Source organism: Chitinophaga sp. W3I9 (assembly GCF_050434025.1).
Taxonomy (GTDB): domain Bacteria; phylum Bacteroidota; class Bacteroidia; order Chitinophagales; family Chitinophagaceae; genus Chitinophaga.
In genome coordinates this window covers 7,000,221-7,057,891 of record NZ_JBNPWC010000001.1, presented here as the reverse complement: position 1 = coordinate 7,057,891, position 57,671 = coordinate 7,000,221, and the positions used below count along the sequence as shown (strand labels likewise).

At 46.2% G+C, this 57,671-nt stretch carries 53 protein-coding genes and 3 tRNA genes (2 of these 56 cut by a window edge); 24 read left to right on the top strand and 32 right to left on the bottom strand.

The features are described 5' to 3' along the window. Nucleotides 1-25: the 5' end (the start) of a YciI family protein gene (locus QFZ51_RS28505; RefSeq protein WP_370908379.1), read on the bottom strand. It extends 260 nt beyond the left edge of the window; 25 of the gene's 285 nt are visible here — the first part of the coding sequence; it begins with the start codon at nucleotides 23-25; its stop codon lies beyond the left edge, outside the window. A gap of 317 nt (nucleotides 26-342) precedes the next feature. Between QFZ51_RS28505 and QFZ51_RS28500 the strand changes: the two genes are divergently transcribed. After that, entirely contained in the window at nucleotides 343-1,521 is a 1,179-nt protein-coding gene (locus QFZ51_RS28500) for an acyl-CoA dehydrogenase family protein (protein ID WP_429050803.1), read from the top strand. Between the two features lie 45 nt (nucleotides 1,522-1,566). Next, nucleotides 1,567-2,583, top strand: coding sequence for an FAD:protein FMN transferase (locus QFZ51_RS28495; protein WP_429050802.1), 1,017 nt, complete (start codon nucleotides 1,567-1,569; stop codon nucleotides 2,581-2,583). A gap of 78 nt (nucleotides 2,584-2,661) precedes the next feature. Here QFZ51_RS28495 and QFZ51_RS28490 read toward each other — a convergent pair whose 3' ends face one another. The 9 genes from QFZ51_RS28490 to QFZ51_RS28450 form a co-directional block, all read right to left on the bottom strand. Continuing rightward, the gene (locus tag QFZ51_RS28490) at nucleotides 2,662-3,282 is read right to left on the bottom strand and encodes an outer membrane beta-barrel protein (RefSeq protein WP_429050801.1); all 621 of its coding nucleotides are present in this window, start codon (nucleotides 3,280-3,282) and stop codon (nucleotides 2,662-2,664) included. 31 nt (nucleotides 3,283-3,313) lie between these two features. Continuing rightward, entirely contained in the window at nucleotides 3,314-3,958 is a 645-nt protein-coding gene (locus QFZ51_RS28485; protein WP_429050800.1) for a DUF4136 domain-containing protein, read from the bottom strand. Between the two features lie 203 nt (nucleotides 3,959-4,161). Then, nucleotides 4,162-4,782, bottom strand: coding sequence for an HAD family hydrolase (locus tag QFZ51_RS28480; protein ID WP_370908374.1), 621 nt, complete (start codon nucleotides 4,780-4,782; stop codon nucleotides 4,162-4,164). 10 nt (nucleotides 4,783-4,792) lie between these two features. Beyond that, on the bottom strand, nucleotides 4,793-6,085 hold the full coding sequence (locus QFZ51_RS28475; protein ID WP_429050799.1) for a DUF2130 domain-containing protein: 1,293 nt from the start codon (nucleotides 6,083-6,085) through the stop codon (nucleotides 4,793-4,795). A 380-nt stretch (nucleotides 6,086-6,465) separates the two neighbouring features. Further along, nucleotides 6,466-7,053, bottom strand: coding sequence for an SHOCT domain-containing protein (locus tag QFZ51_RS28470; protein ID WP_429050798.1), 588 nt, complete (start codon nucleotides 7,051-7,053; stop codon nucleotides 6,466-6,468). 303 nt (nucleotides 7,054-7,356) lie between these two features. Beyond that, nucleotides 7,357-8,562, bottom strand: coding sequence for a DUF4998 domain-containing protein (locus tag QFZ51_RS28465; RefSeq protein WP_429050797.1), 1,206 nt, complete (start codon nucleotides 8,560-8,562; stop codon nucleotides 7,357-7,359). Nucleotides 8,563-8,591: 29 nt separating this feature from the next. After that, nucleotides 8,592-9,803: a DUF5000 domain-containing lipoprotein gene (locus QFZ51_RS28460; RefSeq protein WP_429050796.1), complete on the bottom strand. Its 1,212-nt coding sequence runs from the start codon at nucleotides 9,801-9,803 to the stop codon at nucleotides 8,592-8,594. Nucleotides 9,804-9,845: 42 nt separating this feature from the next. Beyond that, complete coding sequence (locus QFZ51_RS28455) at nucleotides 9,846-11,828, bottom strand: RagB/SusD family nutrient uptake outer membrane protein (protein ID WP_429050795.1); 1,983 nt, start codon at nucleotides 11,826-11,828, stop codon at nucleotides 9,846-9,848. 24 nt (nucleotides 11,829-11,852) lie between these two features. Then, nucleotides 11,853-15,335 carry a SusC/RagA family TonB-linked outer membrane protein gene (locus QFZ51_RS28450; protein ID WP_429050794.1) on the bottom strand — a complete coding sequence of 1,161 codons (3,483 nt, stop codon included), beginning with the start codon at nucleotides 15,333-15,335 and terminating at the stop codon, nucleotides 11,853-11,855. A gap of 241 nt (nucleotides 15,336-15,576) precedes the next feature. Between QFZ51_RS28450 and QFZ51_RS28445 the strand changes: the two genes are divergently transcribed. The 4 genes from QFZ51_RS28445 to QFZ51_RS28430 all read left to right on the top strand — a co-directional run bounded on the left by QFZ51_RS28445 (nucleotide 15,577) and on the right by QFZ51_RS28430 (nucleotide 20,305). Then, nucleotides 15,577-16,164: a sigma-70 family RNA polymerase sigma factor gene (locus QFZ51_RS28445; RefSeq protein WP_429050793.1), complete on the top strand. Its 588-nt coding sequence runs from the start codon at nucleotides 15,577-15,579 to the stop codon at nucleotides 16,162-16,164. A 43-nt stretch (nucleotides 16,165-16,207) separates the two neighbouring features. After that, nucleotides 16,208-17,362 (top strand): FecR domain-containing protein, encoded by a 1,155-nt coding sequence (locus tag QFZ51_RS28440; protein ID WP_429050792.1) that lies wholly within the window; start codon nucleotides 16,208-16,210, stop codon nucleotides 17,360-17,362. Nucleotides 17,363-17,557: 195 nt separating this feature from the next. Further along, nucleotides 17,558-19,477 (top strand): alpha/beta hydrolase-fold protein, encoded by a 1,920-nt coding sequence (locus QFZ51_RS28435; protein WP_429050791.1) that lies wholly within the window; start codon nucleotides 17,558-17,560, stop codon nucleotides 19,475-19,477. Between the two features lie 273 nt (nucleotides 19,478-19,750). Next, nucleotides 19,751-20,305 (top strand): RNA polymerase sigma factor, encoded by a 555-nt coding sequence (locus tag QFZ51_RS28430; RefSeq protein WP_429050790.1) that lies wholly within the window; start codon nucleotides 19,751-19,753, stop codon nucleotides 20,303-20,305. Between the two features lie 49 nt (nucleotides 20,306-20,354). Here the strand turns inward: QFZ51_RS28430 and QFZ51_RS28425 are convergent, their stop codons facing one another. From QFZ51_RS28425 to QFZ51_RS28405, 5 genes are all read right to left on the bottom strand, one after another. Next, nucleotides 20,355-22,229: a RagB/SusD family nutrient uptake outer membrane protein gene (locus tag QFZ51_RS28425; RefSeq protein ID WP_429050789.1), complete on the bottom strand. Its 1,875-nt coding sequence runs from the start codon at nucleotides 22,227-22,229 to the stop codon at nucleotides 20,355-20,357. A 54-nt stretch (nucleotides 22,230-22,283) separates the two neighbouring features. Continuing rightward, complete coding sequence (locus QFZ51_RS28420; protein WP_429050788.1) at nucleotides 22,284-25,643, bottom strand: TonB-dependent receptor; 3,360 nt, start codon at nucleotides 25,641-25,643, stop codon at nucleotides 22,284-22,286. 229 nt (nucleotides 25,644-25,872) lie between these two features. Further along, nucleotides 25,873-27,057: a FecR family protein gene (locus tag QFZ51_RS28415; protein ID WP_429050787.1), complete on the bottom strand. Its 1,185-nt coding sequence runs from the start codon at nucleotides 27,055-27,057 to the stop codon at nucleotides 25,873-25,875. A 389-nt stretch (nucleotides 27,058-27,446) separates the two neighbouring features. Continuing rightward, a tRNA-Leu gene (locus QFZ51_RS28410) sits at nucleotides 27,447-27,530 on the bottom strand. 81 nt (nucleotides 27,531-27,611) lie between these two features. Beyond that, on the bottom strand, nucleotides 27,612-28,760 hold the full coding sequence (locus tag QFZ51_RS28405; RefSeq protein ID WP_429050786.1) for a sensor histidine kinase: 1,149 nt from the start codon (nucleotides 28,758-28,760) through the stop codon (nucleotides 27,612-27,614). Nucleotides 28,761-28,878: 118 nt separating this feature from the next. Here QFZ51_RS28405 and QFZ51_RS28400 point away from each other — a divergent pair, with 118 nt between their 5' ends. From QFZ51_RS28400 to QFZ51_RS28375, 6 genes are all read left to right on the top strand, one after another. After that, complete coding sequence (locus QFZ51_RS28400) at nucleotides 28,879-29,898, top strand: glycosyltransferase family 2 protein (protein ID WP_429050785.1); 1,020 nt, start codon at nucleotides 28,879-28,881, stop codon at nucleotides 29,896-29,898. A 106-nt stretch (nucleotides 29,899-30,004) separates the two neighbouring features. Then, complete coding sequence (locus QFZ51_RS28395; protein WP_370908358.1) at nucleotides 30,005-30,205, top strand: hypothetical protein; 201 nt, start codon at nucleotides 30,005-30,007, stop codon at nucleotides 30,203-30,205. Between the two features lie 163 nt (nucleotides 30,206-30,368). Continuing rightward, complete coding sequence (locus QFZ51_RS28390; RefSeq protein ID WP_429050784.1) at nucleotides 30,369-31,271, top strand: PepSY-associated TM helix domain-containing protein; 903 nt, start codon at nucleotides 30,369-30,371, stop codon at nucleotides 31,269-31,271. Beyond that, complete coding sequence (locus QFZ51_RS28385) at nucleotides 31,234-31,596, top strand: PepSY domain-containing protein (protein WP_429050783.1); 363 nt, start codon at nucleotides 31,234-31,236, stop codon at nucleotides 31,594-31,596. Before QFZ51_RS28390 ends, QFZ51_RS28385 begins: the two co-directional genes overlap by 38 nt. Nucleotides 31,597-31,823: 227 nt before the next feature. After that, nucleotides 31,824-31,899, top strand: a tRNA-Gly gene (locus QFZ51_RS28380). A gap of 27 nt (nucleotides 31,900-31,926) precedes the next feature. After that, nucleotides 31,927-31,999, top strand: a tRNA-Gly gene (locus tag QFZ51_RS28375). Between the two features lie 66 nt (nucleotides 32,000-32,065). Here the strand turns inward: QFZ51_RS28375 and QFZ51_RS28370 are convergent. The 3 genes from QFZ51_RS28370 to QFZ51_RS28360 are packed head-to-tail and all read right to left on the bottom strand — an operon-like array spanning nucleotide 32,066 to nucleotide 34,204. Next, the gene (locus QFZ51_RS28370; protein WP_429050782.1) at nucleotides 32,066-32,716 is read right to left on the bottom strand and encodes a hypothetical protein; all 651 of its coding nucleotides are present in this window, start codon (nucleotides 32,714-32,716) and stop codon (nucleotides 32,066-32,068) included. Between the two features lie 14 nt (nucleotides 32,717-32,730). After that, the gene (locus QFZ51_RS28365; RefSeq protein ID WP_429050781.1) at nucleotides 32,731-33,237 is read right to left on the bottom strand and encodes a hypothetical protein; all 507 of its coding nucleotides are present in this window, start codon (nucleotides 33,235-33,237) and stop codon (nucleotides 32,731-32,733) included. Further along, complete coding sequence (locus tag QFZ51_RS28360) at nucleotides 33,224-34,204, bottom strand: DUF2157 domain-containing protein (RefSeq protein WP_429050780.1); 981 nt, start codon at nucleotides 34,202-34,204, stop codon at nucleotides 33,224-33,226. Before QFZ51_RS28360 ends, QFZ51_RS28365 begins: the two co-directional genes overlap by 14 nt. 132 nt (nucleotides 34,205-34,336) lie before the next feature. Between QFZ51_RS28360 and QFZ51_RS28355 the strand changes: the two genes are divergently transcribed. Further along, nucleotides 34,337-35,209: an SMP-30/gluconolactonase/LRE family protein gene (locus QFZ51_RS28355; RefSeq protein ID WP_429050779.1), complete on the top strand. Its 873-nt coding sequence runs from the start codon at nucleotides 34,337-34,339 to the stop codon at nucleotides 35,207-35,209. 183 nt (nucleotides 35,210-35,392) lie between these two features. Beyond that, the gene (locus QFZ51_RS28350; protein ID WP_159454320.1) at nucleotides 35,393-35,686 is read left to right on the top strand and encodes a GNAT family N-acetyltransferase; all 294 of its coding nucleotides are present in this window, start codon (nucleotides 35,393-35,395) and stop codon (nucleotides 35,684-35,686) included. Between the two features lie 136 nt (nucleotides 35,687-35,822). Here the strand turns inward: QFZ51_RS28350 and QFZ51_RS28345 are convergent, their stop codons facing one another. Further along, nucleotides 35,823-36,323, bottom strand: coding sequence for an OmpH family outer membrane protein (locus QFZ51_RS28345; RefSeq protein ID WP_429050778.1), 501 nt, complete (start codon nucleotides 36,321-36,323; stop codon nucleotides 35,823-35,825). Nucleotides 36,324-36,685: 362 nt separating this feature from the next. Between QFZ51_RS28345 and QFZ51_RS28340 the strand changes: the two genes are divergently transcribed. The 4 genes from QFZ51_RS28340 (at nucleotide 36,686) to QFZ51_RS28325 (ending at nucleotide 41,283) form a co-directional block, all read left to right on the top strand. Continuing rightward, the gene (locus QFZ51_RS28340) at nucleotides 36,686-37,261 is read left to right on the top strand and encodes an RNA polymerase sigma-70 factor (RefSeq protein WP_370908352.1); all 576 of its coding nucleotides are present in this window, start codon (nucleotides 36,686-36,688) and stop codon (nucleotides 37,259-37,261) included. Nucleotides 37,262-37,271: 10 nt separating this feature from the next. Next, on the top strand, nucleotides 37,272-38,249 hold the full coding sequence (locus tag QFZ51_RS28335; RefSeq protein ID WP_429050777.1) for a FecR family protein: 978 nt from the start codon (nucleotides 37,272-37,274) through the stop codon (nucleotides 38,247-38,249). Nucleotides 38,250-38,264: 15 nt separating this feature from the next. Continuing rightward, nucleotides 38,265-40,073 carry an STN and carboxypeptidase regulatory-like domain-containing protein gene (locus QFZ51_RS28330; RefSeq protein ID WP_429050776.1) on the top strand — a complete coding sequence of 603 codons (1,809 nt, stop codon included), beginning with the start codon at nucleotides 38,265-38,267 and terminating at the stop codon, nucleotides 40,071-40,073. Between the two features lie 70 nt (nucleotides 40,074-40,143). Further along, the gene (locus QFZ51_RS28325) at nucleotides 40,144-41,283 is read left to right on the top strand and encodes a hypothetical protein (RefSeq protein WP_429050775.1); all 1,140 of its coding nucleotides are present in this window, start codon (nucleotides 40,144-40,146) and stop codon (nucleotides 41,281-41,283) included. A gap of 46 nt (nucleotides 41,284-41,329) precedes the next feature. Here QFZ51_RS28325 and QFZ51_RS28320 read toward each other — a convergent pair whose 3' ends face one another. Both QFZ51_RS28320 and QFZ51_RS28315 read right to left on the bottom strand, forming a co-directional pair. Continuing rightward, nucleotides 41,330-42,199, bottom strand: a complete 870-nt coding sequence (locus QFZ51_RS28320) for a hypothetical protein (protein ID WP_429050774.1) — start codon at nucleotides 42,197-42,199, stop codon at nucleotides 41,330-41,332. A 60-nt stretch (nucleotides 42,200-42,259) separates the two neighbouring features. Continuing rightward, on the bottom strand, nucleotides 42,260-43,126 hold the full coding sequence (locus tag QFZ51_RS28315; RefSeq protein ID WP_429050773.1) for a helix-turn-helix domain-containing protein: 867 nt from the start codon (nucleotides 43,124-43,126) through the stop codon (nucleotides 42,260-42,262). A 78-nt stretch (nucleotides 43,127-43,204) separates the two neighbouring features. Between QFZ51_RS28315 and QFZ51_RS28310 the strand changes: the two genes are divergently transcribed. Next, nucleotides 43,205-43,624 (top strand): hypothetical protein, encoded by a 420-nt coding sequence (locus QFZ51_RS28310; protein ID WP_429050772.1) that lies wholly within the window; start codon nucleotides 43,205-43,207, stop codon nucleotides 43,622-43,624. A 192-nt stretch (nucleotides 43,625-43,816) separates the two neighbouring features. Next, the gene (locus tag QFZ51_RS28305) at nucleotides 43,817-46,354 is read left to right on the top strand and encodes a phosphocholine-specific phospholipase C (RefSeq protein WP_429050771.1); all 2,538 of its coding nucleotides are present in this window, start codon (nucleotides 43,817-43,819) and stop codon (nucleotides 46,352-46,354) included. Nucleotides 46,355-46,401: 47 nt separating this feature from the next. On the opposite strand, the gene QFZ51_RS28300 is transcribed toward QFZ51_RS28305, so the two are convergent. The 7 genes from QFZ51_RS28300 to QFZ51_RS28270 all read right to left on the bottom strand — a co-directional run bounded on the left by QFZ51_RS28300 (nucleotide 46,402) and on the right by QFZ51_RS28270 (nucleotide 51,571). Further along, nucleotides 46,402-47,097, bottom strand: a complete 696-nt coding sequence (locus tag QFZ51_RS28300) for a hypothetical protein (RefSeq protein WP_429050770.1) — start codon at nucleotides 47,095-47,097, stop codon at nucleotides 46,402-46,404. Then, entirely contained in the window at nucleotides 47,094-47,729 is a 636-nt protein-coding gene (locus tag QFZ51_RS28295) for a hypothetical protein (RefSeq protein WP_429050769.1), read from the bottom strand. The genes QFZ51_RS28300 and QFZ51_RS28295 overlap by 4 nt, the downstream gene beginning before the upstream one ends. Beyond that, the gene (locus QFZ51_RS28290; RefSeq protein ID WP_429050768.1) at nucleotides 47,716-48,093 is read right to left on the bottom strand and encodes a glycosyltransferase; all 378 of its coding nucleotides are present in this window, start codon (nucleotides 48,091-48,093) and stop codon (nucleotides 47,716-47,718) included. The genes QFZ51_RS28295 and QFZ51_RS28290 overlap by 14 nt, the downstream gene beginning before the upstream one ends. Nucleotides 48,094-48,112: 19 nt before the next feature. Next, a complete protein-coding gene (locus tag QFZ51_RS28285) occupies nucleotides 48,113-49,126 on the bottom strand; it encodes a glycosyltransferase (RefSeq protein ID WP_429050767.1) in 1,014 nt (337 codons plus the stop codon). Beyond that, nucleotides 49,105-49,716 (bottom strand): class I SAM-dependent methyltransferase, encoded by a 612-nt coding sequence (locus QFZ51_RS28280; RefSeq protein WP_429050766.1) that lies wholly within the window; start codon nucleotides 49,714-49,716, stop codon nucleotides 49,105-49,107. Before QFZ51_RS28280 ends, QFZ51_RS28285 begins: the two co-directional genes overlap by 22 nt. A gap of 23 nt (nucleotides 49,717-49,739) precedes the next feature. Next, nucleotides 49,740-50,690 carry a hypothetical protein gene (locus tag QFZ51_RS28275; RefSeq protein WP_429050765.1) on the bottom strand — a complete coding sequence of 317 codons (951 nt, stop codon included), beginning with the start codon at nucleotides 50,688-50,690 and terminating at the stop codon, nucleotides 49,740-49,742. Nucleotides 50,691-50,752: 62 nt separating this feature from the next. After that, entirely contained in the window at nucleotides 50,753-51,571 is an 819-nt protein-coding gene (locus QFZ51_RS28270) for a DUF5672 family protein (protein ID WP_429050764.1), read from the bottom strand. A 238-nt stretch (nucleotides 51,572-51,809) separates the two neighbouring features. Between QFZ51_RS28270 and QFZ51_RS28265 the strand changes: the two genes are divergently transcribed. The 3 genes from QFZ51_RS28265 (at nucleotide 51,810) to QFZ51_RS28255 (ending at nucleotide 54,115) form a co-directional block, all read left to right on the top strand. Next, complete coding sequence (locus QFZ51_RS28265) at nucleotides 51,810-52,397, top strand: hypothetical protein (RefSeq protein ID WP_429050763.1); 588 nt, start codon at nucleotides 51,810-51,812, stop codon at nucleotides 52,395-52,397. Nucleotides 52,398-52,554: 157 nt separating this feature from the next. Then, nucleotides 52,555-53,766, top strand: a complete 1,212-nt coding sequence (locus QFZ51_RS28260) for a L,D-transpeptidase family protein (protein ID WP_429050762.1) — start codon at nucleotides 52,555-52,557, stop codon at nucleotides 53,764-53,766. 13 nt (nucleotides 53,767-53,779) lie between these two features. Next, nucleotides 53,780-54,115, top strand: a complete 336-nt coding sequence (locus QFZ51_RS28255; protein WP_429050761.1) for a L,D-transpeptidase family protein — start codon at nucleotides 53,780-53,782, stop codon at nucleotides 54,113-54,115. Between the two features lie 2 nt (nucleotides 54,116-54,117). Here QFZ51_RS28255 and QFZ51_RS28250 read toward each other — a convergent pair whose 3' ends face one another. Next, nucleotides 54,118-54,876 carry a murein L,D-transpeptidase catalytic domain family protein gene (locus QFZ51_RS28250; RefSeq protein ID WP_429051608.1) on the bottom strand — a complete coding sequence of 253 codons (759 nt, stop codon included), beginning with the start codon at nucleotides 54,874-54,876 and terminating at the stop codon, nucleotides 54,118-54,120. Between the two features lie 324 nt (nucleotides 54,877-55,200). Between QFZ51_RS28250 and QFZ51_RS28245 the strand changes: the two genes are divergently transcribed. Beyond that, entirely contained in the window at nucleotides 55,201-55,980 is a 780-nt protein-coding gene (locus tag QFZ51_RS28245) for an Fpg/Nei family DNA glycosylase (RefSeq protein ID WP_429050760.1), read from the top strand. Here the strand turns inward: QFZ51_RS28245 and QFZ51_RS28240 are convergent. The 3 genes from QFZ51_RS28240 to QFZ51_RS28230 all read right to left on the bottom strand — a co-directional run. After that, nucleotides 55,969-56,712 (bottom strand): DUF72 domain-containing protein, encoded by a 744-nt coding sequence (locus QFZ51_RS28240; protein ID WP_429050759.1) that lies wholly within the window; start codon nucleotides 56,710-56,712, stop codon nucleotides 55,969-55,971. The genes QFZ51_RS28245 and QFZ51_RS28240 overlap by 12 nt on opposite strands. Before the next feature lie 92 nt (nucleotides 56,713-56,804). Continuing rightward, the gene (locus QFZ51_RS28235) at nucleotides 56,805-57,617 is read right to left on the bottom strand and encodes an SDR family NAD(P)-dependent oxidoreductase (protein ID WP_429050758.1); all 813 of its coding nucleotides are present in this window, start codon (nucleotides 57,615-57,617) and stop codon (nucleotides 56,805-56,807) included. 12 nt (nucleotides 57,618-57,629) lie between these two features. Then, on the bottom strand, nucleotides 57,630-57,671 hold the final stretch of the coding sequence (locus QFZ51_RS28230; protein WP_429050757.1) for a phytanoyl-CoA dioxygenase family protein. The gene runs 852 nt beyond the window's last position; only the last 42 of its 894 coding nucleotides appear in the window; its start codon lies beyond the right edge, outside the window; its stop codon occupies nucleotides 57,630-57,632.

Sequence of the window (57,671 nt, the reverse complement as noted above, 5' to 3'; positions counted from 1 at the left end):
CCGGACCTTTCTTTAGCAGAACCATCCAATACCTTTTTAATTCAGGTAGTGCGCCTGATTTGACTTTTGGGGGGAGCACTTTGCTTAGTGCAACAGATTGTAATGGTGTGGGGTGAAATGATAACATCACAATGACTAAAAATCCCAATAGCAAAAGCGCAGGTATAACTTTGCTTGCCATAGTTGTCGAATTTGATGGAAAGGTACAAACTTGTCATGAAAAAACGTGATTGTTGTGCAGGTATTTTGCAGGAAAAAAATATAGGTTCCATGGCTGAAATCTCCCCGTGGACGTGGTTCCTAACAGGTAATTTCTTATATTGGGTATTAAACCCGTAGTTAATGCAACAAGATCTGTTTCAGTCGCCTGATTATTTTGCCATTGATGATTTGCTGAAAGAAGAACACCTTTTGATCCGCGACGCCGTACGCCAATGGGTAAAGAAAGAAGTATCCCCCATTATTGAAGACTACTGCCAGCGCGCCGCTTTCCCATCACAGATTTTAGCAGGACTCGGAGAACTGGGTTGCTTCGGCCCTACCATCCCGGTGGAATACGGAGGTGGCGGAATGGATCATATCGCTTACGGACTGATGATGCAGGAACTGGAGCGGGGCGACAGCGGCATACGGTCTACTGCTTCGGTACAGGGTTCGCTGGTGATGTTCCCGATCTATACTTTTGGCAGCGAAGCACAGAAAAAGAAATACCTGCATAAACTGGCTACGGGAGAAATGATGGGCTGTTTTGGCCTTACTGAACCGGACCACGGCTCCAACCCCGCCGGAATGCTTACCAATTTCCGGGAAGAAGGAGATCATGTGATCCTGAACGGCGCAAAAATGTGGATCTCCAATGCGCCATTTGCGGATATCGCTGTAGTGTGGGCGAAGGATGAAGGTAGTGTGATCCGTGGTATCATTGTGGAGCGAGGAATGGAAGGTTTTACCACGCCGGAAACAAAAGGGAAGTGGAGTTTGCGGGCCAGTGCTACAGGGGAACTGGTATTTGATAATGTAAAAGTACCTAAAGAAAATATTTTGCCGGAAGCCCGCGGGTTAAAAGGCCCGTTAACCTGCCTTTCTTCTGCGCGTTATGGTATTGCCTGGGGAGTGATGGGCGCGGCGATGGATTGCTACGATACGGCCCTCAGATACGCGAAAGAACGGATCCAGTTTGATCGCCCTATAGGCGGATTTCAGCTTACGCAGAAGAAACTGGCGGAGATGATCACTGAAATCACCAAAGCGCAGTTGCTCAACTGGCGGCTTGGCGTATTAAAAAATGAAGGGAAAGCCACGGCTGCCCAGATTTCAATGGCCAAGCGCAATTCCTGTGAAGTGGCTGCCAATATTGCCCGCAACGCCCGCAGTATTCTCGGCGGAATGGGCATTACCGGCGAATTCCCGGTAATGCGGCATATGATGAACCTGGAAAGCGTAATGACTTACGAAGGAACACACGAAATACATTTACTCATTACCGGTATGGATGTTACCGGGTTAGACGCATTTAAATAGCAGTATAAGTGTTTAGCCGCTTATACTCACTGCCAACAGCTGTACATGAAACGATTTTTTTTTCTGGCCATTCTCGGGTGGTCTGCCAACACCCGGGCGCAGCAGGCGCCTGCCCTGAAGCTGATCACCTGCGAAGGGAAAGCACAGGGCACTTATTATCTCGTGAAATATTTATCGGCCGATACTACGTCAATGGATAAACGCATTGATTCTTTATTTGGAGTAATCGATCAGTCGTTGTCCCTGTATAAACCCGGATCAGCCATCAACCGGTTTAATGAAACCGGCCATATCACGATGGATGAGCACATGAAAGCGGTTATCCGGAAAGCCTTGTTTACGAGTAAAGCCACCAATGGCCTCTTTGATATTACGGTAAAGCCGCTGGTATACCTCTGGGGATTTGGCGTTACCAAACCTTCTTTTAAAGGCGTGCCGCCACCGGACAGTATCAAGGCCGCTATGTCGTATATTGGTTACCGTTATCTCCGTGTAAAAGGCAACCAGCTGTATGCTGCAAAGAAAGGCGTGCAGATCGATTGCAATGGTATTGCCCAGGGATATACGGTAGATGTGATCGGGCATTTTTTATCGCAACAGGGAATCGATAATTACCTGGTGGATGTAGGAGGGGAGTTGTGTGCAAAAGGGCATAACCATCAGCATAAAGTATGGAGTGTAGGGATAGAAAGGCCATCGCCCGGCGATACTACCTATGAGCCGGTACAGGGGCTGGTACGGCTTCCTGGTAAAGGCATCGCTACCAGCGGGAATTACCGCCGCTTTTTTGACCAGGGGCGTACACGTTTTGCGCATACAATCCATCCGGGAACAGGGATAGCGCTGCATAATAATATTATCAGCGTAACGGTGATTGCAAAGGATTGTTTTACTGCCGATGCTTTTGATAACCCGCTTATCCTGATGGGTGTGGAAAAGGGGCTCGCCTATATTGCACAGCATCCGGAGTATGGACTGGAAGCTATTTATATTTATAAAGGCACAGATGGCGCCATTAAGGAAGCCTTTAGTAAAGGCTTTAAGGCGTATATGGAGTTCTGAAAAAAAATGTCCCGTTCGCTGGTTCACGGACGGGACTCACACTCACACTTTCTTCCTAGAATATGGACTCAAAAGGATTTAGTTCAATGAGAACTTCAATCCAATATTTCCCTGAACGGTATTGTAATTAGTGATATCGCCATACTTATAAGGCGCGTAGTTATACCGTACATTGGCATTGAACATCAACGGTGAAGCCTTGCCAAAAGGCACATTGATGCCTATTTCCGGGCTCACGAGGAATTGCCAGCTGTTATCTTTCTCTACAAATTCACCCCAGTATTTTTCATAATTCATATTAGCGGTACCTACACCTACGGTAGCATATGGAATAACGGCTGCAGCAGGTTTTGTGAATGCATAACTCACCGTTGCCTGGATCGGGATTACCTGCAATGTGCGTGACTGAACAGCAGATACATCGCCTTGTTTATCGGGATATACTGCACGCGGAAGCCGTTCGTAAAAGTCCTGGAACCCGGAACGTATTCCTACGGACCACTGGTTGTTCAATTGATATTGGAGCCCTGCACTCCAGCCACGGAAGCTGGTTTTATCGGAATAATCCTTTAATGAGCCAAGGGGCTGTGCAATGGAATAATTCACATCTACGGATAAAGGCGGACGAACCTGTGCGGATACTGCCTGGGCAGCAAAACATCCGGCAAAAATCAATATCCAGTTTCTTATCTTTTTCATTTCCTGTCAGTTTAAAAGTTCTCAATCAACATTAATTAGCGGTTTTACTCAGGTAAGGTGATTGGGCAAAAGATGCCTGCACCATTGAATCGATGTTACCGATACTCCATACGCCTGAGCCTCGCCATAATGAATTCCATACAGCTGTCAGCTTATTGTTCTTGGGGTTTTTGAGGTCAAACACATCGATGGCTACCTGTCTTTCGTTCACCTGGTAAACCGTGTAATAGGAAGGCCAGTACCAGCCGCCACCCGGATATCCCCAGTAACCAGGATCCCAGTAGCCGCCGCCGCCCCACCATCCCGGGTTCCAGGAGATGTTGGTATAGGAGTTGTCGATACGTGTGAGGTTGACAGCCAGATCAGGTTTGGCGGCTTTGCTCACAAGGGTGTAACCCCGTTGCTGCATAGCAGTGCTTACGGAGGCAATCAGTTTTTTGTCGTAGTCGGTCAGCTCTTTTTTAGCTGAATCGCTGCTACGTGTCAGCACGGCCACTGAATCTACTATGCTAAAAGTGGAATAAGAGGTGAAATTAGCGGTGCTGTCGTGGTTAGTGATGTAGATCCTCGACTCTTCATTAGTCATATCTTTCAGGGGATCTTTACGGCAGCTACTGAATGAAACCATCGCTACCAACGCGGCAGCGGCACTGAATAAAAACAAAGTTCTTTTCATGTCCTAGCGTATTAATTTAAAAAAATAAAATATACAGGCTAACGGTCATGAACCAAGCAGATTGGTATCCTGACATTCCGGTTTCCGTGTATGCTTCTTGAACGGATTAGATGGTTGATTGTTACAGAAAGTTTATCTGTGGAGTGTTAATGAAATCTTAAAGTGGACGAGGGGTTAACAAATACAATAAGTAATGTAGTGGATTAAATTAATATAGATCTGTTTTCTAATGCTGTTTTTAACTGTTCGGGATTTTCGAACAGGATGGTATCTATACCAAACTCACGCGCAGCTTTTACATTACGTAAATTATCATCGATAAACAATGACGTATATGCATCTGCGTTATAGCGGTCCAGCAGCAGCTGGAAGAAGGCGTGGTCGGGTTTGCGCATTTTTTCTTTGCCAGACACTACGATACCGTCGAACCAGTGGAGGGACGGATACATGGCCCAGGCAATGGGAAAAGTTTCATCCGACCAGTTGGTGAGCGCGTATAATTTGTATTGTCCGCTTTCCTTCAGTTGATGCAATATATTTTTTGTGCCTTCAATTTCCCCGCCAAGCATTTCACTCCATCTGCCGTAATAGGCGCGGATGTTTTCTTCATGGTGCGGAAAGGTTTTCACCAACAGCTCAGTGCCTTCCGCGAGGGTTCTGCCTTCGTCCTGTGTTTCGTTCCAGTCGGAGCTGCATACATCGCGGAGGAAGGTTTCCATTTCTTCTTCTGAAGAAAAAATTTTACGGTACAAATGACGGGGATTCCAGTCGATCAATACAGCTCCAAGGTCAAATATAATTGTGTTGATCTTTTTGTGTTGCATAGGTTAGTATTTATTCAGGAAGTTCATCGGCTGCATCTTCAAGTAGCTGCAGGTCTACCGAGTCGCTGCCGGCAATGCCTTCAATAGAGCCTTTGATATGCGCTGCGTTGAGCAATACTTTTTCGAGTTGTTTTTCGCGTGCTTTCCAGAGTTTTTCCATGGCATCGCGCTCGCGTTGGATGGATAATTTCATAGACATAAACCCTTCCCGGATAGCCTTCCATTGTTCTGCAAATTCGCCACCGGTAAGGTATTCGTAGAGCATATGCATTTTATCCCCTTTGTTTTCCTGTGAGCGGAGCTTACCCGAAATTTTGATGATACCATCTCTCAGCACATAAGCCAGCGCTTTCACTTCTGCGAAGGTGCAGATCCAGATGCCTTCTTTTTCGCCAAACCGTTCCATGTCTTTCGGCATGGTTTGGGTAACAAGGATAGCTACATCCACTCCCTGGCTGCGCATGTCGGCTTTCAGTTTTTCTACCCAGTCTTTGATGAATTCTTTCGTGCGTTTGCTTTCATAGATGATGCGCCCGCATTCCTGTCCGTATTGATTGCGGATCAGCTGTATACAATCTGCTCCGCGGATGCCTTTGCCCACCGATGTTATTTCATCAAACGGGAAATGAAGACGCAGCATTTCTTCCAGTACCAGTTCCTGTGCCTCCCCCTGCAGTTGCGTGGAGCCTTGTTCTGCCCGGCGTTTCATTTCTTCCGCCAGTTTGCGTTGGTCTTCCAGTTGCTTTTCCAGTTCACGAAGGCGCATCTGGTGTTCTGTATCTCTCAGGGAGTTACGTTCAGATTCTTCTTTTCGTATCTGGTCGGCCAGTTCCGACCGGGCTTCCAGTAATTTTTTCTGCAGATCAATTTCCAGTTCCTGTTCTTTGGTTTTCAGGTCCTGCTCCTTGCGGAGGAATTCCAGCTCCTGTTTGCGGGCTTCCCGGAGCTTTTCCTCCTGTTCCTGGTTGGCTTCCTTTAGTGCTGCCAGCTGGCTGCCGAAATCGGCGGTGATGGATTTACGCAGTTCCTGCTCCATGGCCTCCTGGAGCTGTTTTTTTTCTGCAAGTACGCGGCGGGTCACTTCTTCTTCCTGCTGCTGCTTTAACGTTTCTATCTGCCGGCGTTCGAGTGCCATCTTATTCCTTTCAGAAAGAAGTGTATCTTTTTCCTCCTGGAGAGATTTCAGGCGGCGGCGCCATTCATCTTCCATTTTTCCCCGCATTTCTTTTTCTATATCCGCTGCAAAAGCATCCTCCATGACAAACTGGTGCTTGCAACTGGGACAGGTAATTGATGTTCCCATAGTATCTCAGTAAAAAATTACGTAAAGATAGGGGTTTGGTGGCCGGAATAAAAAAAGGAAGGCGCTTGCTCTTCCTTCCTTCTGCATCAATAATGGCTAAAACAAACAACGTTAGTCGGGTTTTTCAATTGGATAGCATTTCCTGGCGGGGGTAACAGCGGCAAGATGGGAAATGATTGTTAGACGGAAGTTAAGTGTGGGTTAGGGAATTGTTAAGGATGTGTTCCGGATATATTCGCAATTACCGATATGTGAACCCTTCTATGGCTTATTTATGGCTTATCCGGTTTTGGAGGGTGCCTGTAGCGGAGATTGCCAATAGCGAAAAAAGCCTGTTCCGGTAAGGAACAGGCTTTTTTATATACATTTAGCCAATGTTGTTATTGTGCCAGTAGCTTTTTCTTTTGCGCGTTATATTCTTCCTGGGTAAGGGCGCCCGAATCTAAAAGTTCTTTTAGCTTTTTTAATTCATCGGCAATAGAGCCTCCTGTTGAAGTACCACCCTGCTCTTTTTTGGCATATGCAGCAGGTGGAATGAGTTCTCCGCCGTCAACGGCATTATCTATTTCGATCCAATAGTTAACCAGCTCTCCAAAGCCAACCCTTGCAACAATGGTGTACCCTGTTTTCTTATTTCCATAAGCAATCAATGATTTTACCTTTGTTGATTTACCGGCCATATTTGTACCCGCATATCGCTTATTGCTATAATTGTCTCCGGAAGTTTCTGTTGCAAATCCTGCGGGCGACTGATAAATGAACGAAAATGTTTTATTGGGCATGGATCCCTTTCCTATCTTAAGTTCATCGCCCGGTTTAACAGTCCATCCGGAAGGAGTAGTATATCCTTTTTCCACCAGGGCCTGCGCAGCCATTTGTTTTGTTCCGGGTTCTATTACTGTTGGTGCGTTCTGGGAGAAAGCCGCTACGGGGAATAATGCTGCTAATGCAAATAGAAATCTTTTCATGGTGTTAATTTCAGAGGTTATTATTTTGTATTGTTTTGTACACTTGTTTTAAAACAGGCCGGGCATCAATAAGTTATGTCCTGGGGTTATGAAGTAAAGTATGGGTGAATTACACTTTTCATGTGCTACAAATAATAGGTATATAAACCTAATTTACAAAAATCTTTATATAACTATCCTTATCAGGTAATTTTTACGGACGAATCAGGTCAAGACAAACCCTGCCGTGGATTGCCGCTGTAGTAAGTCTTAAAAAAAGCCTGTCCGTTACCGGAACAGGCTTTTAGGCATAGGTAAAAAGGATCAGTTTTTTATCAGTTTAACCGAAGGCACGCGCCAGTATTGGTTGCCGGAAGTCATAGTGGCCAGAAAGCCTAACGAAACGGTTTGTGGCTGGGCGAGGGTAAACTGGCACTGTGCGGTTCCGTTCACGAACCTGGTGGTGGTAAATGCGGTGTATCCTGCTGTAGTGGAGAGGTCACTGATGTCCGGCAGCGTATTGCCGGCGGCGGCTACCACGTATACCGGGTCAAGCGCTTCTGTGTAGTAGTTCACCAGGAAAATATAGTTGCCGGCAGGTAAAGTAACCGTTTGATAAATTTTACCATTGATGATATTAGCAGTTCCGCTCCATCCGGATTCCATTACCAGGCAACCGCCGGCATCTGCTGCGTAGCCACCAAAACCGGAGTGGTTCATTACGTTGGCGCTGGTGATCCAGGGCGCAGCCAGGGTGCCCCATCTGCCGCCGTCGTAGGTGGCCCTTGCAAAAGGACCGGTATTCTGAAGGTATTGGGCGGTTACATCGGCTTTTACGCTATGGTCCTGGAAGGCGACATAAAAGGTGTCAAACGCCGTTGTATTGGGCAGGTATGCCGTTTGGTAACTGATTGCATTGCCTGATTTAAAAGCGGGCAACGAAGTGGTGAAGGCGGTACTGCCGGACACGATCACGGTATCGTGCAGGTTACCGGCGTTATCTTCATACTTTATCCGCATGTTCACCACGCCGGCATCTGCATTCACATCTGCCCAGCTGATCAGGGCGGAGCCATCGGGCTGCATTTCCGCATTGGCGATACCCCGGTTAATGAGCGCGCTTTCGTATAGCTGTCCGTATACGTTAGCAGCAGTATTTACCGGGATAGAAACGTGACCGGCGGCATCGTAAGTCCGGATCTCGAAGTTCATCAGTCCTTCCGGCAAATTGGGGATAATTACCTTTGCGGTGTCCACACCGGCGGTTCTTTTAACGGCTACTTCAATAGAATCCTGGCGGCTGTTCCAGAATACTTTGTAACTGGCAATCTTGGGATCTGAGGTAAAAAGACCGGTAATCATCACCCTGCTTTTACCGGAAAACGCCACTACGGAGTCCATTTTTCCGGGATAGGTGATGGCTCCGCCGGTCATATATTTATCCCTGTAGTCGTCCATTTTAGAGCAGGCGCTTATAATTAACACCAGTGCCAGAATGATACAGGAAGCTGTAAGTTGATGCTGTTTCATTTGTTTTAAATTTCGTTGATTGATCATAACTAGTTACCCCACAATGTAAACTCCGCGATATTGATAAAGTAAGATCCCTGCCAGTTCGACAAGCTCCTTATCCTGATGTAGCGGTAAGGGGTTTGTCCTGCAGGAAAATCAAACTGCCAGCCGTTGTAAGCCAGTGTTTGGTCCGATGCGGTTTCAGTGGCATAAGGAGATCCGGATGGTTTTACAACATGACAGGTAGTTAGTTTGGTCCAGCTTTCATCCAGGTCGCCGCTCAGGCTGGGGGCGTTGGAAGCCCATATTTCAAAGTCTTTCACATTGCCTCTTACATAGTAGTTGTCGCCAACCTCTTTGTAGGGATTTACCTGCATACGGCTGAAGATGTGCGCCTTGCCAAGGTCCAGCGTTACTGTTTGCGGACTGCCGGCCTGTTCCACGGTAAACAGGCAACGTGGCCATCCCGGGTGTAAGTCGCCATCGAAGATGTACCGTACATCTGTTCTGCCACCGTTATTCAGGATCTCTGCATCTTTTGGCAATACGTAGTTGCTCCAATCTGATTTTGGTAACAGTTGTTCAAAAAATGGGGTGAGTGATACAAACAAGGTATCTGAAAAATTCATCCACCGGTCTCTTACCACAAAGGCGTAATTTCTTTTAACGGCAGGTTGTTCCCTCACTGCGCTTTTGATCACCGGGTCATTGCTGTATACATTGTCCATTCCCGATGTTTGTACCCATTTTCCGGTACCGGACGTATCCACCAGGGGAATGATCGCTAAATTTTCCAGCGTTGGATTATTACAGGTAAGATTGAATCCGCCGAACGTGGCCTCTATATCCAGAGATCTGTAAGCCAGGTTAATAGCAGGTGTCAGGGGATTCACCGTAACAGTTACGGCCGGGGAGGATATCTCGCTGGAGTTTACGCAATACAGTTTAATAGTGTGCGCCAGCGTATCACCGAAACCATCCACCGTCAGGTTATTTTCATAGTGCGAAGCTTTCACCTCTGCCGGATGACCGGGAGAAGTTTCATACACGGCTTTTACATAGGAAAGATCTGCATCGGGCGGCAGGGAATACGTGATCACTGACTTACCATTTGTGTTCGCTACTGTTATTCCAGTTACCACGCCGGGAGGATTGGTATTGGTAATAATGGCTTTATTGAGCTCATCTCTTTTACAACCTGATATCAGCATCAGGAAAAAGGCTGTATATAAGATTGTACCTGGTTTTATTGTTTTCACTTCTTAATGATTTAATGTTAATACATCCGCACGGTGTGCAGGTTACCAGTTAGGATTTTGCACCAGGTTGGGATTCGCCAGCAGGTCGCTTTCTTTTATCGGCCACAGGTAATCGCGGGGGGCTACGAAATGCCTGGAGAGAAAAGAAATTTCGCGGTAATACAGTTCTGCCGTTTGACCGCTTACTACCCAGCCGGTGATATTGCCGCTGAGTTCCTGTGCAGCAGTTTTCCAGCGTAGCAGATCCCAGTAGCGATGTCCTTCAAAACAAAGTTCAATAGCTCTTTCCCGTTGGATGATGGAGCGCATTCCTTCTTTAGTAGTGTATTTGGATGGGTTCCGGCTGTAACTTGTCCATGAGCTTTGCACGGTTTGCAAGCCAGCCCTGGCCCTTATCTTATTAACATAATCATATACATCTTCGGTAGGTCCCTGTGCTTCATTCAGCGCTTCCGCGTAGAGCAGATACAGATCTGCCAGGCGTATTTCGGGATAGGGATAAGATGGGTAGGTGACCGTGTTCCAGTCCATATGCCAGTTCACTACTTTCTTCATATAAAATCCTGCTATGGGCACCGGCGACGATTGGCTCAGTTCACTGCCGCGGGCCATCAGCCAGAAGGTATTCTCATCGCTTTTCGACGGGCTGTTGGCCATGTACCAGATGCCTCTGTCAAATCCCAGGTCGGCATAATATCTTGGTTCCCGGTCGAAATTTAAACGGGCAGTAGTTTCACCTTCCTTGATGTTAAATCTTTCGGCATGTGAACCTACCCGCAGTGCAGCGATATTTGAAAAGTCGAGTGTTTTATCTTCATCGATCGGAACGCCGTTTCGCGTGTAAAACATTTTAGCCATCTTGATGGTGGGCCCCAGTAAGGGATGTCCTCCCGTTTTTGATGCCACGGCATTTACAAAATCAAACTGCCCTATACCACAGCGTTGCAGGAAGGTGCAACCCCAGGTAACGCCGCTGGTAGAACCCCATACCAGTTCGCTGTTCCAGGGTTCGCTCATAGAGTTGCGGATGCTCATTTGCGTCATAGTGGTGTCGCTCAGCGGTATCGTTTGCGCGGGGAAAGTATACAAACGGATGCCTTGTGCAGTGCAGAGGTCTACTGCTTCTTTACAGGCGTCTGCCGCGCGTTGCCATTTTGAGGCGTTGAAAACAGTATTAAAAAGTTGTACCCCGTCTTTATTTTTAAAAGACCCGTAGTCGGAGTTGCCGTTGAATAACGGGCTGGCGGCAGTTACTAACAATTTGGCCTTTAAGCTTAATGCGGCGGGCTTTGTAACACGCCCTAATTCTGAAGAGACATTGGCGATACTTACCGGCAGGTTCACTGCTGCGGCGTCGAGCAAACCAGCGATATAATCTACTACCGAATCTACCGGCTGGCGTTTAACAAACATCTGCTCAAGAGAAGCGCTGATGGGTAAATTTTTGTCTATCAGCGGTATAGGACCATAAGCCCTGAACATAAGAAAATGATAGTAGGCTTTCAGGAAGGTGACTTCCGCCACCCACCTGTTCCTGGTGTCGATGTCGAGATCTACTACTTTACTTACATCGCTTACATTCTCCAGGAAAATATTACAATCCCTGATAGCCTTGTAGCAGCTCACTCCATCCCTGTCGCCGGTCATGTAGTTGGCGATAGGATTTGATGTATTCTGGTCCCCATAATCCAGCCTTAATACATTGGTCGACCTGATAGCATTGGTTGGATCCAGCACAAACACCTCATCACTGGCCGAAAGCCCTACGTTGTAAGTAGGATCGTAGTTTACAGGAATGTATGCATAACAGGAGAACAAATATTTTTCTGCTTCCGTTTTGGAAGTAAAAGCATTATCGATGGTGGCTACATTATCCGGCACTACATCCAGGAAAGGTTTTTTACAGGCCATTCCGGAAATGATCATAATAAGCAGGCAGATGATGGAAGCGGCAATACGATGCCCGGTGTTACTGTAAGCGGGTGTGCTTACCAGGCTGTTGCTATTAAACTTATTATCGTTCATATGATTAAATGCTTTATTTGAATGTTAGAAACCTACAACTACCCCAACGTTATATACCTTTTGAACAGGGTATCCCAATCCTGATGCGCCCATTTCCGGGTCCCATAGCTTAAAGGCGCTGATGCTGAATAAATTCAGGCCATTGGCATAAACGCGTCCACTGCTCAGGTGTAGTTTCTTCAAAAGCTGACCGGTAAGGTTATACCCGATCTCTGCTGATTTCATGCGTAAAAAGGAGCCATCCCTTAACCACCAGGTAGATGGTTGCGTATTATTTTCGGAGATGGTATTACTTAACCGCGGCCAGAAAGCATAGGAGTTGCGGTTATCTTCCGACCAGTGGCTGTCGGCAATAACTTGCAGCAAACCATTCTGGTAGCCGCCGTTCAGATAGAACGGAGTGGTATTGGCGGCGTTAATGATGAAAGACGACCTGGCGGAACCCTGGAAGAAAGTGCTCAGATCAAAATTTTTGTATCCAACAGAGAAACCGAAACCGTATATAATTTCCGGCGTGGTAGGATAGCCGATCGGTACATAGTCGGCATCGGTAATTTTTCCATCTCCGTTAATATCCCGGTATTTAATGTCCCCGCCCATAATACTGCCATATTGCAGGGGAGAGTTATTTACTTCCGCCTGGTCAATAAACAGTTTTTCTGCAATCAGGCCATAGATCTGGCCAAGCGAGTTGCCTACTTTCGACAGGTTCCGGTTATTTTCTGCGTACTGTGGTTCTTCATTTACCAGCAACTTGCTTTTAGCATAGGTAAAGGTACCGCGTGCCTGTATCCAGAGGGAATTATTAAATGTTTTACGGTAATCGGCTGCCAGGTCTATTCCCCTGCTGTATGCCTTTCCTGCATTGGATGAAATATTTGCCTGTAATCCCATGGAACTGGGCACCGTGCCTCTTACCATGAGGATATTGGAACGGTTTTGTTCATAAGCATCTACTGTAATAGTGAAATCTTTGAACAGGGTGAGGTCCATCCCGATATTGGTTTGTTTCGACAACTCCCAGGTGATATCGCGGTTCTCGTAACGGTTGATGGCTACGGTAGGCCGGTTGTAGGTGAAGTTGGTACCGAAGTATCCTGTTGAAGCGCCGTTTAAATTAACATCCGAGAGATAAAAGAAACGGTCGGTGGCGCTGCCTATCTGGTCGTTACCCACCAGTCCGTACGTAAACCGGAACTTCAGCTGGTTAACGGTATTCGCCAGCGGCTGAAAGAATTTTTCGTTAGATACGATCCAGCCTCCTCCCACAGAAGGGAAAAATCCAAACCGGTGGTTGGCGGCAAATCTTTCAGAGCCGTTGTATCCGAAGTTAAATTCAAAGAGATAACGGTTGTCGTAGCCATAGGTGAACCTGCCGGATATACCCTGGTTGCGGGCCGGCAAAGAAAGCTGCAGGGTGGAGGCATTGGCGGTCAGGTAATTGCGGATGGTACCAATCACCATACCTCCTACGTTGTGTACCTTATCGAAGATCCTGGAATAGTTTACGGCTGCTTCGGCGTAGGTCGTAGTGTTTACATTTTTATCGCCTGGTGTATAGGTGAGATACTCGGTGGGAGTTGTTCCAACGCTTCCCACGCTACCATCGTTGATCAGGTTTAAGCCGGTAAATTTTCCGTCCAGTGACCCTGCCTGGTAATAATAGGGGCTATACTGGCGGGAAACGGCAAAATTTGCGTACCGGCCGGTATATGCCATCATCCTCGCGGAAAGGCCGGGCGTAATGGCTGCGAGGTCCTGGCGCAAACTGAGCTGGGCTGTCAGTGTGCTGGTATTGGTGGCCTGGAATCCGGAAAGCGATTGGGCATAAGGGTTTACATATAACCCGCCGCCACCCGGTACCAGGGCATTTCCAAACAGGGGGTGTTTGGCATAGGGCATGAGGTCCGATGGGTATACTGCCGGAAATGCCACCGGGTTGCTCCAGATGGCATTATTAAAGGTAGCGGCGCCGCCGCCGATAGGGCCGTTATAGTCATCGAACTGCCCTTTCAGGCTCACCAGTGCTTCTGTTGTTTTGGTGAGATTTAAAGTAACGTTTGATAAGATGGAATAGGATCGGAGCTTGATGTTATTGTTGAAATTATTCAGTGCGTTTTCCTTGAGGATACCATTATCAATATTATAGGTCATGGCCAGGTAGTACTTTGCCTTGTCTGATCCCCCGCTGGCATTGATGTTAAAACGCTGGTTGGTAGTGCGGTCCTTGATCAGCTGTTGAATCCAGTTGTTGTTAGGATATAATAGCGGGTCGTCTCCTGCAGCGGTATGATCGATCTTATTTTGTGAGTATGGCAATACGCCCAACGGGTTCCTGGTTAGCACTGCCTCGTTGGCGAGCTTCATATAGGTGATATTATCGGACAGTTTAAAATTTTGTGTGTTGGCAGAGGTAGAATTTTCCATGCGGAAATTGAAACGCATTTTTCCCAGGTTCCCTGTTTTCGTAGTAACCAGTATCACGCCGTTGGCGCCCCTGGCTCCGTACAGCGAGGAAGCCGTCGCGTCTTTCAACACAGAAAAGCCGGCGATATCATCTGGTTGCAGCCGGGCAAGATCCCTGGAGGAGGATTCTATGTTGTCAATTAAAATAAGCGGGTCCACTTTTCCTGCACCAAAGGTACCCACGCCTCTTACAAAGAACTGTGCATTGTCGGCTCCGGGTTCGCCACTGCGCTGGTAGGAAATGACGCCCGGAATTCTGCCGGCGAGCATCGTGGTGAGGTTCCCGGTAGGTCCTTTCAGTTCTTTTGGGTCAATGGCGGTAATGGAACTGACCATACTGGATTTCTTCTGGGTGCCGTAAGCTACTACCACCACATCTTTAATGGTGTTGTCTTTCGGCGAGAGTAATATCTCGTAATCGCCTACGATATTTTTAACGGGTACCTCTCTCGGTACGTAGCCTACGTATTGCACCACCAGTATTCTGTTATCACCGGTGATTTTTAGTTTAAAACGGCCGTCCTGGTCTGTTTTAGCGCCGGTGGTGGTTCCTTTCAGCATCACTGTCGCCATGGGCAAAGGCGTCCGCGTATCTTCGGTAAGTACCAGGCCTGCTACCTGGCGGTCCTGCGCAGCGCCGGGATTCTTTTTTTCGGCCGGACTGGCATCGTCGGCAGCGGGTTTGGGTCCCCGTTTAATCAGCACCACGTTTTTCTTCAGCTCGTACAACAAACTGCGGCCTCTCAATATTTCGTTCAGCACGGTGGCCACTCTGGCATTCGTGTAGTCGATGGGACCACTGATTACCTCGTTTTTCAGCAGGTCGTCGCTGTAAAAAAAGGTAAGGTCTGTTTGTTTTTCAATCACCTGGAAAATGCCTTCCAGCGTCATATTACTTCCTTTGATAGTTACCGTGGAGGCAGGAATTTGCTGACTTCGTGCATTTAAGTGTAGAAAAAAGAGCAAAAAAATGGTGATACACACCCTGGACCCGGCAAAAAAACGCCGGCCAGTATTCAATAACGGGATACTTCTTTTCATTTTCCTTGTTTGGTTGACAATGACTGTAACGTGGTAACGATGGGTGCCTGCTTTTTGTGGTGCACTATACTAAGACGACGCATTTTAAAAACGGGTGAATGAAAAACGTTATCCCGCTTGCTTAAAAAAATTAATAATTGTCAAACTAACATTTTATCAGACAAACGACTTATATTTAATTTCTATGTCCCAAATGAATATTATCCGCGTTATCTGATCAACCAGCCTAAAAAGTATTTTTATGCCTGAATATCCGGGAGATGAAGTCATACTTGCGTTATTACAAACTGGAAATGCCGGTGATGCTTTTGAGTTTATTTTTAAGAAATATTACCGGTTAATGTGGGCAAAAGCCTATGTCGGCACCAGCGATCCGGTGGCGGCAGACGATCTTGTGCAGTTGGTATTAAGCGGTATGTGGGAAAAGAAATTGTACCGGAATATAAAAGGTTGTCTTAAAAATTACCTGCTCACAGCAGTCCGTAACCAGGTGAATGATTATCATAAGGTGAAGCAAAGGGCATTGAAGAAGATTGAGAAATATGCGGAAACGGTTGACCAGTCTTACCAGCACGAATCGAATATACTTAAAGAAAGGGATATGGAAGACCGTTGGAGCGCGCAGGAGCAGCTTCACCGGCAGTTGCATGAGTTGCTGAGCGAGCTTCCGGCTCAACGTCAGCGGGCATTTACCCTGGTGTACATGCAACAAAAGAAGTATCATGAAGTGGCCGACAATATGGGCATCAGCATCAATTCACTGAAAACCCATCTTAAAATGGCCGTTAAAACACTGCGCACCAAACTGCATCCACCAGTGTCGGAATGAAATGTACTGCAAGCGTTCACCTATCTTCTTAAGTTTACTATCAATGACCTCTGATAAACAACATATTGATCAATTAATGCTGGAAAAGCTAACCGGGAGTATTTCCGGGGAAGATGACCATGCGCTGCAGCAGCTCATGGCAGCCGATCCGGCATTGAAAGATGCGTTCAGTTGTTTGCAACAGCAATTCAATGAGCCTGCTGCAAAACAATACCTCGATCAATTGGATGAATCGCAGTTGTGGGAAGAAAGAAAACACCTGTTTAAGAAGAATAATGCCCGCAACATGCGGGTACTGTATTGGGCTGCTGCCGGCATATTGTTGCTGCTTGTAAGTGCTTTGTACTTTCTTTTTCCCGGGGAACAGCCGCGGCAACCGGTTGCTGCTATAAAAAGCGCCGCGCCGGCTAACAGTGTTATCCTGCAGATGGCCAACGGACAAACCATTGTGCTTTCCGATACCACGCAGTCATCGTTGCTCAATATCGGCTCTGCGCAGATGCGGGTGTCGTCCAAAAGCCTGCAATACGAGGCCGCAGGTACCGACGCACCTACTGCGATGAACCTGTTGCAGGTGCCGGCAGGGAAAGACTATAAGCTTACGTTGCCGGACAGTACAGAAATATGGTTAAATGCGATGTCTGAAATCAGGTTTCCGGTATCGTTCAATGGCCGCACACGTGAAGTATTTGTAAGCGGTGAAGCCTATTTTTCTGTCCGCAAAGATATTAACCGGCCTTTTATTGTACATACCGGGCAGTTTTCTGTTAACGTACTTGGTACTGCTTTTAATATCAACACCTACAGCAGCAACAGCCCCCGACTTTCGCTTTCTTCGGGTAAGGTTTCCCTGAAAAGTAAAACCGGTAATCAAAGCGTACAGTTGTCGCCGGGATATGAAGCCATTTACAATCCTCAACAAGGCAATGGTTTCAGGGTGGATGAATTCAATGCAAGGAATACGCTTGCCTGGATGGAAGGAAAATATTACTTCAGGAATACCAGCCTGAAAGAAATTGCAGTGGTGATCAGGCGCCTGTTTGATGTGAAGGTACAATTCACTGCACCTGGTGCGGAAAACATCACGGTGAGTGGGGTGCTTACCAAAAAAGAAGGGCTGCCGGAATTTATGGATAACCTGTCGAAAACTACGGATATCAAATACCAGTTGACGGGCAGCGTGCTTCAGATCCTATGAGACGCCGCCCGCTTAAGATGTACGCCGCACTAACCCATTAATTGTTTCCTATGATGGAAATTATTGTCCATAAGACAATTATACAATCAATTTCAACAAATAAGCCATCGGTTAAAAGCGGGGCCCTGTATTTTTGTTTTATTAACAGGTGCTTTAACCCACTACGCGCATTTGTAACAGGAAAAATCATTCAACATGAAAAAGAAAGTATTTAATCTTGTCATTCTGCTATTGTTTACCCTCACTGCTTTTACGCAAGGCATTATTGAGCATGCACCGCCTGGTTTTGATACCCTGCATGCAGCTATACCGCATGGCCGGATCGATACCATCAGCTATAGCTCCGTAACCGTAGGCAATCCGCGCAAAGCGCTGATATACCTGCCGCCGGGATTTTCGAGGAAGCATAAATACCCTGTGTTATACCTGTTGCATGGCATTGGCGGCGACGAAAAAGAATGGCTGAACGGCGGCACGCCCCAGGTAATACTCGATAACCTGTATGCCGAAGGGGAAATTGAGCCTATGATCGTTGTTATGCCTAACGGAAGGGCCATGAAAGACGACCGGGCTACGGGTAATATAATGGCTCCCGATAAGGTGCAGGCGTTTGCCACTTTTGAAAAAGATTTATTGAACGATCTTATTCCCTATATACAAAAGAAGTATCCTGTTTATACCGACAGGGATCACCGGGCCATCGCCGGGTTGTCGATGGGAGGAGGGCAGTCACTGAATTTCGGACTGGGTAACCTGGATACATTTGCATGGATCGGCGGTTTTTCGTCTGCTCCAAACACGAAAGCACCGGAGCAACTGGTACCGGATCCTGCCAGTGCCAGGCAGAAAATAAAACTACTCTGGATCTCCTGCGGCGCCAGCGACGGATTAATTTCTTTCAGCAAGCGTACACATGATTACCTGAAAAAAAACGATGTGCCGCATATCTATTACATTGAACCGGGAGTACATGACTTTAAAGTGTGGAAGAACGGGCTGTTTATGTTTTCGCAGCTGATCTTTAAACAGGTGGATACTACCACCTTCTCAAAGTACCCGGTGGTAGGCGCCCCTGCAGCAACCAATGTGCGCAATGCAAAGTATCCACAGGTAATGGCAGACCATCGCGTTGTTTTCCGCGTCAAAGCGCCGGAAGCCCGGAGAGTCCAGGTTGACCTGGGTCGCAAATATGACATGGTGAAAGACACCGGTGGTGTATGGACCGTAACAACAGATTCCATCGGCGAAGGATTTCATTACTATTCGCTGCTGATAGATGAAGTAGCCGTTGCGGACCCCGCCAGTGAAACCTTTTACGGCATGGGAAGAATGGCAAGCGGTATTGAAATACCGTTTGCCGGCGGTAACTATTATGCGTTAAGAGATGTGCCGCATGGAGATATCCGTATCAAAAAATATTTCTCAAAGGTTACCGGTTCATGGCGGCAGTTGTATATCTACGTTCCCCCTGGTTATGATGCAAATACAAACGGAAAATATCCCGTGCTCTATATTTTGCATGGCGGTGGCGAAGACGAAACCGGGTGGGCTACGCAGGGTAAAACGGATCTGATCCTGGATAACCTGATTGCTGCAAAGAAAGCCGAACCTATGCTGGTGGTGATGCCTGATGCCAATGTAGGTGGCACTGCTTTCGACGAATCCGCCTTGAAGACATTTGAATCGGAAATGAAGGAGGTAATTATTCCCCTGGTAGAAAAAAATTATCGTGTGGAAGCGACGGCAAAGAAAAGGGCATTAGCCGGATTGTCGATGGGCGGCATCCATACGCTCTATACAGGTATTAAAAACACGGATCTGTTTTCTTCCCTGGGTGTATTCAGTTCAGGCTGGATACAGTCGCGGCAGGCCGGTATTGCGGATGCGCAGTACGATTTTATGAAAGCCAATACCGCCACGATTAACAATAATTTGAAAACGCTGTGGATTGCAATGGGAGGAAAGGAAGATATCGCCTACAAGAATTGTCAATTGATGCTGGCAAAATTGGATGAGCTGAATATAAAGCATACCTATAGCGAATATCCAGGCGGCCACACCTGGCCGGTATGGCGGAATAACCTGTTCAACTTTGCGCAAGTGCTTTTTAAGTAGCGGGCCGGTTTTTGCCCAAAAACAAGAGGCAAAAAATGGTTACTTACCCAGGCGTATGGGAGCACCACCTATCTTACCGGCGTTTCACATGCAACAACGGGAATGGACAAGTAAGTATACCGGATTTTCTTTATCTCCCCCAAATCCGCATTACCAAAAAACGCATGATGGAGCCATAATGCTCCCGGAATATACTATATTTGTGCTATAGCGAAGATCTCTTTAAAATCCAGATCAGTATATCTATTCGTGATTAAATAGGTTATTATATTTATGTCCACGTCTGAAGAATCACCTACTTTTTTAGCCAACGGTGATAGAGATTCATTTAACGACTTATACAAACGGTATTGGGAAAAATTATTCATTGTTGCCAATAAGCACCTGAAAGATGCAGTGGCAGCAGAAGACGTGGTACATGATGTATTCTTAAGTTTGTGGAACAACAGGAAGAAGGTGGAAATAGGCCAGTTCGAAAACTACCTGGTAACGGCAGTCAAATACCAGGTGCTCACCCAGATCAGGAAGAAGGCTTACGCCCGGAAATATACCAGGGATGCTGCTATGGACAACCATCCTGAATTAGTACCCGAAATCAGTGATGCCGTACATAACAGGAGGATACTGGAACTTGTATATAAGGAAATAGACCAGTTACCGGAAAAATGCAAGCTCATCTTTCAATACAGCCGGGAAGAAGGAATGAGCTCAAGGGAGATTGCCCAAACACTGAACATCAGCAAAAAAACAGTGGATAACCAGATCCATAAAGCTCTGGAACGTTTAAAGTTCCGGCTCAGGCATATGCTTTTTTCATTTTTAGGATAATAAAAAGCGCCGGTACCTTTGCAAAGGTACCGGCGCTTTTTATTTGTTTTTACCAGCCAAAATTTTGTACCAGTTTACCACCTCCCTTATCTATTTCTGTTTGAGGAATTGGCATAAGATAGTGCCGCTTTGTAAACACGCGTCGCTGTATGGTGGTGAGCTTGTAAAACACGGCGAGGCCTGCTTCTTCGCTACCCGGATCAAATCCGGTAGCCTGTAGTTCGCCTGAGGAGGGCCGGGCATTCATACCATGCACATCCCCGTTATCTACATTTTCAGCGATCAGCCAGCGGCGCACATCCCAAAAACGTTTTCCTTCAAAGGCAAACTCCACGCGCCATTCATTCTGGATTCGTTTTCGCATTCCCGCTTTTGTATTATCATTTGTGCCGCTCACCGGTAATGCCGGCATCGATACGCGGGCTCTTACTTTATTGATGGCGTCGTACATATCCTGGCTGGGAGCATCCAGGTATTCATTCATTGCTTCGGCATAAATAAGATAAATTTCGGCCAGTCGTATCACCGGGAAATTCCTGTTGCCATTTCCCCCTCCCCTCAGGTTTACACCAGGGTCACACCATTTTCTCCAGTTATACCCGCTCTCGCAATTGGTGCCTGATTTTGGCCATCCATCAGAAGCCCCGCCATTGTTGCCAAAGTAGGCATATTTTAACGGGCGCCTGTGGTTGGCGGAATCCCAGAAGGCATATTGAAAATTGATGCTGGCATAGAAACGCGGGTCCCTGTTTTTGTACATGTTGGAAATATTTTTTGCCTGCCGGTATGCTTTCCCGTCCCAGAGAGGGCCATCCCAGAAACCATCTTTAGTATAACCCGAATGGACGTCGGTAATTGGCAGCCCGTTGTTCATTTCGTAGGCATCTACCATTTCCTGGAATACGCTGAATTTACCATTTCCGCCGGCCGACTGTGCATCCTGCCCATTCGGCTGCATCGTCTGGTCCAAATCCCTGGTGGAGCCTATCAAATAGGGTAAAATGGTTTCTTTATACTCACGGGAGTAGAACAGGCGTGCATAGTTATCTATCGGGTTCGATGGATTGGGATTGTTCAACGCATATACATTCATATCCAATACTGCCTTTGCTGCATCGGCTGCCTTTTTCCATTTTTCCTTGTCATAAGTTTGTGGAAAGAGTTGTGCACCGTCTGTATTTTTTATGCCGGCGTACATGGTATTCCCGTTAAACAAGGGGCTGGCAGCATATGCGAGCGCAATAGCTTTTAATGACATCGCGGCGCCACGGGTTATGCGCCCGGTTTCCCCTGGGTTATCGGTATAATCGATGGGCAACACCGGCGCTAACTGGTCCAGTTCTGTTACTATATAGTTTACCACCTCATCTACCGGCTTCCTGGTATTCAGTACATCAGGAATACCTTCGCTTACATCCGTAACATCGTCTCCCAGCAGCGGCACTGCACCATAGGATCTGAGCAGCTCAAAATATAATTTGGCCCTGAGAAAACGTACCTCTGCCTTATACTGGGGTATGCGGATGCTGTAGTAATCTGCCCGGTCTTGAGGAATCGGGGTGTTATCTATATTTTTCAGGAAAATATTGGCTCTTCTTATAAACTGGTAAGACCATCCCCAATTATCCAGCGAATTATCCGTAGGCCCCCAGGCGCCAGCGTTAAATTTCAACTCCGGCACATTTTCCCAGTGATTTTTGCATTCATCCGTACAGGCGCCCAACACTGTATTATAGTAGATGTTCGTGGTACTTGTATTTAACGACGTGTACATATTGGCCCAGGCCCGTTCCGCCGTATTTATATTATCGTAAATATCTTTTTCTGTAACAATTTCCTTGGGAACAACATCCAGATACTTCTTACAGGATATGGCTGTTACCCAGAGAAGCAGGAGTCCGTGGAATAATATTTTACGTGTCATTTGTTGTTGATTTTAATTTTATTCAGATAACAGGTGCCTGATCGCATTGATTTACTAAAATGAGAAGGTCAATCCTGTATTGATGACCCGCTGTTGCGGATAAGTGCCGGTACCGTCGCTGGCTATCTCCGGATCAAAAATTTTCAATTTATCCCAGGTAATGAGATTAATACCATTTACAAAAATCCTCGCATTACTGAATCCTATTTTATTAAGCCAGTAACGGGGAATATTATAGCCTATCTCTACTGTTTTTAAGCGCAGGTAATTGCTGGAGTAAATCCAGAACGTGGAATTTTGCTGGTTGTTGGTATTGTCCTGCGACGAGAGGCGTGGATATTTATAATCGCCGTCAGGATTGGAAGCTACCCAGTGGTTGTCTTTCACATCTTCCAGCACACCTGCAAATCTTGAGAAAGGAAAGATACCAGACCCGTTCACCAGCAGGGAGCCGCCATAACCACCCTGGAATAATACACTTACATCAAAACCGGCGTAGTGGTAAGAAAAGCTTACGCCTAAAATAGAAGTGGGCTGGTTACGTTTACCCGGCAGGAAACCGGCATCGAGAGAGTTAATAATACCATCTCCATTAATATCCTTGTACTTGATATCGCCGGGCTGCACGGTTCCAAACACGGATTGTGAAGGGCTTTTCGCTATATCATCATTATTCTTAAAGAAACCGATGGCGGTATATCCATAAATGGATCCCACTTCGCTGCCAGCCCTGGCCTGCCATTCCCTGCCTTTATAGTCCGGTTGCGCATAATAGGCTATCCTGTTTGTTGCGTACGAATAGTTAACACGAACGGCATAGCCCTGTTTCCTGAATTCGTGCCGGTGCTCAACAGACAGGTCGATTCCCTGTTTATTCACAATGGCGGCATTCAAAGCGGGTTGATTCAAAAGTCCTACGGTGGCCGGCACCAGTTCGGAGTTAATAAGAATGTCTTTACGTTTCTCCCTGAAATATTCTACGGTCATATTCAATCCTCCTTTCCATAATCCCACATCCAGTCCTACATCGGTTTTATAACCCTTTTCCCAGGTAAGGTTGGGGTTAGGAATCCGTTGCTCATAAGCACCGCCATAACCGGTACCATCACGGTTTACGCCAAACTGGTAGCCTGCATCATCAGGGTTCCACTGGCTTAGGTAAGAGAACCTTCCGGATGGTAAAGCATAAGTTCCGGTGATCCCGTAAGAGCCTCTTATCTTTACCTGGTCTACAAATGATAACCCCGGAGCGGAGCGGACAAATGATTCTTTGGCTATATCCCAGCCTGCAGAAACAGCAGGGAAAAACCCGAAGCGTTTACCGGACGGAAAGTTTTCCGCACCATTGTAAGCGCCGGAAAATTGCACTGTGTAGCGGTCATCATAGTTATACATCACCCTTCCTACAACGCCCTGGTTTTTATAGGGAAGCCCGGGAATAGCATTACTCACTCCGCCGCCAACGCCGTCAAAAAAGGAAGATTGGGTATAAAGCACCATGGCCTGTATGGTATGCCTGCCGAAAGTATTATCATAGTTCAGGTATGTTTCCAACGTGGTGCGCCTGGTGCCGTTGGCATTTACGTCATAGCCCAGGGTGCCATCCCCGTTTTCAATCACCTGGTAGGTGCCGCTTTTTGCGAGGTCGGTCACCGTATCGGCTACTACGCCTGGCAGTAACTTGTAGAGGAAAGTGCGCCTGGAAAGGCCCCGTTTCACGTTACGATAGCTGGTGTTGTCGAATGAGAGTCTTACTCTTGAGCTGAGTCCTTTCAGGAAATAATGCATATCCCATTTAAAGCCTGCGGTCGACTGAAGATTCGTTTCAAAGTTCCGTTGGTAGCCCGATTGGGTTAACTGCACATATGGAGAGGCCGGCACGGTATTAAATGCAGCGGGGCTGCCATCCGGGTTGGTAACCGGGTACCACCAGGCAGGCGCTGATTTAATGGCGTTAAAAATATCGCTTGCATTGGCGCCCGGGTAGTTCCTGTCGCGCACAATAGCGCCCAATCCCAGTTCCATGCTGAGATCTTTCGAGATCTGCAGATCAATATTGGAGCGGAAATTATACTTGTTGGTAATGGCCTGCATGTTGTATCCCTCGATCTGGTCTTCATACCGGTATAACCCGTTTTGTCTTAAATACCCCATGGATACAAAGTATTTGGCAAATTCATTACCTCCTGTAACGTTGATATTTCCCTGTTGCATGAGGGAGTAGGGCTTCAGCATGGCATCCATCCAATTTACATTGGGGTAGATATACTGGTAAGCGGGTTTGCTCCTGTTGCGGTAGTATTGCAATACGGAATCCGTGTACTGTATGGCCACCGGCAGCCCGTCATTGATTAGCCCTTCGCGGTACATGGTAAGCCCGTCGTAAGAGTCGGCATACTCCGGTAACCTGGTAGGGCTTTGCCATCCGTTTTGCAGCGTCACATTTATACGTGGCTTGGAAGTAGTACCTCTTTTGGTAGTAACCAGTATTACGCCGTTGGCGCCGTTGATACCATAAATGGCAGTAGAACCTGCATCTTTCAGGATACTGATGTCTGACACTTCGTTTGGATCGATATCACTGAAGGAGCGCTGAATACCGTCGACCAGGATAATGGGGCTATTGTTACCGGTGGTACTTAATCCCCTGATGAAGAGGTTGGATCCGTCAGCTCCAGGCTCTCCGCTGTTTTGCACCGTGATGAGGCCAGGTAACCTGCCGGCCAGCGCGTTGCTAATATTGGCTACGGGGCTTTGCCTTAGCTCCCTGGGTCCAATAGAAGCAATAGAGCCGGTAAGGTATTTCCGTTTTTGCGTACCGTATCCTACTACTACCACTTCTTCAATACTTTTTGCATTCAATTGCAGTACCACATCAATAGGAAAACGGGTAGTACTGAGCACACTGATCTCCTGGGAAATGTAAGTGGCATAGCTGATCACCAAAGTGGCCCCCGTATCGGGCACCTTTATAGTAAACTTGCCGGCATTGTTGGTGATGGTGGAGGTTTGTGTTCCTTTGATCACTACAGTAGCCCCCACCAGTGGTTCCCCTATGTTATTATAAGCGGTTCCCGTTGCTTCAATATACCGGCCCTGCCTGTATACAGGCTGAAGAGCAGGCTTTCCCCTGATCACAATTGTTTTGTATTTTAACTCATAACTAAATGGCTGGCTTTTGAAGATCTGCACCAGTATTTCTTCCAGCGGTTTATTCACCTCGTTAATAGTAACTGGTACCGCTTTTTTAAGCAGGTCGTCCTGGTATACAAAAGCATAACCGGTTTGTGTTTTGATCTTTTCAAAGATGGCTGGCAGCGACATGTTCGCTCCCTTTATTGTTACTGTTTGGGCCATAGTGGTGGCATTCACCTGGAAAGTGGCAACAAGAATAAAACAAGCAATTAACTTCATGGCTAGAAAGAACGAGGCATGGAAGGGCCGCAGACGTTTAAATCTGCCCCAAATGGAAATAAGATTCATTATCTTTATAATGTTTGGGTGATAAATGGTTGTAAAGTGATATTGTTACAGGCTGTTTGGACCCAAATGTTATCGTCCGGAAGTGTGACCGCACTTCCGGATTTATTTTTGGATCTGCATGTACGCGGAATTTTATGTACTATTCATTGGCATTAGATTCTTATTTGGTTGATACAATAACTTTATTTCCTTCCAGTTGATAATGCACTGTACCAGTAGCCTCCAAAATATCCAGCATCTGTTTTACGTCACTTTTCCTGGAAAAAACACCGGACAGGTTAATATTATCCATATTGCCCCTGTACTCTATTGAAACATCATACCAGCGTGCAATTTGCCGCATGATGCCTTTAATATCCATCCGGGTAAACCGGAATTCCCCGTTTTTCCAGGCAACCGCCCGCTCTATATCGGCTTTAGAAACTTTAAATTTCAGGTTGGTTTTTTCCAGTGTCGACTGTAAACCCGGCAATAGTGAGGCAGTGCCTGTGGAATAAGCGGTTTCCACTTTTCCCTCCAGTAATGTTGTTTCAATGGATGCTTCATCGTCGTAAGCCATCACGTTAAACTTTGTGCCGAGCACTTTTATCTTCATGGCATTGGGCAGCCCGGTGTTACGAACGGATACAATAAACGGAATTTTCCTGCCCTCTTCTGAAAGCACAGTGGCTACTTCAAAATATCCTTCTCCCGACAATTCCACTTCCCTGCTGTCTGCATTAAATGCTACCGGGTACCTGAGTGACGATGCCGCATTAAGCCAGGCTTTTGTTCCATCGGACAAGGTAACACAGTATTGTCCGCTTTTAGGGGTAATAATAGTGTTATAAGCCACCGATGACAACTGCACGTGTTCACGTGTTGGCACATAGGCTACCTTCCCATCTTCGGATTTAATGATCTGTATTCCGCTTTTGTTGTCGATAGGTCCATCTGCAGTACTATCCAGCTCAATTTGCCTCCCGTTTGCCAGGATCAGCGTTGCTTTGTTATTTCCGGCATCTCCCTTTTTTACTGTTGTTTTAGCGGCAAGCAGCGGTTTGTTGGAGAACACTCCCCTCTGGACCAGGAAATATGTTCCGATGCCCAGTATAACAGCCGCTGCTGCTGCGATTTTAAGCACTCCTGCGCGCTGTTTCTTCCGTTGCCTTATAGTGAGGTCTATACTTTTATCCAGGCGGTCATGTATCCTTTTTCCTATCTGCATTCTTAATGCTGCCAGTGCTTCATCTGCGGGAGCCTCTGCTGCGTCTGCCGAATAGAACCAATCGTTTACCAGCTGGGTTTCCTCCTCGTTGGCTTCCCCACGCAGGTATTTTTCTATAACGTGAATCGGTAAGTTCATAATAATAGAAGTATACTGAACGGGAGATGATACCCATGCGGAATAAAAAAAAGTGGGAAATATCCTGATTGTTTTAATTACGCCCGCTCCTGTTCCCTGTCTCAACAGGAGAAAAAATACTGGGTTTGATCATCAAGGGGTGCTCAATCAAAGACATCAGGGAGTGAACTGTATATTTCCGGGATACGGTGAAAACACATCGCCGGAATAATATCCGGTTTTCAAATGCAAATGCTCTACCATAAAGTATTTTAGTTTAAATCTATTGGAATTGCCATGAAGTGAGTAAGGAGTAGAGCTTTCAAGAAAATACGATGTTCCGGTGTGGGCTTAGGTTTCAGGCAACAAAAATAAAAAAGGGTAATGCTTTAAAACATTACCCTTTCGTGTGCGAAGGAGGAGATTCGAACTCCCAAGCCCTTTCAGGCACTACCACCTCAAAGTAGCGCGTCTACCAATTTCGCCACCTTCGCATCTGGTAGAATGGGGTGCAAAAATAATGGCTTTTTTAAAATAAGCAAATTTATTTATTCATATTTTACTGAAAAGGGTCATTATTTCCGCAATAAGATCCGGAAAGTGGTGCCTTTATTTATTTCGGACGACTTCACATACAGCCGGCCGCGGTGATATTCTTCAATGATCCGTTTGGCCAGCGACAGCCCCAGGCCCCATCCCCGCTTTTTAGTGCTGAATCCGGGTTTGAACACTTTTTCGAAGCTCAGTTTAGGAATGCCTTTACCGGTATCGGCCACATCGATGGTGATAAAAGTAGGGTGGTTTTCTATGGTGATATCTATCTTTCCTTTTCCTTCCATCGCATCCAGGGCATTTTTTAATAAATTTTCCACTACCCAGTCGAAAAGCGGGGGTGAGAACATGGCGGGCAGCTCATCTTCTGCGCTGTGAACGGTGAGTATTACCTTCTGGGGCGCGCGTTTGCGGATGTAATTGGTCATATTTTCTATCTGTGCCACGATGTCTTTCTCTTCCAGTTTCGGTACGCTGCCTATTTTAGAAAAACGGTCGGTGATGAGTTTCAGCCGGTCTACATCTTTGGAAAGTTCTGTTACGATAGTGGCATTGGCTTCATTGTCGCGCAGGATTTCCAGCCAGGCTTCCATAGAGGAAAGGGGGGTACCCAGCTGATGGGCCGTTTCCTTGGCCAGTCCTACCCACACCTGGTTTTGGGTGGCGCGGTTGGTACTGGACAGGGCAAAGAGCACAATGGCAATGAAAAGGGTTACCACAATCAGCTGAATGTACGGGTAATAGCGGATCTGCCGGAGTATCAGCGAATCGCCGTAGTAGATGTAGTTATACAGTTTCTGTTTGGAATCCACTTCCATGATAAACGGCGGGTGTTGCTTTTTAAACGCCTGTAGTTCGTTGCTCAGGAAGTTGGGGTCCTGCATGATCCGCATGGAGTCGAGGTTACGGCTGTCCAGGATCTTACCGGTTTCATCGGTCAGTATCAGCGGGATGGTAGTGTTGTTGGTAACGATATCTACTGCCAGGTTAAGGTTGGCTTCGGAACTTGCCCGCAGGAGTTCGCGGTTGGCTTCCACCCAGGTAGCAACTTTTTTTCTTTCTTCTTCCTGAATGTTCCGGGATAAATTACTTACAAACCAGATAGTAGTGCCTATGATAAGCACTGCTATGGAGGCCAGTACAAACTTCCAACCGATATACTGTTTAAACATACTTCTAATTTAAGCCTTATTCGACTTACCTGAATCTGTAATGATTCGCAAATATTAGAATCCTTTGTTGCATATTTGCATCTCAAAAATAATTGTTCACGCATAAACGTAATTGCCGTTGTCCGTATTGCCATCAGTAGCAGTTGTTATTTTAAATTGGAATGGGAGATCTTTTCTGGAAAAGTTCCTGCCATCAGTTTGCCGTTCTACCTACGGCAATCTGCAGCTGGTGCTGGCCGATAATGCCTCTACGGACGACAGCGTGGCTTTTGTGGCGGAGCATTACCCGCAGATCCGGATTATTCAGAATCCCCGGAATGATGGGTTTGCCGGCGGGTACAATGATGCTTTGCAGCATGTGCAGGCCGACATTTACGTGCTGCTCAACCAGGATGTGGAGGTAGAACCAGGCTGGATAGAGCCCGTAGTGGCACTGATGCAGCAGGATACGAAGATTGCTGCCTGTCAGCCTAAAATGCGGGCTTACAAAGATCCCGATGAATTTGAATATGCAGGAGCAGCCGGTGGCTGGATGGATATCCTGGGCTATACGTTTTGCCGGGGACGCATCCTGTACACCACAGAGAAAGACAACGGACAGTATGATGATGTGAAGGATATTTTCTGGGCAACCGGGGCGGCATTGTTTATTCGTTCGGCCTGTTATCACCAGGTAGGAGGCTTCGACCGCGATTTTTTTGCACATATGGAAGAAGTAGACCTTTGCTGGCGGCTGCAAAGAGCGGGGTACCGCATTTGTTACTGCCCCGATTCCAGGGTGTTTCACGTAGGAGGAGGGAGCCTGCCCCAGGGCAATCCCCGCAAGCTGTACCTGAACTTCAGGAACAACCTCATGATGCTGTGGAAAAACCTGCATAGCGAAGACCGCTGGATAGTACTGGTACAACGTTTTTTCCTGGATATACTGGCAGGCGTTAAAAGCCTGGTAGCGGGAAAGCCAAAGGATATGGCGGCTATTTACCGGGCCTATAGGGATTATTATCGCTGGCGCAGGAACTATGTGAAGAAAGATAACCTGCCGGAAATGAAGCTGATGAAAATGAGTGGTGTGTTTCATGGTATTATGATCTGGCGCTATTATTTTCTTGGACACAAACATTTTTCTGAATTGATTTAGGCAGCGGCAGGCTTCGGGAAAAGTTGCTTATCTTACAAAATAACCCGGTATGAAAATTCGAAAATTTCAAAATATTATGTAGGTTTGCACCGGAAATAAACTGATTATGGAACAGAATACAATAGAAAATAAGTACGATATCACTATAGACAAGGTTTCCCGTTCCCGCTGGCTTTTCTACGTACAATTGTTTTGTATGGTAGCCTTTATCGTGGGAGTTAGCTACGGGCTTTACGCACACAGATACAAGGGCAAGCCAGAAGTAAAGGTGCAGGAAAGTTCGCTGTACAATCCGAAATATAAATAAGCTTCGGCTTCAACATAATTATCCAGCCTCCACCGGTTTTCCGGTGGAGGCTTTTTTATGCCTTTCCGTTTTGCGTAAATAAAATTCCCGATCCGATCCGTTTTTCTGACCATTTGAATCGACTTTTGTATCTCCGGAATGATATCTACCGGAGGGTGTTAGTATGTTTAAACGGACGGACAAGTTAAAGAAGAAGCAGCACAAGTCGCTGTTCAGGGTAGTTGTGGATAAGTTGCATCTCTGGCTGGGGCTGGGGGCTGGCATTATCGTGCTTATTGTAAGCATCACCGGCTGTTTATTCGTTTTTCAGAAAGAAATAAACGATTATTATTATCGTGAAATATTATATGTAACCCCGCAAAATACACCTTTCCGCCCGGTAAGTGAACTGAAAAGGACTGCGCAGGCCGTTCTGGGGCCTGATAAACCGGCAATGACGATCACCACCTACTCGAGGCCGGATATGGCCTGGGAGTTTATGTCCTATAAAGGCAATGATACGGCATTCACCTATTTTGGCACCCTGGAGCACTATGAATCGGTGCTGGTGAACCCTTACACGGGAAAGGTGACCGGGAAGATCGACTATAAATACAATTTCTTTTCGATTGTAAAAGGGATCCACTGGAGCCTGTTGCTGAACGATAAGTACGGACAAACCATTGTAGGCTGGAGCACTCTCATTTTTGTGGTCCTGATGATCACGGGGTTGATCATGTGGTGGCCAAAGAAGTGGAACAAAGCTAACCGTGATAAGAGTTTTAAAATAAAATGGAAAGCAGGCTTCAAAAGAGTGAACTACGACCTGCATAATGTACTGGGTTTTTATGCCATGCTCATTGCATTGGTGGTAGCTTTTACCGGCATGGTATGGGCGTTTACCTGGTTCCAGACAACCGTATATGTAGTTGCTTCCCGCAGCACTACGCCGCCTGATATAAAACAGTATCAATCTGCCAAAACAACTGCACAGCTGAGCCAGGACCCGCTGGATATCGCTTACAGCAAAGCCCTGCCCATACTGAAAGATGCAAAGCGCCTGTTCATTTTACCCGGCAGCCGGTGAAACCGGGGTGAACATCATCAGCGGAAATAAAAGAGCCGAAACCTACTACGGCTCGGATAACCTTACCTTCGACCAATACAGCGGTGCATTGCTTGGAAGAAGGAACGACTCGCATAAAAATGCCGGAGAGCGGTTAATAGATATGAATTACGATATCCATGTAGGCGCTATTGCAGGGCTGCCCGGTAAGATCCTGGCCTTCATTATCAGCCTGATCTGTGCATCGTTACCGGTAACGGGTTTTTATGTATGGTGGGGTAAGCGGAAGAAATCGAAAAAGAAGCCTGTGGTGATCCGTGCATCTGCGGTACCGAGCACAATGTAAATAAAAAGTATTACTTATTTTTCTGTTGAAATGCTTTTCCCTGTTGTGTTACAGGAAGTTGCTGTATACAGCGGCGTAAAAAATATTCGAAAAAGTTTCAAAAAAAATTTTGTGTTTTCAGTCCGTTTCCTATCTTTGCAATCCCAACGAAAACGCCACGGGGCAAAGCAAACGAAAGAATGCGGTTCAATGGGAGAGTTCTTAAAATAACAAAGTTTTTAATACCTGCGAAAGTAGCTCATTTGGTAGAGCACGACCTTGCCAAGGTCGGGGTGGCCGGTTCGAGCCCGGTCTTTCGCTCCAGTTTTTTATAAAGTTCTTAATACATCTGCGAAAGTAGCTCATTTGGTAGAGCACGACCTTGCCAAGGTCGGGGTGGCCGGTTCGAGCCCGGTCTTTCGCTCTAAAGCCTGACTGATCATTTCAGTCAGGCTTTTTTTATGCCCGGAGGGGAAAGACTGTTCCACTTTTAATATCCTCCGCTTGCCCCGCCACCACCACCGGTACCACCGCCAAACTGTACATCATTACCAGCAGGTTGCGCACCAGGTGCATAAGTTTGCGCAATGATCAGCGACTCCAGTCTTAGTTTATCTGCCAGGGAAGGATCTTCCGGTTCTGCATAGGTGAAGCCATGCTTTGGCTCTTTGAGGTAACGGATCAGCGCCCAGGCGCCTACCGTGAGTACAAGGCCGCCGAGCACCATCGCAGTTTCCAGCGGAAGCACGCTATGATAATAACGGATGGTAAATACAATAGCCGCCAGCAATATCATACCCGTGCGCAGCAGCACGGCATCTTTTTTACGGATGCCCAGGTAAAGATATACTACCGGGATAACGGCTGTGTAGATCCAGAAGAAGATAGCGCCCGGAATACTTTCTCCGTCCTGCAGCTGCAGATCAAACATCGCATTACTCAGCTCCCTTACCACGAAATAGTTACCAGCCAGGTAAAGCGTGAGTAAAGACAATACAGATACCACCGTCAGGCAATGTTTATAATGCCTGCTACTATGATAGGCGGATATTTTCTTTGCTGCCACGTACGCCGTAATAGAGACGAACATGATAAGGAACGGCACAATGGTTTTGGCAACAGGCCCCAGTTTGATCGCCACGGCGAATATAAATCCTAAAAAAGCCAAATAAGCCACACCCCTGCCATCAGCATATCTGCAAAGCGTAAGACAGCCAGCACGGTAACAAAGCCAACCACGAAACAGATAGTAGAAGCAGAGATCCGGTCTACGATGACCATGCTGCTGCAAATAAGCATTACAGCGCCCCATAACAGGGCATCATCAACTCCCGCGCGGAATAACTTCTTCTCACGGATAAACATTTCCAGGATACCGTAACATACCAATCCGGCGAAAATACAAAGACCGGCAAACCCGTCTTCGTTACGCAGCAGATCCATTGCCATCAGCGATAGCAAGCCAAGCGAAAAAGAAATGATCACCACCGTAAGAATAAACAAACCGATTTTAATCACAGGGTTTGGTGTATAAAAATTTACCGGGTGCGCTGCTTCAATAGCCTGATAAGCAGGCACGGTGATACAGTTTTTCCGAAGCGCTTTTTCTGCTTCTTCTTTTATTTCAAGGTTGTCGAGTGTTTGGGAATTATACGCTAGCATGTTTAATTTTTTTGTTGAGACTGATCAATAATACAATGACCCCGATGGCAGAACCAATGAAGTACAATAACCCGAGATACAGGCCGCCGATATCGTTTGTTAATATAAGTAAACGCACCACGGCAATACTCACTGCGATATAGCCATATAAAACGGTGATCAGCACAAAGTAGAACGACCGCTCTTTGAATGCTTCTTTAAAAAGAAAGAAACCAATAACTGCCATGAATGCAAGCCAGGCGAGCCAGCTGGCGTCAAACACGCACATGCCAGCAATACAGGCAATGAAAATGATGTGCGCCCCGAAGTTCCGGTAGGTAAAGGCAAAGTGTTTTTTCAGATTTTTCCAGGCAGACAGGAATGCCAGCCCTAACAGGAGTCCGCCCAGTATCACGCCCGTATAAATAAGCTGTACACTGCCAAAGTCGTTGGCGGATAATAGCTGGAAGGGCGTTACTGCAATGCCCATCCAGGCGGCGAGGTTGGTGATCGCCATCGACAGCACTCCCAGGTGATCGAAGTAATAGGCACTCACGGTGAGCACGGCCAGTGGTATAAAAGTGGCCAGTCCATAGGCAGTACCAAATGCGGTGTATTGAAACTGGAGATAACCCACAAAGGTGACAAACGTGAGGCAACCTAACAGTAACGCATAATCGAAAAAAGCATTAGGCGAATTTACTTTACTCCATGAAAAAGGCGCTTTTTTCCGGATGCAGTAACTAAAGCAACCGGCGCAGATTACACCAATGATCATCAATATTACCTGGTGACCAATAGTGTCGATATTTTTATAGATCAGGATGCCCAGGCCACCGCTCAACAGCAGTACGCCCAGGTACAGTAGTGTTTTGATTTCCCAGTGGAGGGAGAATAGCTGCTGATCTTCCGCAGTTTTAACTGCTGTAAGCTCCGCATCATTTATCAGTTCTGCTGCGCGGAGTTTTTCAAATACTTTAATGTTCATAGATGGAGTTAAGGTAGTTGGAATTAACACTCGTTAACTCCTGCAATATACAATATCAGCGCACAAAACGATATATTGTGGTGTACGGAAATGAATAGCAATACTGCTTTTATTTAAATCAACAGCGCGAACATGAAAACATTCCAGGCCTCCATATTATCTGCATTAACTTGTGAACTAGGCGAAGGCGCTTGCTGGTGGCCGGAAAGGAATAGCTGGTGCTGGGTGGATATCCTTGGGTTTACAATTTATATACAGGACGTAAACGGTTACCAGCAGCAATTTTATGTTGGCGACTATGTAACCACGCTGGTGCCGGTTGCCGGCAGGAATGAGCTGGTGGTGGGTTTGAAAGATGGCATTGCCTTTTTTTCTCCGGAGCAGGGATTGGGTAAACGTATCGCTGTGCTGGAGGAACGCAGCCAGGTGCGCTGTAATGATGGTAAATGTGACCCTGCGGGCAGGTTGTGGATTGGCACCATGCAGATGCCGGCAGAAGAAGGAACGGGTAACCTGTATTGCATCAGCGGATCAGCAGCGCCTGTATTAAAATTGGGCGGTGTAACCATTTCCAATGGGTTGGTGTGGCAAGGAAATAAAATGTATTACAACGATACGCATACCCGTACGGTACAGGAATTTAGTTATGATGTTTCCACTGGTGCGATTGCCTTTACAAGAGTGGCCTTGCATATTCCGCCGGAAATGGGCTGGCCGGATGGCATGGCAACAGACAGTGAAGGGATGTTGTGGATTGCCCATTGGGGCGGTTATGGCGTTTATTGCTGGAATCCTAAGACGGGTGAATTGCTGGGAAAAGTGGAGGTACCGGCGCCACATGTGTCGTCCTGTGCTTTTGGCGGCCCGGATATGAACGAATTATTGATTACAACCGCCCGGGAGCACATGACGGCCGGACAGATGGCTGAATTTACCCTTAGTGGCAGTGTGTTTCACGTAAGGCTACCTGTTAAAGGCTTACCTGCCAACTACTTTAGGTATTAATTATTTTTACATATTATTGTTTCACGGTTTTCTGCTATATTATTAGTATATTTGCAGACGGAATCAGCTTTTTCAGGGTATTTTAATACCATTCGTACTATCTTATTTCAACTTCCCTTTGCATAAGATACTTCCCTTTAGTATGCTACCGCTAGAAACATCATGTAAAAAATAATTATGATCATGAAGGATTTTAAAATTATTGACAACAAAGAGGCCAGGCAGTTTGAGGCGCATATCGCCGGACAAATGGCTAAAGTTATTTACGAAAGAAACGGAAGCCGTATTTTCCTGACTGGTGCAGAAGTGCCTCCGGTATTGGAAAAGCAGGGTGTATTGCCAATGATGCTGGGAAAAGTTATGGAGGAAATTTCTGCACAGAATATCCGTATGGTGCCTTCCAGCAAAAAAGTGGCTGAATTCGTACGCAGCAATCCTCAGTGGAAAACGCTGCTGGCACATGGCTTACACATATAGCTCTTTATTTTACATTTGACATTTAGTTATTTAATTATTTGCGGGCCATCCACATTATCAGTATCAGAATGGCGGAAGATTCATCAGGCATTGAGACCAGTCAAATAACTAAATAACTAAATATTCAAATGCCCTTCTACCTGATTCCCATCTTCACCTTGACTGCTGACATCAGGTCATCGGCTTCTGCGGATACCAACACCGCGTCTCTGGAGTTATCAATCACCAGCGTATAGCCCTTTTCGTTAGCTACCGCTTTTAAAATCTTTTTTGCTTTATCAAGAATAGGTGTCAGCAATTGCTGCTCCCTGGTATTCATTGCCTGTTCGGACATCTCTTTATATTTCTGGATATTGGCCTGCAGCGCTTTGATCTCAGATACTTTCACTTCCTTTATAGCCGGACTTAACGTATGCTGGGTACTGTCAAAATCAGTCACCTTCTTCGTGTACTCGGCCACCAGCTGCTGCCCGTCGGCATTCAGCTTTTCCTGTAAGATATTTAATGAATCTCCTGCCAGCTTACTTTCAGGCATCATACCAATCATTTGTTGAAAATTGATGTAGCCCGTTTTGGACTGGGCAAACAGAACAGTACTTCCTAACAGTAACAGGCAAAGTGTACAGATAAATTTCATCGGGATAATTTCCACAATAATAATCGTCCAGTTGTGAAATATTCTTTAACACGAATATAAAGTAATGTTAAAGTGACGCGCGAAGGTTGTCTTTCTCAGGATTTAACTGATTATGCGGATTACCTTGATTTTGTTTTTGCATGATTTTCAGATTACTTAATAACATGTTATAAAACATTGGTTTATATATTATATAATCATTATAAAATCAAAAAAATAAAATCAAGATAATCCGCATAATCAGTTAAATCCTGAGAAAGACAAACTCCGCGTAGGGGTAAGTGCTTAGAAAGGTGTCGTATAATAAATCAGTTCAATTGGCAGAAGGAATTATATTTGACGTTAGATATCAAACCCTAGGCATGGAATTTATAAATCCGGGTAACACTGCAGCACCGGTAATAGAAAACTCATTAACATTTGAACAGGTTTTTAAAACTCATTTTAAAGGCTTGCATGCTTATGCATGTACCTTATTAAAAGACGAAGTGATGGCGGAAGAGATGGTACAGAATGTCTTTTGTAAGCTGTGGGAAAAATCAGGCGATATAAAAATAAAGCAATCTGTTTCGGGGTACCTATACCGGGCAGTGTATCACGAGTGCATTAATTATCTGCGGCACCAGAAAGTGAAGGCTACCCACCAGGCACATACCAAATACCAGATGAGCAATGACCATGATACCGGTAACGCATCCGGCAAAGTAATGCTGCGGGAGCTGGAAGAGAAGCTGGACGCAGCTTTAATGGCACTACCTGAAAAATGTCGCACCGTTTTTCAGCTCAGCCGCTTCGAAGAACTGAAATACCAGGAAATAGCAGATCGCCTGGATATCTCTATAAAAACTGTGGAAAATCAGATGGGCAAAGCGTTGCGCTTATTACGACTCAACCTGGTAGATTTTCTGCCCTTGTTATTAATTTTGCTCCACCTGTAAAAGTGCATCCGTGAAAAAGACATCTACACATATAAACGACGACCTGCTGGTAAAACACCTGCTGGACATTACCACACCATCCGAAAAAGCAGCCGTAAACGCATGGCTGGCAGAGGATACGGAGCACCAGCGCTATTTTGAACACTTCCGCCTGATATGGGAGGAGAGCCGTAAACTGGCCGCAGTAAGCACTGTGAGTGAAAGTGATGCATGGTCGCGCTTCCAGCAACGGGTAGGCACCAACGAAAATACCACCCGCATCGTAAAACTGGATACCGGCATTGCCTGGCGACCTATACTCCGCATTGCCGCCATATTCATTGTCATGATAGGCGCTGCCGGCGCCTGGTTTATTTCGCAAAACCGGAATACCCCGCTGATCGTGAGCTCCGGGGAACAAATCAAACAGGACGTTTTGCCGGATGGCTCCCAGGTAACACTGAATAAAAAGTCTACTATTACCTATGCCGGCAACAGGAAACAACGCTCGGTAAAACTGGAAGGCGAAGCTTTTTTTAACGTGGCACAGGACCCCGGAAAACCATTCGTGATAAAGGTGAATGATGTAACAGTGACGGTATTAGGTACTTCTTTCAATGTTAAAAGTATACACGGTAAAACAGAAGTAATTGTGGAAAGCGGCGCCGTGGAAGTAACAAAAAACAATAACAGCGTACAACTGAAGCAACATGAAAAAGCGGTGGTAACAGACCAGGAGACCGCTCCCAGCAAACAAAGTAATACAGATGAATTGTATAACTACTACCGCACCCAAACATTTGTATGCAATAACACTCCTTTATGGAAACTGGTGGAGATCCTGAATGAAGCATATGGCGTAAACATTGTTATTGCAAATAACGATAAACGCAATCTGCAGATTAACTCTACCTTTACCAACAGTTCGCTGGATAGCACTTTAAAAGTAATCGGGCTTACTTACGAGATCACCGTGGAGAAACAGGGATCACAAATCACACTGAAATAATAGCCTTCGTACTGTATGTTACTACCTAAGCAATTGCTGACATTATTATTTGTTTGTTGTTTTTCACTTCCACTGGCGGCCCAGCAGCTACTGAACAAAACGGTTAGCATCGATGCGAAGCAGCGGCCACTTTCGGAAGTGCTTACCACCATCAGCAAGCAGGGCAACTTTTATTTCTCGTATCTCAGTACCATCCTCCCACAGGATAGCCTGGTAAGCATCTCCGAAAAAAATAAAACGGTAAAACAGGTACTCGATATTTTATTCAACGGTGATTATTTATATAAAGAATCGGGGAACTATATCATCCTGCTGAAAAAATCGTCGGGACAAGTATACTACCTGATCAGCGGGGTCGTCACGGACCGGAAAACAGGACAACGGCTACCCAATGCGAGTGTGTATGAACGACAGCAACTCATTTCTACGCTAACAAACAACGACGGTTTCTTCAGGCTGCGGTTAAAGGATAAATATCCTACCGCAGCCATTAGTGTTAGTAAGGACCTCTATGCAGATACTTCTCTTTTGCTTACTACTGGCTACGACCAGGAAATTACTGTAAGTATTGCTCCTGCTACTTATCAGCTGAAAGTGGTGGATATAACCGGGCACTCGCACGTGGAAAAAACCTGGTTCGGTAACATGTTTTTATCTTCCCGTCAGAAGCTGACCAGCTTGAATATTGGTGGCTTCCTGGCTGACAAGCCATACCAGGTGTCTCTCACGCCGGGTTTGGGAACCCATGGCAAAATGAGCGGACAGGTAGTGAATAAGTTTTCCATGAACATGCTTGGTGGCTATGCTGCCGGGGTAGATGGCGTGGAAATAGGTACTGTTTTCAATATTGTGAAAAACGATATGCAGCATGTGCAAATCGCCGGCATGGTGAATGTAGTTGGAGGAAAAACCAAAGGCGTGCAACTGGCAGGCTTTCACAATAATGTACTGGACTCCATGAAGGGCGTACAGGTGGCTGGTATCAGCAATATCACGGAAGGCAACATGGAAGGTGTGCAAATCACCGGCGGTATTGGCCAGGTATACGGAAATATGAATGGGGCATCTATACAAGGGATCGCGGGTGTGATACGAGGTAATACACGAGGCTGGCAGGTAGCCGGTGGAATTACTTATAACGGTAAAAATCTCGACGGGCTGCAACTGAGCGGCCTGGCCAATTATAACGCAAAAGACGTTTATGGTGCGCAGATTACAGGTGGCGGCAATATTAACCGTGGGGTGATGAAAGGCGTGCAGATTGCCGCTATTTTTAACTATGCGCGGCAAATGGATGGTGTGCAGATTGGGCTGGTAAATATTGCAGATACGGTAACGGGGTATAGTATCGGCATCATCAATATTGTGCGTAAAGGGTACAAAAAAGTGGTGTTATTCAGTACAGATGTGCTGCCTTTTAATATCGCCTGGAAAGCCGGTCGCAGTGAGCTATACAGCATCCTGCTGGGTGGCGGGGATTTTGGCGAAAACAATAAGGCATGGTCGCTGGGCTATGGTATCGGTAAAATTATCCCGTTTAATAAAACGTTGTCGTTATCCACAGAAATTACCGCGCAGAATATTTTCCTGGGCAGCTGGGAGCGTAATACGCAGATTTTCCGTTTACAGCCTTCTCTCCAGGTGAAACTATCCAAACGCATCAGCTTATTTGCAGGGCCTGCGATGGCGATCTATTTTGACGATAAAATAAGACCCATGCCCGGTTATAAGTCGGTCGATTTTGGTGCGCACTATCCCTCTTTTAATATAGGCAACTCAGTTACTTCCTGGCTGGGATGGCAGGCTGGTATCAGTCTTTTTTAAATTTCATTTTCCGCATAGGGGTATAAGTTCTTCAACGTGTCGTTATACAGTACGAAATAACTAACACACCATGAGAACATTTTACTTCAGCAGCCGGATCATTTGTTTTTTTGTTTCCGTTTTATTCTTTGTCACAGCGGCTTACGCGCAAACACCGCTTACCAGTCCTGCGCATATTGGTTTTGTATACCCGTTGAGCAGCAATGGAAAAAATGCAGCAGCCTATACCAATCATTTTTCATTACATATTATTGCCGGCATGTCCAAAGCTGAAACAGGCGCGGCTATCGCGGGTATTTCCAATATCATCAAAGACAGCGCTACCGGTGTACAGGTAGCGGGGTTTTCCAATCACATTGGTAAAACGTTTCACGCAGTTACGGTAGCAGGTTTTATGAACCAGGTGAAAACCAGCGCCAACGGCGTTATGGTGGCAAGTTTCCTGAACCTGTCCGGCAGTTTGCAAGGTTTCCAGATGGCAGGTTTCGCCAACCTCGTGCGCCAGGATGTAAAAGGTACGCAGATAGCAGGTTTTATGAATATGGGCGCTAATAATTCACAGGCGCAGGTAGCAGGATTTACAAATATTGTAAAGAAAGATGCCAACGTACAGATAGCCGGCTTTATGAATAAAGCAGAGAATGTGCATACACAGATAACCGGTTTCCTGAATATTGCCAAAAAGGTGAAAGGCGTGCAGATAGGTTTTATTAACATCGCGGACAGCAGCGAATGCCCGATTGGTGTGATCAACATCGTGGAAGGCGGGGAAAAGCAGGTGAGTGTAAGCATCGATGAAACTGCCACCACCATTGCCTCTTTCAAATCAGGCGGAAGAATATTGTACGGTATTCTCGGAGTGGGATATAACTTTAAAGATAATCCCAATCCGCTGTACGCCCTGCAGGCGGGTATTGGTGCGCATCTTCCATTGTTGTCACATTTCAGGATCAATGCAGAAGCCACCACGCTGGTGCTTTCCGATTTCAAAAAAGGATATTATCACCGTCAAACACTGGGCATATTTCCCGCCTACCGCTTCGGCAGCAGGGTAGAAGTATTTGCCGGGCCTACGCTTAATTTCGTGCAAACGGAACATGCTGTGGGAGCGGAGTTGAGCAACCATTATGTATGGTCCGAGCATAGGAACAACGACAAATTTCATGGTGGATATATTGGCGGAACCGCCGGTGTACAGGTAAGATTGTAAACATTATTTTCAGTGGAGGAAGCGCACTTCCTCCACTGAAATATTTTTATTTTGAGATATTGTACCGTAACACGTTTCCCTCCAGCATAGCAGGTACAATCGCCGCACCGGTGGCATCCAGTGTAAAATCAGCCGGGCCGGCAATCAGTTCCTCATTCAGCGTGGTGATACGGCCACTGGCCAGGTCCAGTTTAAGCAGTATTCCTTTCTTCTCAAAAGCTACCCAGTCGGATACGATCAGCTGTGTATTATGTGTTGCAAGTGCAATGCCATCATAATAACCCGGCCGGCTGGTGAGGGGTTTGAATACTTTCTCCGTTGCTGTCATATCTATATAACCAATTTGTCCATCTGGTTTATTATTGCCGCCAAAGCCGCACACATACAGCTTTTTACTGCGGGCGTCATATGTCACACCATTGGTACCTTTTATGGGCGTGGTGTATACCAGTTCCTCAACGCGCGGATTTTTACCGGGATACACCAGGAAGAGCTTATTTACATCAGTTGCAGAAACCACCAGGGTAGTGTCGTTGATGGCGGTGATATCATTCACGAAAACGGTGGCGGGTGCTAAGCTGATATTGTATAACTGTTTACCGGTGCTCAGGTCGTATCCCTTTACTTTATCGATATCTGCTACAAAGAGCGTGTGATGCAGGATAAAAGCGCCTTTAGGTGCATCCAGTCCTTTTGCGAAGACGGTGCCGTTGCCTTTTTTGTCCATACGGAAAATGATCCCGTTACCATCTTTTTTGGTGGGGTTGCCGCCTTCGCCAATGTCCGCAATATAATAGCTGTTGTTGTCTGTTGCTACGCTTTCCGGCGCGTGCATAAATGCGGAATTATTGAGTTTTTGTTGTGCAAAGGTATGACCGGCCATCAGGATGAAAGCCAATACGGATATACGTTTCATAGTTGATAATATTTTTATCAAAGGTATATCCGACGGAGATGGAGCAGTAGCAGGAATCGTTCAGAAAATAGCATTTTTAGCCCGTTGTGCATTTTTGGGTGTAGTGCCGTATAGCTGCCGGTATTGTTTTATAAAGTAAGATACATTTTCAAAGCCGCACTCGTAGGCGATTTCATTGACATTGTTGCGGGAATGCAGGAGGAGTTCACGGGCATGTTTCAGCCGTTCTTCATTGATCCATTTTTTTGGAGGAGCATCGTACAGGCGGGCAAATTCCCTTTTAAAGCTGCTAAGACTTAGCCCGCACATTTTCGCATATTCTTCCAGGGTAAAAGGTTGAAAAAGGTTATTGCGGATGATCAGGGAAATATTTTCCGCACTGTTGTCGAAAAGATGGGAAAGGAATGCCCGGACAGATTGCCGGTGTTCGCCGCAAAGCAACAGCAGCAGTACTTCCTGTATTTTCAGTTCCAGCAACCGGGTGGTATGGGTGTTGGGATGCTCCAGGTAATCCAGGATGCTGTTCCGCACCTGCAGCAGGTTATTTTTACAGGAGATGACTACCGGGGATCCCGCTTGTGTGGTAGGAGCGGATATGCCATCTTCACTGATAAAGGAACGGAGCAAGGTATCATCTACGCAGAGTAAAAGCGACTGGTAATCGGTGCCATCCGTAATAAAATCGGTCATCAGATACACGCCTCTTTTCAGCAGCACCAGGTCGCCGGCATGTGCAATAATATCACCTTCCGGGAAGTGCATATGCTTGGTGCCCCGTAGAATGAACACGAGGGAGTTTTCTGTAAGAAACCCCTGTTCTTCACCGGGTTCATTAGATTGCCTGAACCACGCCACCAGTGACTTCCCGGCATGTTGTTGCCGGACGGCCGGTATATGTTCAAAGGCCTTTGGGTATCGCAGTAACATACCATAAAAATACGGATTAGCGCGGAATTATATGTTTATGGCATTGTATTTGGTAAAATAAATTAAAAGCAACTCAATATGAAAACATGGTTTTACCTGCCGCTGCTGTTACTGGGTTTTATATTGCCCGGTTGCACAAAAACAACCAATGAAGTAGTCATCCCTAACCAAACGATTTTGTTTGAAATAAATCCGAACGACTGGGGATTTGATGCTGCTACCGGCGTTTACTTTTACTCCATTCCTGTATCGGAATTAAATAATGTAAACCAGTTGGATGGTGTGATCGTTTCTATGGCCAGATATGATGCCAGCAACCCAACAGTGGTACCACAGTCATTTGAATTATTGCCGCAGGTGTATAACAATCAGTCTTATTTCATTATTCACGATGATCAGGCAGTAGAAGTAGATATCAAAGGTGTAAACGGTGTTAACTCACAAAAACCGGCTACCAAAGTGAGAGTGAAAATTGTGTTGATACCTTCTGCGCAGTAAACCGGCTTTACCATTTCTCAACATATATAAAGGCTTCCGTGGAAACGGACGCCTTTTTTATTTCCGTTAAACCGGAACCATAATAATAAAATAACAGCCATTCTTCATAGTAAGTTGCGTATAGCACAGGATTTTTACTATTTTCCATCTTTCGTAATCCCTTTACAGTGTACATGAAAAATTCAACGAATAATGGATAACAGAAGAGATTTTATTAAGAAGGCGGCGTTGCTATCCGGAGCTGCCGGCGTTTTCAGTGCCCTGCCGGCGTCTATCCAGCGGGCAATGGCCATTGATCCCAAGCCGGGTACCACGTTCCTGGATGCAGAACACATTGTAGTGCTGATGCAGGAAAACCGCTCCTTTGACCACTGTTATGGAACGCTCCGCGGAGTACGGGGCTACAATGATCCACGTGCTATCCAGCTGCCCAATAAAAACCTGGTGTGGTTGCAGAGCAATGCCAACAATGAAACGTATGCCCCTTTCCGGCTTAACCTGAAAGAAACAAAGGCTACGTGGATGAGCAGCCTGCCGCATTCATGGGGTAACCAGGTAGATGCCCGTAACAACGGCAAATACGATAAGTGGCTGCTGGTAAAAAAATCAGGCAATAAAGACTGGGCCCCGATGCCCCTCACACTGGGTTATTATAACCGGGAAGATATCCCGTTTTATTATTCCCTGGCAGATGCGTTTACCGTATGTGACCAGAATTTCTGCTCCTCATTAACCGGTACCACGCCCAACAGGCTTTATTTGTGGACGGGTACCCTGCGAGATGAGCAGAAGGCTGATTCCAAAGCTAACGTATGGAACGAAGATGTGGACTATGGCCGGGAAGCGCATTGGACCAGCTTCCCCGAACGCCTGGAAGACAACGGCGTTTCCTGGAAAATTTACCAGAATGAAATCAGCGCCGCGGGCCTGGAAGGGGAAAAGGACGGTATGCTGGCCAACTTTACCGATAACCCTATAGAGTGGTTCGCTGCCTATAATGTTCGTTTCGCAGCGGGGCATATCCAGTACCTGCAACGCAAAATCAAAGAACTGCCCGCTGAAATAAAAACACTGGCATCCAAACTGGCTGGCACTTCCGGGGAGGAAGCCACCAAGCTGCAAAAGCAACTGGATCAGCGTAAAGCGGAACTGGAAAGAGCAAAGTCTGATGCAGAAAAGTTTACAGCGGCTAATTTTGCAAAATTACCGCAGCGCGCGCAAAATCTTCATAAAAAAGCATTTACCACCAATATTGGCGATCCTGATTACCATGAGCTGGAAACTCTCACCTACAAAGACGGAGACACGGAAAGAACTGTGCAGGTGCCAAAAGGAGATATCCTCCACCAGTTCAGAACAGATGTAAATGAGGGCAGGCTGCCAACTATTTCCTGGCTGGTGGCACCGGGCGAATTCTCCGATCACCCTGGATCGCCATGGTATGGCGCCTGGTACGTATCTGAGGTACTGGATATCCTTACCCGCCAGGAAGAGGTATGGAAAAAGACCATCTTCATTTTATGTTATGATGAGAATGATGGCTATTTCGACCACGTACCTCCGTTTACCGCACCGCATAAACCCGGTACCGGCAAAGTGTCTGCAGGAATTGATACCGGTATTGAATATGTAACACGTGCGGAAGAAGAAGCAAAGAAATATCTCAGCGCAGATGAAATCAGGGAAAGCCCTATCGGGCTGGGATACCGCGTACCATTGGTAATTGCATCACCCTGGAGCCGTGGTGGCTATGTAAATTCACAGGTATGCGACCATACTTCCATCCTGCAGTTAATGGAGCATTTCCTGGAGCATAAAACCGGTAAGCCAGTTAAAGAAACGAACATCTCTGCCTGGCGCCGTACGGTGTGCAGTGATCTTACTTCCGTATTCCGTCCTTTTAATGGGGAAAAAATATCAGTGCCATTTCCTGAAAGGAACGAGTTCATTGAAACGATCTACAATGCGAAGTTCAAGAAGCTGCCGGATGAATTTAAGTTGCTCACTGCGGAGGAAATTGCGAAGATCAACGCCAATCCCGCCACAGCAGAATGGATGCCACAACAGGAGAAAGGTATCCGTGTTGCCAACGCATTGCCTTATGAATTATACGTAGGCGGAAAACTGGGAGCGGATAGGCAATCGTTTGAGATCAGTTTTGAAGCGGCCAGCAAGGTATTTGGCGACCGGGCTGCCGGCGCTCCCTTCAATGTATATGCGCCCGGCAAATACCTGCAGGAAACCACGCAAACAATGGAACCGGTACGCACCTGGTCGTACGCTGTGAAGGCAGGAGACCAACTTAAAGATACCTGGCCGCTATCGTCTTTTGAAGACGCGCATTATCACCTGAGAGTATATGGCCCCAACGGGTTTTATCGCGAGTTTACCGGCGATGCCGGCGACCCGCAGGTGGAAATCCAGTGCAGCTATCAACGGACCCTTACCAACAGTAAGAAGCTGACCGGGAACGTAGAATTGAAACTGGTAAACCGCGGCACACAGCCGGCTACCTTTACCATTAGCGACCTGGGGTATAACAAAGGCGTGCTGAAGAAAACAGTAGCCGCACGAACAACCGCCACCTTAGTAATAGATCTGGCTAAAAGCCACGGCTGGTACGATTTCTCTGTAAAGACCACCGGCAGTGACGTGTTTGCACAGCGCTATGCCGGCAGGGTGGAAACCGGGAAAGAAAGCATGAGCGACCCGGTAATGGGAAGAGTATAATAGAAGCATTTACTTTAAGGCGTCTCTTTAACAGGAGACGCCTTTTTTTATTGTCCTATGGGAGGAGATTGTTTTTTATCCGTGAGCTTCAGACGGAGTTTGGTAAATAACGGTAATATTGATTTACACTTCTTTATAAAGCGTTGCGATAAATCGTGGCGCGACAGGAACGCATGATAAATGCGATCGTTGTAAGTAGTGCCGTATCCGAATTTATTATGTTCCGGATGATGCAGATACCATTGCTCGTCTTCGATATGGGTGGGCCACCAGTATTTTACATGGCCGCCCTGCCGGATAATTTCTTCTGTCAGGTTTTGCCCTGCATCCATATCTTCTGTCATATTCATATCCGGGTATCCCAGCTCTTTCAGATAAGCCGTGGAAATACCGAAGAAGAATGGCGAAACGTACAGGTTTTTTGCATCGCGCAGGTGATTAGCCGTTTGCGCGGCGCCGGCAATGGTACGGGGTTCGCGAAGATCTTCCAAAAGATCAGATAGCCACTCTTTACGCGTGGGCACGCAATCAATATCAAAAAAAATCAGGTAGTCGGTATCAGTAACGGTTCTGCATATATGATTCAGAAAATCGCCATGACTGAATTGTTCATCAATAATATGATGTACCGGTACTCCGAATTTACCAAACACCGCTTTTTGGTACCGGGGTACGCGGGGATTTACTTTATGATTATAAAAAGAGAATACCTTAAACTGCTTTCTTCTTTCTCTTGCCATCATTTATTATTTAAGAATTTTTTAATTGAGCTGGTTACTTCGTCCTGTTCGCGTGCAAATGGCGACAGGTAAAAGAGTACCTGTCTTTCTGTTGTCAGATCCCTTTTAGATAAACCTATTCTTGCCAGCAGTATCCGGAAGGGAGTTATCGCGAGTAAGCGCCACCTGTTTTTATGTTTGTTTTTGTTGTGCAGGAAAAGCGCCCTGTCGTACACGCTCAGCACTTTTGTGGCTTCGCGGATGCCGTCCATCAGGCGGTCCCTGTAATCTATTGTTAATCTTTCTGCCGGTATAAAATGTTTCAGCTTCAGATCTTTATCATAATATAAAGTAAACCCCCACAGGAGCAGGCGTTTGCAGTATTCGAAATCGTCGCCGGTGGTGAGTTTTTCCCCATTCCTGCCGTTCAGGAGGGAAGGGTACCTGTCGTCAAATACCTGCAGGAACAGCGCCCGGCGGGTAATCAGCCCGGCGCCGAGCACAAACCCGCGATGTGTTACATCGCCCGATTCTTCCGCGGGAATGCCAATGGCATATTTATCTTTATATTCTTCAAACCAGTCGGGATAAGCTGCCGAATTTGTTACCGGAACATTTTGTCCGCCTGCAGCTCCTATCTTTTTATCTTTCAACATCACCTGCCATGAAAGATAAACGTAGTTTTTTATCCAGCAGGTTATCATCATCACAAAATATGAGGCATTCATAATTAGCTTCCCTGGCGCCTCTTTTCCGGGCATACATTTGCCCGCGTGTAAGCTCCTCCACTACCCGGCAGGTGGCGTTCGCCGGTTTATTTTCCTTCCACACCGTGCTGGTGTATTCAACGGTGTTATCTGTTGAGGCGTTGTTAACTAATATAATCTCCCAGGAAAAATCTTCCGGAACTACCTGTTCATTCAGATGCGCTAATGTTTGCGGCAGCCGGGAAGCGCTGTTATAGCAGCAAATAATAACTGAAACGCCTTTCATATTACTTTCCGGAATCTTCCACTTCATATTGATAATTATTTTTAAGCTACTCCACTTTTAGTATCCTTACTATCTGGTTTACCGGCAACGGTATTGGTTTATCCAGTGCGGTATAGGTGCCCGCATTGGTGGCAATGAATTCCACGAGGTCAAACAACTTGTGCGGATCTTTACTCCACCGGGCCCTGATGAATTTCTTCAGGGATTTCCGGGAGAATTTCCATCGCGGCATTATTTTTTGTTCGAGCGATCTTTTTTGTTCCGGAAATACCTGTAACAGGCAGGTTTCATAACAGATAAATGTGCCATATAGCAAGCGTTGAAGGTATTGGCTGTTGGCCCGGCTGCGGGGTATGATATGCGTAAGTTTCAGGGCGGGGGATACGCCTGCCTCGTATCCTTTGCTGATGCAGTGTAGTACCATTTGGGTATCTTCTCCGCTGCTGAGTTTATTCCCTTTTCTTCCCGAGGCGGTAAAGCGTCCCTGGCGGGCCAGCTGCACAAATTCTTTTAACAGGGAAGCGGTGGTGCAAAGACCGGTACCAAAAGGATAACAGGATTGCCATGAAGTTTCGCGTGCGGTTCTTACCGTTTGTTCTTCCCGTTGCTGAAAGGCCATGCTGGCAAAATGCATAATGGCAGCATCTACGCCGTCAATGAAATCCACCTTCACCTTGCCAGGGCCCCAGGCTGCCACGTTAGGGAATTGTTCGTTTAGTTTTTTTAGTTCCCGGAGGTAATCCCTTTCCGGTTCATTGTCGTAATCAAAGTATACGATAAAGTTGCCAGCGGCTTTTTCTATGGCCGCCATCCGTGCATAATTTACGCCCTGTTCAGGTACCAGGAGGAGGTGCATGCCGGGGATCTTTTCTTCAAACTCCTTTACATATGATTGCTGGTGGAGTGGGAGATCGCTGTTATTATCCACTAAAATAACTTCGGTGGAAATGCCGGTAGTGTCCAGGCGGTATACTGCTTCCAGGCAACGTTGCAGGATGCGTTCGTCCGGGTTAAAGGTGCATATGACCAGCGAATAATCTATCGTTTTTTTCCAATCCATAACGAGTCATATTGCCTGGAAAAATTAAAATGGTCGCCTGCCAGGTTCTGGATTACATAAGTAGGTCCCAGTTCATCCCGGTCCGGGTAGTAATCGTGGAAAGCGATGTAGCCGCCTCTTACCACTTTAGAGGCGTATAATTCAAAATCCGATCTGCATCCTGCGATGGAGTGGTCGCCATCGATAAAGAGGAAGTCGATCTTTTGAAAATCGTTGTGCATTTCATATGAGTAGCCTTTCTTCACGATGATTTTATCATGAACAGACAGGCGTTCCATATTTTCCGTAAAGCGGATCAAAAGATCGGTAGTGGCGCCTTTTTCTGCATATTCTTTCCGGCTTCCCTGGTCGAACCCTGCGTCTGCATTAAATGGATCAATCGCATAGATTTTTCCTGACCGGAGTCCTCTTGAAATGCAGTAAGTGCTTTTGCCCTGCCAGCTGCCAATTTCCACCACTACCGCATCGCGACGCAATTTGCGTGCGGTAAGGAACAGCCCCAGTGCTTCCCGTTCGGTTAGCCATCCATCTATTTCGTAATAGGGGTGGATCTTTTTCAGGGCAGATTTTTCTATCATTTTTTTAAACATACTGCTGGACGTTTGAGGATGATTTATTTAAAAAGACTTCTTACCCACCGTTTAAACCGTCTTCTCAGCAGTTGCTCTTTTTTTACTTTTTGCCATTTCTCTTCGAGCCTAAAGTCTTTGCTTAAAAAATAATAATCGGCGCGTTTTTCCGGCGTAAAATGCAAAGGATGCACCAAAGGTTTTTCCAGTTGTTCCGCCGGTAAATTGGCGTGATCTTCCGGGACATTATAAGTGTGGGTGGCATCCGGCCTGAACCCTAAGTTGCTGATCAGATTTACATTTGGTGTAATACATAGTCCATTCCGGAAAAAGTTAATCAGGTTAAACTGGTAGTCCCAGGAATCTATTTCTTTTCTTTTTAATTTTTGAAAGATTTCGATCCATCCATCGATCAGGAACTGATCACTAAAGATATTTTCCAGTACAGCAACGGCGTCTTTTTCGTTATAGTGTTCCAGGTCGATGTCGTATGCTTCCCATGCCCGCCGCCAGCTTGCCCATCCCCAGATGTGGCTGTATTGTGAGAAATAATAGCTGCCGTTTCCCCACTTTTTTCCCATCTGCAAATTGGTACCGGTGATATTTACCATACGGGTATCGTGCCGGTACCGGGGAAGCAGCTGATCGCAAAAGTAGAAGAAGTCGTTGATGGGCAGGCAATCATCTTCCAGGATAATACCTTCCTCTTCCTGTTGAAAAAACCAAGTCACAGCTTCCGCTACAGCAACCTTGCAACCTTTATTTTCTTCACTGAATAGTTTGTGCACGCTGCAGTCCCAATCTACCTGGTCATAAATCATTCTTGTTTCCCGGCATAGCTGTGTATCTTTTTCTACACCGGCTCGTGGTCCGTCTGCAGCGATATACAACTTAGCGGGCCGGGCTTCTCTTACCCGTTCAAATATTTTTAAGGCAGTATCAGGTCGGTTGAAGGATAATAATAGGACAGGTGATTGCACATGATAATTGGCCATACCTGATAAATAGATGTATAGTAAATTTAATAAAATGATGCATGGTAAACAAGGATAACTGATCAGTGCACAGTTATCTTCTTTATATGTTCTTTCCAGAAAGGAAATCTGAACCAGGCATGGCATCCGAGTGGTAACCTGCCGTTATTTAATTCATACAGCCGTTCTGGATTTACTTCAAAACTGAATGCAGCGGCGGTTTCCGGCGGAGCTGTTTTGAATGAGGGATCCAGGAGTGGAACTACCTGCGTCCAGATCATATCTTCATTAAAATTTTTCCCGGTATAATATTTTTTAAGATGGATATTAAAAAAGATAGCGTCCTGATCCTGTTTTATTCTTTTCCGTAAAGCGGCGCAGTTGGCATAAATAAAATGGTAGAACTTCCATCTTAGCCTATATCTTCTAAGTAATTTCAGCACGCTAAGACATGACTGTATATTCCGGACAGAAAAACCGGAATTAAGCGCACCATGGAATGGTGCATCCGGTGTTGCATTCAGGTATCCCTCAAAAACAGGCGCTCCTATAAAATCGAAATCGAATCCATGATGCTCGTGTACTTTGGAACTGAAGATATAAGCATCCAGTTCGTAGGTCATCATAAATTCGTAGTCAGCAAATTGCTGGTAAAACGGAACAGATAATTTCATCCGGTTATAGTTTGCCAGAGAAGAAAGCCATGACGGAGCTACCGGTTTTGGGATGAGCCCGGGATGAATTGCGAGAAAGCGGTCGACGGGCAAGCCTTTCGGGAAAACAAGAAAACAGTCGAATGCTTTTAAATGCCTGTAGCAAGCGTGTAGCGATAACGTTTCCTCCTCGGACAACACGGACTTATGTACAGGTATTATTACACAGAGTTTGCGGTGCACGGTCATATTTTAACTATAGGTTATTAAAGAAATGGTTCAGATGATAAAAAGGGTCTATTGTATTTAAACCAACAAAGAGCGATTTTGTTTTAGCCAGGGGCAGGAAGTTATGGAGGGCTACCTGAACTAAATTATCGCATTTTTGTTGTTTGTTTTTTTGTATATTGACTAACGTGTTAAAGATCCCGTTGCCTTGCATCTCCACATATCATTAATTATATTAAATCATCCAAAATCTTCCTTTATGAAATTTTCTTCCCGTCACCTGCCCCTGATGTGCTTATTTGCTGTAATTCTGGCTTTTGCTGCCTGCTCCAAAGACGGAGCCCAGGGCCCTGCCGGAAATCCTGGCCCTGCTGGTCCAGGGGGCCCCGCCGGTCCTGCCGGCCCCGGTGGCCCCAAAGGTGATACCGGTGTGGCCAATGTGATCTACTCGGACTGGCTCAACGTTGCTTTTGATAGTATCCGGGATGAAAATGGCGTGCCAACCGGCGATGGCTTTATTGGCGCCATAGAAATTCCCAAACTGACCAAGGAGATACTATCCAAAGGCGTCATAAATGTTTATTTCAACATTGATTCGGCCGATGCACCTTATATCGTGCCTTTGCCTTACGTGGACCCCTACCTGTTTGTAAGTTTCCGCGCCTCCGAAGGAGGAATCGTTATCCTGGCCAGTCATGATCTCAGCTCGGGCAATTACCCCGGCGAAAAAGTGATCCAGCAGTTCCGTTATGTGCTGGTTCCTGGCGGCGTTGCTGCCCGTAGCGCCAGTGGAGTGGACTGGAAGAATTATAAGTCAGTACAGCAATACCTGGGACTAAAAAATTAACACAGATATTTTCGTGAGAAAGCCCTCCTGGTATCCTCGGGAGGGCTTTTTGTTGCGCTATATGCACAGTTTGTTCCGTCGCGGCTACGTCCGCTCTTCCTTTTGCCGCTGTAGCATGGCATCTGGCAACCGGCTTCTAATTTGATAGTAGACCAGTATGAAAAGGCTACTACTGATTACATTGTTTGCATACATACTCAATGGCTGTAACTCCCCGTCTGCGCCAGCCACGTCTGCTGAACACATTAGTCCCCGCAACGCCGGGATTACCCCTGAAAATGCCTATAACGACCTGTTCCTGGACAGTTCGGCGATAGCCGCATTCATCACTGCGGAAAAACTGAACGATACCATTGCTGACCGGTTACGCAGCTTTTATAATGCACGTAATTTCGAGTTTGCCTGGTTCGACAGTAAAGGGCCTGTAGAACAAGCCGCCGCCTTCCGGAGCCTGTACAATTACAGTAACGATAGTACCAGCAACCGGGCGCTTGATAAGCGGCTGAACGCCCTTATGGATGAAGACAGCCTGGTGGTGAGCGCCACAGACAAAGAATTCATTAAAACGGAATTGCAGCTTACCTGGCGGCTCATCAATTATTTCAGGGAAACCGGCGGCAGTATTGGTCAGCTTGAACATATGATACCAGCGCAGCGCTACACCGTGATGGAACTGGCTGACTCCATGCTTAAAACCAATGATAAAATGTTTCCGGCAGTTGCCCCCATGAAGGAACCGCTCAAAGCCTACCGGGAGTATGTAAAAAATGGTGGCTGGCAACCATTGCCCGTGATAAAGAAGGGGTTAAAAAAAGGGCAATCATCTCCCGAAATTATAGCCGTAAAAAAACGGTTGCAGATAACCGGGGAGCTGAAGCAAAATGACAGCACCGATGTATTTAATGATGAACTGGAAACTGCCATCAATACGTTCCGTAACAGCAATGGATATACGCAAAACGGTGTATTGAATGATACAGTGATCAATGCACTGAACGTTTCTGCGGAAGAGCGGATGAAGGCGCTGCTGCTGAATATGGAACGCATGAAATGGATGCCTGTTAAGCCGCAGGGGAAGCTGATCCTGGTGAATATACCGGCTTTCATGTTACATGTAACGGAGGGGGATAAACGTTTGTTCGATATGGATATTGTGGTGGGAAAAGAAGGACACAGTACGACTATGTTTTCAGGAATGCTGAGCCAGGTGGTATTCAGCCCTTACTGGAATATACCCCGCAGCATTGTGCGAAAGGAAATTCTGCCAGCCATTCAGCGCAACAGGGGCTACCTGGCCTCGAAAGATATGGAAGTAACAGGGCAGGCGAACGGGTTGCCGGTGATCCGTCAGCGCCCCGGGCAAACGTAATGCCCTTGGCCGCGTGAAGTTCCTGTTTCCGAACAGTTATAATATTTACTTTCATGATACGCCTGAGAAAAGTCTTTTTGACCGTGATAACCGGGCATACAGTCATGGTTGTATTCGACTGAAAGATCCGGTAAAAATGGCGCAGTTTGTTTTGGAGGACTCACCCCAATGGACCAACGAAAAAATTGACAGTGCAATGAACAGCGGAAAGGAAAAGTTTGTGGCGGTGAAAGATCCGGTGCCGGTGATTATTACATATTTCACGGCATGGACAGAAGGAGGCAAATTATATTTTGCCTCCGATGTATATGGGCACGACGCCGTTTTTAAGGAAAAGCTGTTTAAATGAATTTAAGACGCGGTGCTGTCTTTTACAAGAATGCGGGTATGTGCAGAATAATATTTATCCGGGCTGTAAAGAAACAGGCAGGTACCATTCCTGATGCTGCTGATCACTTTACGGTGCACATTTTCGGGGATGGCGGGACATCCCAGGCTGCGCCCAATATAACCCTGTAATTTACCGAGGTTATCGTTCACATAATTTGCGCTATGCATCACAATACCCCTGCTGAGGGCATTATCGTTGATGCCGGCTTCTTCTCCCTCCAAACGGAGAGAATAACCATGTTCGCCGTTATAGGTATCGCCGGTAACATAAAAACCAAGACTGCTTTTAAAGCTGTTCATCTTGTTGGAAAAAGCATTGGCAATATCCTTACCGGAGTTCCGGCCATGAGAAACGAGCGTATTAAAAAGTAACAGCTTATTCTTCAAGTCTATCACAAACAAACGCTTTTTGGTGCTGGGCAGGGAGAAGTCGATAATAGACAACACATCCGGATTTTTGATCCTTCCGTTTTCCTGCAGATGCTCGTATCCTACCAGGGCATTGTCAAACGCCTCCCTGGAAAGACCGGTGGTATCCAGTCGCATCATGTCGTATAAACTTTCCCGTTGAACCGAGTCCGTTTTTACAGCGGTAGCTGGTTTAATAGCCGCGGTGGATGTTCCGGCAGTAGTAAGGTTTGTAAAATTTGTAAATAGGAATACGAAAAGACAAATGGTAATAATAAAAATCAACGGTTTAATCACTTTCTTCAATTTCATGTTCACACTCCGTGTTTTATTGGTTTAGAGAAAAGGCATAGAGTACAAATATACCGATTTTTAGGTTTAAAAAGTCCTGAAATCCGCGTCTGAGGCCGCTGAGCGGATATTTTAACAGGCCGTTCACATACATGAAAATTATGTATAAGTGGTTAATATTGGTTAAATGATGGACAATATCAGCAAAAGCTGATCTGCTATGATCCTTATCTTTAGTTTGTTGTTTCGTAAAAGGAAAAAACTGCCATAAAAATGGGCCGGTTATTGCTGCCGGCCCTTTATTATTTCCTCCATATTCGTTAACTTATCTTAAAAATATTCATTATGCCTGAGTTACCTGATCTGCAAGCCTTCCGGCATAACCTGGAAAAGGCGCTACTTCATAAAAAACTGAAGTCCATTACGGTAAAGAACGCGAAGAAATTACATACCAAAGAGGCAGACCTGCAGGCCGCCCTGGAAGGGCAGGTACTGGAACATATACAGCGGGTAGGAAAGGAGTTGCATTTTGTATTTAAAAACGGGCATGTGCTGGGGATGCATTTAATGCTGCACGGGAAATTGTATTTATTTGAAAAGAAGAATGAGCAGAAGCATACTATTGTAGAATTATTGTTTGCCGATGGCACCGGGCTGGCTTTGACGGATTTCCAGGCGGCTGCCAATATCACCCTCGATCCGGAAGAAAAAACGGCGCCGGATGCGATGTCGAAAGACTTCAATGAAAGTTACCTGACCGCCCAGCTGGCAAAGAAGAAAATAACCATCAAAAAATACTTGCTGGATCAGCACAATGTACTGGGCATTGGAAACGCCTATGCAGATGATATTTTATGGGATGCAAAGATCTCTCCTTTTTCTGTTGCCAATAAAATACCGGCGGCAAAGATCAAAGCGTTGTTGAAATCAGTTAAAAAAATACTCGAAGGAGCCGAAAAGAAAATCCTGAAAAGTAACCCTGATATTATTAATGGCGAGGTCCGCGATTTTATGCTGGTACATAACGCTAAATTAACAGAGAGTCCCGGTGGTGCTCCTATTAAGAAGGATACCGGCGGCGGCCGGAAAACTTATTATACGGATGAGCAGGAACTATTTGAGTAGTGCCATCACCTGTTCCGCATTTTGCAAAGCGTAGCCGTGCCCGTCGTTGTTAAAGAATGCCCAGACTGTATGTTTGTCCTGTTGCCATTCTTTGAATTTACCGGCATAGGTATCCATTGTTTTTTCAGGATATAGTTTATCGTATTTGCCGTCGGGTCCGTGGAAGCGGACGTAGATATGTTTTGCTGTTATGGCTTCTGCAAACGGCCACCGGCGCCCGGATAGTGCAATTACCCAGGCAATTTTGTATTGCCGCAATAACGTCATTGCTTCTTCAGAAAGCCAGCTTTCGTGTCGCGCTTCCAGTGCGAAATGATAATCGGGATAGTTTCCAGTCAGCACTTTAAAGAAATGATCAGCTCTTTCTGCATCGAAAGCAGCCGTTGCGGGCAACTGGATGAGTACGGGTCCGAGGTGTTTGATGAAGGGATCGAAGATATCAAAGAACCTGGGCAGTGATTCTTCCGGATCCAGTAATCTTTTCACGTGAGTGATATATCTGCTGATCTTTGGGCAGAAGCGGAAACGCGCCGGCACTTTCTCTATCCAGGCGGCTACCGTTGCAGGTTTTGGGAGATGATAGAAGCTGGTATTTATTTCTGTTACCTTAAATTGTTTTGCATACCAGGGAAGATAGTCAACGGGTTTTAATCCTGTTGGATAGAATATTTCGCGCCAATGCTTATAGCTCCAGCCGGATGTGCCGATATGAATGCCTGCAGTTGCCATCATTTTTTTAATAAGAGCGCTGCAAATGTTGTTCCCATATACATCAGAAAGCGGCACCAGGCGTGATGCCGCTTTCTGATGTATATGGGGTTGTATTATGCGGTGAGGGCTACTGTGCCGGCTTCTTTCTCTTTTGGTTCATAGATACCTGCTGCAATTTTCTCTACAAATAATTTCGGGAAGAATTTTGGCAGCCATGCGTTCAATTTATTGGTGAAGCCGGGAATGATCTCCGCTTTGCCTTTGAAGAGGCCGTCTATCGCAATTTTGGCGACTTTTTCCGGCGCCATATTGAAGCGGTTGGCAATGTTGCGGGTGTAGTCACCCATGCGTGCCCGGTTCACAAAGTCCGTGTCGGTGCTCCCGGGGCTCAGGGCACTCACTGATATGGGGGAATGCCTGAGTTCATACCGGAGCCCGCGTGTAAAAGAAAGCGCGAAGGCTTTTGTAGACGCATAAATATTGAGATAAGGCACCGTTTGATAGGCGGTAGTGCTGGCAAGATTGAGCAGGTATGCTTTAGAAAATTGCCGCAGTACCGGTATATAGGCGTACGATAAGCCTACCTGTGCCCTGATATTTACATCAATGATGTTGAACTGTTCCTGCAGCGTGAGTTGCTCAAACTGTCCGTTGATGCCATAGCCGGCGTTATTCACTACTACGGTCAGCGAATGATGCCAGGTGCAGCTCCAGTCTGTAACATTTGATAAAGCATCGGGGGCGGACAGATCCTGGTGTAACGTATGTACGTTCACGTGATATTGCGCCGCGAGTGTTTCCGCTGTTGCTGCCAGGCTTTTTTCATCTATATCTACCAGCAACAGGTGATAATTTCTTTCCGCGAGTTGTGCAGCAATGGCTTTTCCTATTCCTTTTGCTGCGCCGGTTATTAATGCGTATGACATCGGAATATATTTTTAAAGAGATGGCGTGTTTACTTCTGCGAGGCTTTCGGACCG

Coding starts and splice junctions, on each gene's coding strand:
- QFZ51_RS28490 (WP_429050801.1), bottom strand. CDS start 3,282: ATGAAAAAGATAAGAAACTGGATATTGATTTTTGCCGGATGTTTTGCT.
- QFZ51_RS28385 (WP_429050783.1), top strand. CDS start 31,234: ATGCAAAGCGCCTGTTCATTTTACCCGGCAGCCGGTGAAACCGGGGTG.
- QFZ51_RS28345 (WP_429050778.1), bottom strand. CDS start 36,323: ATGAAATTTATCTGTACACTTTGCCTGTTACTGTTAGGAAGTACTGTT.
- QFZ51_RS28480 (WP_370908374.1), bottom strand. CDS start 4,782: ATGCAACACAAAAAGATCAACACAATTATATTTGACCTTGGAGCTGTA.
- QFZ51_RS28420 (WP_429050788.1), bottom strand. CDS start 25,643: ATGAAGTTAATTGCTTGTTTTATTCTTGTTGCCACTTTCCAGGTGAAT.
- QFZ51_RS28485 (WP_429050800.1), bottom strand. CDS start 3,958: ATGAAAAGAACTTTGTTTTTATTCAGTGCCGCTGCCGCGTTGGTAGCG.
- QFZ51_RS28250 (WP_429051608.1), bottom strand. CDS start 54,876: ATGAAATTGAAGAAAGTGATTAAACCGTTGATTTTTATTATTACCATT.
- QFZ51_RS28470 (WP_429050798.1), bottom strand. CDS start 7,053: ATGAAAAGATTTCTATTTGCATTAGCAGCATTATTCCCCGTAGCGGCT.
- QFZ51_RS28495 (WP_429050802.1), top strand. CDS start 1,567: ATGAAACGATTTTTTTTTCTGGCCATTCTCGGGTGGTCTGCCAACACC.
- QFZ51_RS28425 (WP_429050789.1), bottom strand. CDS start 22,229: ATGACACGTAAAATATTATTCCACGGACTCCTGCTTCTCTGGGTAACA.
- QFZ51_RS28450 (WP_429050794.1), bottom strand. CDS start 15,335: ATGAAAAGAAGTATCCCGTTATTGAATACTGGCCGGCGTTTTTTTGCC.
- QFZ51_RS28240 (WP_429050759.1), bottom strand. CDS start 56,712: ATGATGGCAACTGCAGGCATTCATATCGGCACATCCGGCTGGAGCTAT.
- QFZ51_RS28430 (WP_429050790.1), top strand. CDS start 19,751: ATGTCCACGTCTGAAGAATCACCTACTTTTTTAGCCAACGGTGATAGA.
- QFZ51_RS28245 (WP_429050760.1), top strand. CDS start 55,201: ATGCCTGAGTTACCTGATCTGCAAGCCTTCCGGCATAACCTGGAAAAG.
- QFZ51_RS28405 (WP_429050786.1), bottom strand. CDS start 28,760: ATGTTTAAACAGTATATCGGTTGGAAGTTTGTACTGGCCTCCATAGCA.
- QFZ51_RS28455 (WP_429050795.1), bottom strand. CDS start 11,828: ATGAACGATAATAAGTTTAATAGCAACAGCCTGGTAAGCACACCCGCT.
- QFZ51_RS28475 (WP_429050799.1), bottom strand. CDS start 6,085: ATGGGAACATCAATTACCTGTCCCAGTTGCAAGCACCAGTTTGTCATG.
- QFZ51_RS28280 (WP_429050766.1), bottom strand. CDS start 49,716: ATGTTTAAAAAAATGATAGAAAAATCTGCCCTGAAAAAGATCCACCCC.
- QFZ51_RS28330 (WP_429050776.1), top strand. CDS start 38,265: ATGTTACTACCTAAGCAATTGCTGACATTATTATTTGTTTGTTGTTTT.
- QFZ51_RS28315 (WP_429050773.1), bottom strand. CDS start 43,126: ATGTTACTGCGATACCCAAAGGCCTTTGAACATATACCGGCCGTCCGG.
- QFZ51_RS28295 (WP_429050769.1), bottom strand. CDS start 47,729: ATGTTGAAAGATAAAAAGATAGGAGCTGCAGGCGGACAAAATGTTCCG.
- QFZ51_RS28300 (WP_429050770.1), bottom strand. CDS start 47,097: ATGATGGCAAGAGAAAGAAGAAAGCAGTTTAAGGTATTCTCTTTTTAT.
- QFZ51_RS28500 (WP_429050803.1), top strand. CDS start 343: ATGCAACAAGATCTGTTTCAGTCGCCTGATTATTTTGCCATTGATGAT.
- QFZ51_RS28355 (WP_429050779.1), top strand. CDS start 34,337: ATGAAAACATTCCAGGCCTCCATATTATCTGCATTAACTTGTGAACTA.
- QFZ51_RS28305 (WP_429050771.1), top strand. CDS start 43,817: ATGGATAACAGAAGAGATTTTATTAAGAAGGCGGCGTTGCTATCCGGA.
- QFZ51_RS28325 (WP_429050775.1), top strand. CDS start 40,144: ATGAGAACATTTTACTTCAGCAGCCGGATCATTTGTTTTTTTGTTTCC.
- QFZ51_RS28320 (WP_429050774.1), bottom strand. CDS start 42,199: ATGAAACGTATATCCGTATTGGCTTTCATCCTGATGGCCGGTCATACC.
- QFZ51_RS28435 (WP_429050791.1), top strand. CDS start 17,558: ATGAAAAAGAAAGTATTTAATCTTGTCATTCTGCTATTGTTTACCCTC.
- QFZ51_RS28290 (WP_429050768.1), bottom strand. CDS start 48,093: ATGAAGTGGAAGATTCCGGAAAGTAATATGAAAGGCGTTTCAGTTATT.
- QFZ51_RS28395 (WP_370908358.1), top strand. CDS start 30,005: ATGGAACAGAATACAATAGAAAATAAGTACGATATCACTATAGACAAG.
- QFZ51_RS28275 (WP_429050765.1), bottom strand. CDS start 50,690: ATGGCCAATTATCATGTGCAATCACCTGTCCTATTATTATCCTTCAAC.
- QFZ51_RS28465 (WP_429050797.1), bottom strand. CDS start 8,562: ATGAAACAGCATCAACTTACAGCTTCCTGTATCATTCTGGCACTGGTG.
- QFZ51_RS28440 (WP_429050792.1), top strand. CDS start 16,208: ATGACCTCTGATAAACAACATATTGATCAATTAATGCTGGAAAAGCTA.
- QFZ51_RS28310 (WP_429050772.1), top strand. CDS start 43,205: ATGAAAACATGGTTTTACCTGCCGCTGCTGTTACTGGGTTTTATATTG.
- QFZ51_RS28260 (WP_429050762.1), top strand. CDS start 52,555: ATGAAAAGGCTACTACTGATTACATTGTTTGCATACATACTCAATGGC.
- QFZ51_RS28270 (WP_429050764.1), bottom strand. CDS start 51,571: ATGACCGTGCACCGCAAACTCTGTGTAATAATACCTGTACATAAGTCC.
- QFZ51_RS28360 (WP_429050780.1), bottom strand. CDS start 34,204: ATGAACATTAAAGTATTTGAAAAACTCCGCGCAGCAGAACTGATAAAT.
- QFZ51_RS28235 (WP_429050758.1), bottom strand. CDS start 57,617: ATGTCATACGCATTAATAACCGGCGCAGCAAAAGGAATAGGAAAAGCC.
- QFZ51_RS28340 (WP_370908352.1), top strand. CDS start 36,686: ATGGAATTTATAAATCCGGGTAACACTGCAGCACCGGTAATAGAAAAC.
- QFZ51_RS28285 (WP_429050767.1), bottom strand. CDS start 49,126: ATGGATTGGAAAAAAACGATAGATTATTCGCTGGTCATATGCACCTTT.
- QFZ51_RS28265 (WP_429050763.1), top strand. CDS start 51,810: ATGAAATTTTCTTCCCGTCACCTGCCCCTGATGTGCTTATTTGCTGTA.
- QFZ51_RS28365 (WP_429050781.1), bottom strand. CDS start 33,237: ATGCTAGCGTATAATTCCCAAACACTCGACAACCTTGAAATAAAAGAA.
- QFZ51_RS28415 (WP_429050787.1), bottom strand. CDS start 27,057: ATGAACTTACCGATTCACGTTATAGAAAAATACCTGCGTGGGGAAGCC.
- QFZ51_RS28445 (WP_429050793.1), top strand. CDS start 15,577: ATGCCTGAATATCCGGGAGATGAAGTCATACTTGCGTTATTACAAACT.
- QFZ51_RS28350 (WP_159454320.1), top strand. CDS start 35,393: ATGAAGGATTTTAAAATTATTGACAACAAAGAGGCCAGGCAGTTTGAG.
- QFZ51_RS28390 (WP_429050784.1), top strand. CDS start 30,369: ATGTTTAAACGGACGGACAAGTTAAAGAAGAAGCAGCACAAGTCGCTG.